The sequence below is a fragment of the Ewingella allii genome (assembly GCF_044430645.1).
GTDB lineage: Bacteria > Pseudomonadota > Gammaproteobacteria > Enterobacterales > Enterobacteriaceae > Ewingella > Ewingella allii.
On sequence record NZ_JAWUDN010000002.1, the window covers coordinates 173015 to 229369 of the forward strand.

At 55.3% G+C, this 56355-nt stretch carries 55 protein-coding genes and 1 tRNA gene (2 of these 56 only partly in view); 34 read left to right on the forward strand and 22 right to left on the reverse strand.

Translation table 11 applies throughout. The annotated features are described in order from the left end of the window. From SBO83_RS07510 to SBO83_RS07530, 5 genes are all read left to right on the forward strand, one after another. On the forward strand, nucleotides 1-2147 hold the 3' portion of the coding sequence (locus SBO83_RS07510; RefSeq protein WP_396131037.1) for a type I secretion system permease/ATPase. The gene continues 19 nt to the left of window position 1, outside the view; 2147 of the gene's 2166 nt are visible here — the last part of the coding sequence; its start codon lies beyond the left edge, outside the window; it ends in the stop codon at nucleotides 2145-2147. Between the two features lie 22 nt (nucleotides 2148-2169). Then, entirely contained in the window at nucleotides 2170-3396 is a 1227-nt protein-coding gene (locus SBO83_RS07515) for an HlyD family type I secretion periplasmic adaptor subunit (RefSeq protein ID WP_396131038.1), read from the forward strand. Nucleotide 3397: 1 nt separating this feature from the next. Next, nucleotides 3398-4708 (forward strand): TolC family protein, encoded by a 1311-nt coding sequence (locus SBO83_RS07520; protein WP_396131039.1) that lies wholly within the window; start codon nucleotides 3398-3400, stop codon nucleotides 4706-4708. A gap of 98 nt (nucleotides 4709-4806) precedes the next feature. Next, a complete protein-coding gene (locus tag SBO83_RS07525) occupies nucleotides 4807-6177 on the forward strand; it encodes an Ig-like domain-containing protein (protein WP_396131040.1) in 1371 nt (456 codons plus the stop codon). 311 nt (nucleotides 6178-6488) lie between these two features. Next, nucleotides 6489-7682, forward strand: a complete 1194-nt coding sequence (locus tag SBO83_RS07530; RefSeq protein ID WP_396131041.1) for a cytochrome P450 — start codon at nucleotides 6489-6491, stop codon at nucleotides 7680-7682. Between the two features lie 86 nt (nucleotides 7683-7768). On the opposite strand, the gene SBO83_RS07535 is transcribed toward SBO83_RS07530, so the two are convergent. Further along, nucleotides 7769-9946, reverse strand: coding sequence for a TonB-dependent siderophore receptor (locus tag SBO83_RS07535; RefSeq protein WP_396131042.1), 2178 nt, complete (start codon nucleotides 9944-9946; stop codon nucleotides 7769-7771). Nucleotides 9947-10115: 169 nt separating this feature from the next. Here SBO83_RS07535 and SBO83_RS07540 point away from each other — a divergent pair, with 169 nt between their 5' ends. Further along, nucleotides 10116-11252 (forward strand): ABC transporter substrate-binding protein, encoded by a 1137-nt coding sequence (locus tag SBO83_RS07540; RefSeq protein WP_396131043.1) that lies wholly within the window; start codon nucleotides 10116-10118, stop codon nucleotides 11250-11252. Nucleotides 11253-11292: 40 nt separating this feature from the next. On the opposite strand, the gene SBO83_RS07545 is transcribed toward SBO83_RS07540, so the two are convergent. Next, the gene (locus SBO83_RS07545; RefSeq protein WP_396131044.1) at nucleotides 11293-12183 is read right to left on the reverse strand and encodes a LysR substrate-binding domain-containing protein; all 891 of its coding nucleotides are present in this window, start codon (nucleotides 12181-12183) and stop codon (nucleotides 11293-11295) included. 113 nt (nucleotides 12184-12296) lie between these two features. On the opposite strand from SBO83_RS07545, the gene SBO83_RS07550 reads away from it, so the two are divergent. Further along, entirely contained in the window at nucleotides 12297-12701 is a 405-nt protein-coding gene (locus tag SBO83_RS07550) for a hypothetical protein (RefSeq protein WP_154145546.1), read from the forward strand. A 34-nt stretch (nucleotides 12702-12735) separates the two neighbouring features. Here the strand turns inward: SBO83_RS07550 and SBO83_RS07555 are convergent, their stop codons facing one another. After that, nucleotides 12736-12936 carry a tautomerase family protein gene (locus tag SBO83_RS07555; RefSeq protein ID WP_034792213.1) on the reverse strand — a complete coding sequence of 67 codons (201 nt, stop codon included), beginning with the start codon at nucleotides 12934-12936 and terminating at the stop codon, nucleotides 12736-12738. Nucleotides 12937-12949: 13 nt separating this feature from the next. Then, nucleotides 12950-13681 (reverse strand): SDR family NAD(P)-dependent oxidoreductase, encoded by a 732-nt coding sequence (locus tag SBO83_RS07560; RefSeq protein ID WP_396131045.1) that lies wholly within the window; start codon nucleotides 13679-13681, stop codon nucleotides 12950-12952. 145 nt (nucleotides 13682-13826) lie between these two features. Between SBO83_RS07560 and SBO83_RS07565 the strand changes: the two genes are divergently transcribed. From SBO83_RS07565 to SBO83_RS07595, 7 genes are all read left to right on the forward strand, one after another. Next, a complete protein-coding gene (locus tag SBO83_RS07565) occupies nucleotides 13827-14738 on the forward strand; it encodes a LysR substrate-binding domain-containing protein (RefSeq protein ID WP_396131046.1) in 912 nt (303 codons plus the stop codon). Nucleotides 14739-15074: 336 nt separating this feature from the next. Next, entirely contained in the window at nucleotides 15075-16424 is a 1350-nt protein-coding gene (locus tag SBO83_RS07570; protein ID WP_396131047.1) for a glycosyl transferase family 2, read from the forward strand. A gap of 52 nt (nucleotides 16425-16476) precedes the next feature. Further along, a complete protein-coding gene (locus SBO83_RS07575) occupies nucleotides 16477-17754 on the forward strand; it encodes a glycosyltransferase (protein ID WP_396131048.1) in 1278 nt (425 codons plus the stop codon). Further along, nucleotides 17754-19193 carry a radical SAM protein gene (locus SBO83_RS07580; RefSeq protein ID WP_396131049.1) on the forward strand — a complete coding sequence of 480 codons (1440 nt, stop codon included), beginning with the start codon at nucleotides 17754-17756 and terminating at the stop codon, nucleotides 19191-19193. The genes SBO83_RS07575 and SBO83_RS07580 overlap by 1 nt, the downstream gene beginning before the upstream one ends. An 11-nt stretch (nucleotides 19194-19204) precedes the next feature. Then, the gene (locus SBO83_RS07585) at nucleotides 19205-20032 is read left to right on the forward strand and encodes a hypothetical protein (RefSeq protein ID WP_396131050.1); all 828 of its coding nucleotides are present in this window, start codon (nucleotides 19205-19207) and stop codon (nucleotides 20030-20032) included. Next, a complete protein-coding gene (locus tag SBO83_RS07590) occupies nucleotides 20029-21192 on the forward strand; it encodes an MFS transporter (RefSeq protein WP_396131051.1) in 1164 nt (387 codons plus the stop codon). Before SBO83_RS07585 ends, SBO83_RS07590 begins: the two co-directional genes overlap by 4 nt. A 31-nt stretch (nucleotides 21193-21223) precedes the next feature. Further along, nucleotides 21224-22021, forward strand: a complete 798-nt coding sequence (locus SBO83_RS07595; RefSeq protein WP_396131052.1) for a hypothetical protein — start codon at nucleotides 21224-21226, stop codon at nucleotides 22019-22021. A 63-nt stretch (nucleotides 22022-22084) separates the two neighbouring features. On the opposite strand, the gene SBO83_RS07600 is transcribed toward SBO83_RS07595, so the two are convergent. Next, complete coding sequence (locus tag SBO83_RS07600) at nucleotides 22085-23023, reverse strand: prolyl oligopeptidase family serine peptidase (RefSeq protein WP_396131053.1); 939 nt, start codon at nucleotides 23021-23023, stop codon at nucleotides 22085-22087. A 264-nt stretch (nucleotides 23024-23287) separates the two neighbouring features. On the opposite strand from SBO83_RS07600, the gene SBO83_RS07605 reads away from it, so the two are divergent. Further along, nucleotides 23288-24094 (forward strand): polysaccharide lyase family 7 protein, encoded by an 807-nt coding sequence (locus tag SBO83_RS07605; protein ID WP_396131054.1) that lies wholly within the window; start codon nucleotides 23288-23290, stop codon nucleotides 24092-24094. 48 nt (nucleotides 24095-24142) lie between these two features. Here the strand turns inward: SBO83_RS07605 and eco are convergent, their stop codons facing one another. The 3 genes from eco to SBO83_RS07620 all read right to left on the reverse strand — a co-directional run bounded on the left by eco (nucleotide 24143) and on the right by SBO83_RS07620 (nucleotide 27050). After that, entirely contained in the window at nucleotides 24143-24655 is a 513-nt protein-coding gene (gene eco / locus SBO83_RS07610; RefSeq protein WP_396131055.1) for a serine protease inhibitor ecotin, read from the reverse strand. Nucleotides 24656-25173: 518 nt separating this feature from the next. Beyond that, nucleotides 25174-26358 (reverse strand): ATP-binding protein, encoded by a 1185-nt coding sequence (locus tag SBO83_RS07615; RefSeq protein ID WP_396131056.1) that lies wholly within the window; start codon nucleotides 26356-26358, stop codon nucleotides 25174-25176. Next, nucleotides 26355-27050, reverse strand: coding sequence for a response regulator (locus tag SBO83_RS07620; RefSeq protein ID WP_396131057.1), 696 nt, complete (start codon nucleotides 27048-27050; stop codon nucleotides 26355-26357). Before SBO83_RS07620 ends, SBO83_RS07615 begins: the two co-directional genes overlap by 4 nt. Nucleotides 27051-27177: 127 nt before the next feature. Between SBO83_RS07620 and SBO83_RS07625 the strand changes: the two genes are divergently transcribed. Both SBO83_RS07625 and SBO83_RS07630 read left to right on the forward strand, forming a co-directional pair. Further along, the gene (locus SBO83_RS07625) at nucleotides 27178-27966 is read left to right on the forward strand and encodes a MipA/OmpV family protein (protein WP_396131058.1); all 789 of its coding nucleotides are present in this window, start codon (nucleotides 27178-27180) and stop codon (nucleotides 27964-27966) included. A gap of 114 nt (nucleotides 27967-28080) precedes the next feature. Beyond that, on the forward strand, nucleotides 28081-28524 hold the full coding sequence (locus SBO83_RS07630; protein WP_396131059.1) for a helix-turn-helix domain-containing protein: 444 nt from the start codon (nucleotides 28081-28083) through the stop codon (nucleotides 28522-28524). A gap of 194 nt (nucleotides 28525-28718) precedes the next feature. Here the strand turns inward: SBO83_RS07630 and SBO83_RS07635 are convergent. After that, nucleotides 28719-28795: transfer RNA gene (locus SBO83_RS07635), tRNA-Arg, on the reverse strand. 159 nt (nucleotides 28796-28954) lie between these two features. After that, nucleotides 28955-29866 carry an L-lactate dehydrogenase gene (locus tag SBO83_RS07640; RefSeq protein ID WP_396131061.1) on the reverse strand — a complete coding sequence of 304 codons (912 nt, stop codon included), beginning with the start codon at nucleotides 29864-29866 and terminating at the stop codon, nucleotides 28955-28957. A gap of 182 nt (nucleotides 29867-30048) precedes the next feature. Between SBO83_RS07640 and folD the strand changes: the two genes are divergently transcribed. Beyond that, nucleotides 30049-30915 (forward strand): bifunctional methylenetetrahydrofolate dehydrogenase/methenyltetrahydrofolate cyclohydrolase FolD, encoded by an 867-nt coding sequence (folD, locus tag SBO83_RS07645; protein WP_396131062.1) that lies wholly within the window; start codon nucleotides 30049-30051, stop codon nucleotides 30913-30915. Nucleotides 30916-30943: 28 nt separating this feature from the next. Then, nucleotides 30944-31165 (forward strand): ribosome-associated protein YbcJ, encoded by a 222-nt coding sequence (ybcJ, locus tag SBO83_RS07650; RefSeq protein WP_034792243.1) that lies wholly within the window; start codon nucleotides 30944-30946, stop codon nucleotides 31163-31165. A gap of 97 nt (nucleotides 31166-31262) precedes the next feature. On the opposite strand, the gene cysS is transcribed toward ybcJ, so the two are convergent. Beyond that, on the reverse strand, nucleotides 31263-32654 hold the full coding sequence (cysS, locus tag SBO83_RS07655; protein WP_396131063.1) for a cysteine--tRNA ligase: 1392 nt from the start codon (nucleotides 32652-32654) through the stop codon (nucleotides 31263-31265). Nucleotides 32655-32940: 286 nt separating this feature from the next. Here cysS and ppiB point away from each other — a divergent pair, with 286 nt between their 5' ends. Beyond that, nucleotides 32941-33435 (forward strand): peptidylprolyl isomerase B, encoded by a 495-nt coding sequence (ppiB, locus tag SBO83_RS07660; RefSeq protein ID WP_034792247.1) that lies wholly within the window; start codon nucleotides 32941-32943, stop codon nucleotides 33433-33435. Nucleotides 33436-33446: 11 nt separating this feature from the next. Then, nucleotides 33447-34169: a UDP-2,3-diacylglucosamine diphosphatase gene (lpxH, locus tag SBO83_RS07665; protein ID WP_396131064.1), complete on the forward strand. Its 723-nt coding sequence runs from the start codon at nucleotides 33447-33449 to the stop codon at nucleotides 34167-34169. Nucleotides 34170-34188: 19 nt separating this feature from the next. On the opposite strand, the gene SBO83_RS07670 is transcribed toward lpxH, so the two are convergent. Next, nucleotides 34189-34800, reverse strand: a complete 612-nt coding sequence (locus SBO83_RS07670) for a tRNA-(ms[2]io[6]A)-hydroxylase (RefSeq protein ID WP_396131065.1) — start codon at nucleotides 34798-34800, stop codon at nucleotides 34189-34191. Between the two features lie 182 nt (nucleotides 34801-34982). On the opposite strand from SBO83_RS07670, the gene purE reads away from it, so the two are divergent. Together purE and purK are read left to right on the forward strand one after the other, a co-directional pair. Next, nucleotides 34983-35492 (forward strand): 5-(carboxyamino)imidazole ribonucleotide mutase, encoded by a 510-nt coding sequence (gene purE / locus SBO83_RS07675; protein WP_396131066.1) that lies wholly within the window; start codon nucleotides 34983-34985, stop codon nucleotides 35490-35492. Then, a complete protein-coding gene (purK, locus tag SBO83_RS07680) occupies nucleotides 35489-36553 on the forward strand; it encodes a 5-(carboxyamino)imidazole ribonucleotide synthase (RefSeq protein ID WP_396131068.1) in 1065 nt (354 codons plus the stop codon). The genes purE and purK overlap by 4 nt, the downstream gene beginning before the upstream one ends. Before the next feature lie 65 nt (nucleotides 36554-36618). Here purK and ybbP read toward each other — a convergent pair whose 3' ends face one another. Further along, nucleotides 36619-39051, reverse strand: coding sequence for a putative ABC transporter permease subunit YbbP (ybbP, locus tag SBO83_RS07685; protein WP_396131069.1), 2433 nt, complete (start codon nucleotides 39049-39051; stop codon nucleotides 36619-36621). Then, nucleotides 39048-39734 carry a putative ABC transporter ATP-binding protein YbbA gene (gene ybbA, locus SBO83_RS07690; protein WP_154145576.1) on the reverse strand — a complete coding sequence of 229 codons (687 nt, stop codon included), beginning with the start codon at nucleotides 39732-39734 and terminating at the stop codon, nucleotides 39048-39050. The genes ybbP and ybbA overlap by 4 nt, the downstream gene beginning before the upstream one ends. Here ybbA and tesA point away from each other — a divergent pair. The 5 genes from tesA (at nucleotide 39705) to SBO83_RS07715 (ending at nucleotide 43820) form a co-directional block, all read left to right on the forward strand. After that, nucleotides 39705-40346, forward strand: coding sequence for a multifunctional acyl-CoA thioesterase I/protease I/lysophospholipase L1 (tesA, locus tag SBO83_RS07695; RefSeq protein WP_396131226.1), 642 nt, complete (start codon nucleotides 39705-39707; stop codon nucleotides 40344-40346). The genes ybbA and tesA overlap by 30 nt on opposite strands. A 58-nt stretch (nucleotides 40347-40404) precedes the next feature. Beyond that, on the forward strand, nucleotides 40405-41181 hold the full coding sequence (locus SBO83_RS07700) for an SDR family oxidoreductase (protein ID WP_396131070.1): 777 nt from the start codon (nucleotides 40405-40407) through the stop codon (nucleotides 41179-41181). Nucleotides 41182-41307: 126 nt separating this feature from the next. Then, nucleotides 41308-42165, forward strand: coding sequence for a tetratricopeptide repeat protein (locus tag SBO83_RS07705; protein ID WP_396131071.1), 858 nt, complete (start codon nucleotides 41308-41310; stop codon nucleotides 42163-42165). A 285-nt stretch (nucleotides 42166-42450) separates the two neighbouring features. Next, a complete protein-coding gene (locus tag SBO83_RS07710; protein ID WP_396131072.1) occupies nucleotides 42451-43359 on the forward strand; it encodes an SPFH domain-containing protein in 909 nt (302 codons plus the stop codon). Next, nucleotides 43359-43820 (forward strand): NfeD family protein, encoded by a 462-nt coding sequence (locus SBO83_RS07715; RefSeq protein ID WP_396131073.1) that lies wholly within the window; start codon nucleotides 43359-43361, stop codon nucleotides 43818-43820. Before SBO83_RS07710 ends, SBO83_RS07715 begins: the two co-directional genes overlap by 1 nt. Before the next feature lie 93 nt (nucleotides 43821-43913). Here the strand turns inward: SBO83_RS07715 and cueR are convergent, their stop codons facing one another. Further along, nucleotides 43914-44321, reverse strand: coding sequence for a Cu(I)-responsive transcriptional regulator (gene cueR, locus SBO83_RS07720; RefSeq protein ID WP_396131074.1), 408 nt, complete (start codon nucleotides 44319-44321; stop codon nucleotides 43914-43916). An 89-nt stretch (nucleotides 44322-44410) separates the two neighbouring features. Here cueR and SBO83_RS07725 point away from each other — a divergent pair, with 89 nt between their 5' ends. The 5 genes from SBO83_RS07725 (at nucleotide 44411) to ybaL (ending at nucleotide 49714) form a co-directional block, all read left to right on the forward strand. Continuing rightward, nucleotides 44411-44608 (forward strand): cation transporter, encoded by a 198-nt coding sequence (locus SBO83_RS07725; RefSeq protein ID WP_396131075.1) that lies wholly within the window; start codon nucleotides 44411-44413, stop codon nucleotides 44606-44608. A gap of 160 nt (nucleotides 44609-44768) precedes the next feature. Next, the gene (locus tag SBO83_RS07730) at nucleotides 44769-45578 is read left to right on the forward strand and encodes a TraB/GumN family protein (protein ID WP_396131076.1); all 810 of its coding nucleotides are present in this window, start codon (nucleotides 44769-44771) and stop codon (nucleotides 45576-45578) included. A gap of 474 nt (nucleotides 45579-46052) precedes the next feature. Beyond that, on the forward strand, nucleotides 46053-46532 hold the full coding sequence (gene ybaK / locus SBO83_RS07735; RefSeq protein ID WP_396131077.1) for a Cys-tRNA(Pro)/Cys-tRNA(Cys) deacylase YbaK: 480 nt from the start codon (nucleotides 46053-46055) through the stop codon (nucleotides 46530-46532). A gap of 42 nt (nucleotides 46533-46574) precedes the next feature. Next, a complete protein-coding gene (locus SBO83_RS07740) occupies nucleotides 46575-47792 on the forward strand; it encodes an MFS transporter (RefSeq protein WP_396131078.1) in 1218 nt (405 codons plus the stop codon). Between the two features lie 230 nt (nucleotides 47793-48022). Next, entirely contained in the window at nucleotides 48023-49714 is a 1692-nt protein-coding gene (ybaL, locus tag SBO83_RS07745; protein ID WP_034792289.1) for a YbaL family putative K(+) efflux transporter, read from the forward strand. A gap of 51 nt (nucleotides 49715-49765) precedes the next feature. Here ybaL and SBO83_RS07750 read toward each other — a convergent pair whose 3' ends face one another. The 6 genes from SBO83_RS07750 to SBO83_RS07775 form a co-directional block, all read right to left on the reverse strand. Beyond that, complete coding sequence (locus tag SBO83_RS07750) at nucleotides 49766-50263, reverse strand: AAA family ATPase (RefSeq protein ID WP_396131079.1); 498 nt, start codon at nucleotides 50261-50263, stop codon at nucleotides 49766-49768. Nucleotides 50264-50376: 113 nt separating this feature from the next. Next, nucleotides 50377-51123, reverse strand: coding sequence for an SDR family oxidoreductase (locus SBO83_RS07755; RefSeq protein ID WP_396131080.1), 747 nt, complete (start codon nucleotides 51121-51123; stop codon nucleotides 50377-50379). Beyond that, nucleotides 51107-52231, reverse strand: a complete 1125-nt coding sequence (locus tag SBO83_RS07760; RefSeq protein ID WP_396131082.1) for an FAD-dependent oxidoreductase — start codon at nucleotides 52229-52231, stop codon at nucleotides 51107-51109. Before SBO83_RS07760 ends, SBO83_RS07755 begins: the two co-directional genes overlap by 17 nt. Continuing rightward, nucleotides 52228-52908, reverse strand: a complete 681-nt coding sequence (locus tag SBO83_RS07765) for a cupin domain-containing protein (RefSeq protein ID WP_396131083.1) — start codon at nucleotides 52906-52908, stop codon at nucleotides 52228-52230. Before SBO83_RS07765 ends, SBO83_RS07760 begins: the two co-directional genes overlap by 4 nt. Nucleotides 52909-52959: 51 nt before the next feature. After that, nucleotides 52960-53304, reverse strand: a complete 345-nt coding sequence (locus tag SBO83_RS07770) for a carboxymuconolactone decarboxylase family protein (RefSeq protein WP_396131084.1) — start codon at nucleotides 53302-53304, stop codon at nucleotides 52960-52962. A 186-nt stretch (nucleotides 53305-53490) separates the two neighbouring features. Beyond that, nucleotides 53491-54417, reverse strand: a complete 927-nt coding sequence (locus SBO83_RS07775) for a LysR substrate-binding domain-containing protein (protein WP_396131085.1) — start codon at nucleotides 54415-54417, stop codon at nucleotides 53491-53493. A gap of 200 nt (nucleotides 54418-54617) precedes the next feature. Here SBO83_RS07775 and SBO83_RS07780 point away from each other — a divergent pair, with 200 nt between their 5' ends. Further along, nucleotides 54618-55394 carry an SDR family oxidoreductase gene (locus SBO83_RS07780; RefSeq protein ID WP_396131086.1) on the forward strand — a complete coding sequence of 259 codons (777 nt, stop codon included), beginning with the start codon at nucleotides 54618-54620 and terminating at the stop codon, nucleotides 55392-55394. Between the two features lie 61 nt (nucleotides 55395-55455). Here the strand turns inward: SBO83_RS07780 and SBO83_RS07785 are convergent, their stop codons facing one another. After that, nucleotides 55456-56355, reverse strand: partial view of an inosine/guanosine kinase gene (locus SBO83_RS07785; protein ID WP_396131087.1) — the 3' portion only. Its footprint extends 420 nt past the window's final position; only the last 900 of its 1320 coding nucleotides appear in the window; its start codon lies off the right edge, out of view — the gene reads right to left on this strand; its stop codon occupies nucleotides 55456-55458.

The window sequence follows — 56355 nt, forward strand, 5'->3', positions numbered from 1 at the left end:
CTGAAATTACCCATTTACCACAAGCCAGTGAAAACGCCCTGCTCAAAGCACTGCTGTGGGTTTGCAATTACTACGGCAACCCCATAGGTGAAGCCGCGTTCTGCGCGGGCCTGCCCTTAAAGGACGAGATGACCGTCACGCAGGGCATTGAGGCGCTGGCTCGCCAAGGATTTAAAGCGGGGATCACCGCACGCTCGGTAAATCAGCTCACTTCATTATTACTGCCCGCTATTTTGCTTAATTCTAACGGCAAGGCCAGACTCATTTTAAGTAAAGAACAAGATGAAGATGGCGACGAATGGTTTAATATCGCCTGCCCAAATAATAACTTTTCTGTCACACGGGTTAATGCTAATTCACTTTCCGATACCCCTTCAGTTTATATTTTACTGGTTAGTAAACTCCCCGCTGGCGATAACCGGCTCAATGATACTTCTCCGCCCGCTGCCGACCACTGGCTATGGAGCACGCTGTGGAATTACCGCAGTTTTTACCTAAATGCCGCTTTTGCCGCATTACTGGTTAACGTGCTGACGCTCGCGGGGACCTTCTTCACCATGAATGTTTACGACCGCGTGGTGCCCAATCAGGCCTACACCACGCTGTGGTCACTGGCGATTGGCGTGATGATCGCCACCTGTATGGAGTTTCTGGCGCGCAATATTCGCGCTTTTCTGGTGGATGATGCCGGGAAAAAGGCCGATCTGGTGATCGCCTCTCGCCTCTTCAGACAGGTTATGGCAATGCGCATGGAGCACAAGCCCTCTTCTGCTGGCACCTTTGCCAACCAGATGCGCGAATACGAGGCGGTCCGCGAATTCGCCAGTTCCGCGACCTTAGTCACCCTGAGCGATCTCCCCTTTATCTTCCTATTTCTGGTCATTATTTATTTTATCGGCGGGCCGCTGGTGCTGGTCCCTATGGCGCTGATTCCGCTGATTATCCTGATCAGCCTGCTGATCCAGTGGCCGCTGGCCAAAATCATGCGCGAAAACCTCCGCGAAAGTTCTCTCCGTCAGGGCGTATTGATTGAATCTATCGACGGGCTGGAGTCGCTGAAAGCCGCCGGTGGCGAGGGGCTGATGCAATACCGCTGGGAGCACTACAACGCTCTGCTTAGCGCCTCCTCATTGAAATCAAAGCGTTTTTCTACACTGGCGACCAGCGCCATTACATCATTGCAGCAAATTCAAACCGTGGCGCTGGTGTGCTACGGGGTGTATCTGATTGACGACGGCGCGCTCTCTATGGGGGCGCTGATTGGCTGCGTGATCCTCTCCGGGCGGGTGATTGCGCCACTCGGGCAGATTGTTGGTTTGGCCGTGCGTTTTCAGCAGGCGCGCGCCGCAATGACCTCCATCAATGCCATTTTCGCCAAGCCGGTGGAGCACGACGCCAGCCGCAGCTATTTTTCCGCCCCGGCCCTCACCGGTGCGCTGGCGCTCAACCGGGTCTCCTTCGCCTGGCCCTCGCGCGACGGTACGGCACAGTCTCCGGTGCTGGTCGATATTTCATTGGCAATCAAACCCGGCGATCGCGTGGCAATCCTTGGCAAAATCGGCAGCGGTAAATCCACGCTGCTGCGCCTGATGGCGGGTCTTTATCAGCCAACCGCAGGACAAATCCTGCTAGACGACTTAGACGCACGGCAGATCGCGCCAGCGGACTGGCGGCAAACCGTGGGCTTCGTGAGTCAGGATGCAAGGCTGTTCCACGGCACCCTGCGGGATAACATTTCTATCGGCAAACCCCACTGTAGCGCCGAGGAGCTACTGCACGTCGCTCGCCTCACCGGTCTGGACAATCTGGCAAAACGGCACGCGCTGGGTTACGACATGCCCATCGGCGAGCGCGGCGCGGGCTTATCCGGCGGGCAACAGCAGTTGGTGGTACTCGCCCGTTGCCTGCTTAGCCAGCCCGCACTGCTGCTCATGGATGAGCCCACCAGCGCCATGGATACCCAAACCGAAAAAGCCTTCATTGACCGTCTGGGGCAAGCCACGCGTCAACAAACATTGGTGGTTGTCACTCACCGCTATTCGCTACTCGATCAGGTCGACAGGATCATCGTCATGGATGAGGGAAGGATCGTGCTTGATGGGCCTAAACCGGACGTCCTTGCCTCGCTAACCCGCAACGGCCAATAGCCGGACTCAGGAGCTCAATGGAATGAAAATCGGGAAAAAAATCCCTCCGCTGACCCCACAGGAGCTGGCCTTCGTCGAAGATTTACGCGCCGCAATGCTGGTGCAGTCTCCCCGCTCGTCCACGCTGGTGCTGGCTATCATGCTGCTGACCTTACTGGCTGGCGGTATCTGGGCCAGCCTGTGTAACGTCGAGGAGATAGTCAAAGGCGAAGGCAAGATTATCCCGGCCAGCCGCGAACAGGTTATCCAAAGTCTGGAAGGCGGCATCCTCGAAGAGCTGTTGGTACGTGAAGGCGATCGGGTGGAAAAAGGCCAGACGCTATTAAGAATCGACGCGACGCGCGCGGGGGCTTCATGGCGCGAAGGTCAATCCAAAGGCGTTGCGCTGGAGGGCACCGTGGCCCGTTTACGCGCCGAAGCGTTCGACCAGCCGCTGATTTTCCCGGCGTCGGTTGAGGCCGTTCCCTCTATCGTGCGCGATGAAACTAACGCGTATCAGGCGCGCAAAAAAGCCCTCAATGAAGGGCTCGCCGCTCTGGCACGCAGCGCCGCGCTGGCTGAAAAAGAGATTGGCATGTCGCAGCCGCTGGTCAACCAAGGGCTGATGTCTGAAGTCGAGTTACTGCGTATGAAGCGGCAGGCGAACGACATCCGTTTGCAAATCAATGAACGCTATAACCAATACCGCGCCGAAGCCAACGCCGATCTAGTTCGGCTGGAGTCAGAACTGGCGCAGACCCGCGAAACGGTAATCGCTCGGCGAGATCTGATGCAGCGCACCACTCTCACCGCGCCAGTGAAAGGCATCGTGAAAAACATCCGCATGAACACCCCCGGCGGCGTCATCCCGCAGGGTGCAGACATTATGGAAATCGTCCCGCTGGAAGATGAGCTGCGGGTTGAAGCCAAAGTGCGCCCGGCCGACATCGCCTTTTTAACCCCCGGTCAGTCGGTGATGGTTAAGCTCACGGCCTACGATTATGCGATTTATGGCGGGTTGGAGGGCACGCTGGAGTACATCAGCCCGGACTCCCTTGAAGACGAAAAAAACCGGCAGCCGGGGGTGGATTCATCCTTTTATCGCATTGTCGTACGCTCGAAAAATACCGCGCTGAAGGCGGGCAATAAACGCTGGCCCATTATCCCCGGCATGGTGGCCTCGGTGGAGATTAAAACCGGAGAAAAAACAATCATGAGCTACCTGCTCAAGCCGGTGATGAAGGCCCGCGAAGCCTTCAGGGAAAGATAATATGCGATTGATATTCAAACGATTCATCCCAAGCATCCTGCTGCTGATTTTTATGTCTGGCTCAGCCTCTGCGGCCGCGCTGGAGGATGAGCAAGACATTCGCCAACGGCTGCGTCAATCGCTTTCCATCGCCATGGCGCGGGACAGCGGCGTGCGCCAAAAGCAGGCCGAGTGGGATGCTGCCGCCGAGGACGTGGCGACTCGCGAGGGAGAGCGCTGGCCGCAGGTGAGCGTTTCGTCCTCTTGGCTGCCGCTGATGGACAGAGGCAATGGCGAGGGTAATCGGCAAACGACCAACCTCAACGCCTCCCTCAGCCTTCCGCTTTTCGACTGGGGACGCTTAACTCATGCCATTGAAAACCGCCGCTATCGCGCGGTGGTGGCTGGGGAAAATTACCGCGCCGCGCTGGATGAACTGGCCCTCAAGGTGAGTGAAAACCATCTCAATCTGGCTCGCAAACAGGCGGTCCTTGAGCTGGCCCAGGCCTACACGGCAAGAATGAGTGAGCTAGTGGCCATGCTCGAACGCATCACCCAAGCAGATGCCGGCCGTCGGAGCGAACTGACACAGGCCTCCGCCCGACTGCTTCAGGCAGAACAAGCCCGCGATGACACTCAGTATGAAATCAACACCCTGACGGTCGAACTGGAGAAATGGCTGGGGACGCCCTCCCTGTCGGTCATCAACACTGCGTCGCGCTGGAAACTCAGGGTGCCCAATTTAAAAAGCGCGCTGGCTAGCAGCGATAACAATCCGCTCATCCGCGAGCTGGAGGCGGAGCATCAGGCTCAGTTGGCAAGCGTCGAAGAGGAGAAAGCCAAAAGTTTGCCCAACCTGAGTCTGGTTGCCAGCAAAACGCTGGCTAATCCCGGTTATGACGATAACCAGATTGGGGTTCGTGTCAGTTGGAATGCGTTTACCGGCTTTTCCGATACTTCTCGGATTAAAGCCGCCGGGATGCGCGCCTCTGCGCTCAAAGATCAGCTAGCACAGCGTAAAAAAGAGACTCACTACACTTTAAAATCTCAGCATGAAACCATCCTGCGTCTAGCCCATCGCGAGCAGGCGTGGCGGCAGTTGGCGGTGGAAAGCGAGCAAATTCGCATGATGTTTTACAAGCAGTGGTATCACCTGGGGAAACGCACTCTGCTGGATGTGCTGATTGCCGAAACTGAGCATTACAACAACCAAGTCAATGCCGTAACCAGTCACTTTGATCGCTATGTGCAAATTATCACGCTTCGAAGAAACGCGGGCCAGCTCCTAGGCTGGCTTGAAAACGGGCAGCCTGATCACCCCGCGCTGCCATAACCTGAGATGACATAAAGGAGGTCCACCACCAGATTTTCCACTCAGGCAGGTGTGCTACCTCGCCTTTTCCTTCAATTAATTACAACGGAAGTAATTTTATGCCTAATCACTATGACACTACGACTCAAACTCCAACGCTGGACGTACCGGAAATCTTTTTGGTCAAAAGCGACCAGACCAATCAGCCCTTCTCCCCGGGGTCTGAATGCACCGACAGCACGCCAGAGCTGTTAGGCCGTGGAACGCCAGGTTCGACCATTACCGTCATGGTCGATGGAGAACCTGTTGGCACTGCGGTGGTAGATAGCTACGGCGAGTGGAGTTTTATGATCCCAACTACCCTGCAAAACGGTTCACACCAGTTCACGGCGACGGCTGAACTGAGCATACCCGGTGCGGAGAGCATCAAGAGTGCTCCATCATCGTCTTATCAGGTTCAAGTCAATGCTGAAGCCGCGACAGAACCCCAGCCCCAGCCGGAACCACAGCCTGAATCAGCATACCAGCAGCCGGTAAGCACGCCGGAAATCACTCAGATGGCCAATGACCATACTTACGAGTCGTTCTTCTCTGGCTCACAAAGCAGTGATAACACCCCGCAGATTAATGGTAGAGCCAGCCCGGGCGCGAGCATCACGGTTATGGTCGATGGTAAACCGCTGGGCACCACCGTGGCGGACTTCAACGGCAACTGGCAGTTCAATGTCACCACCCCGCTGGAAAACGGTACTCATCATTTCACGGCGACGGCAGAACTCCCGGATGCCAATGGCAATCCAGTGCAAAGCGACGCCAGCCAAAGTTTCGAGCTGGAGATCGCCGCAAAACAGGGCCAACCTTCCGAGCCGCAGGGCATTGAACGTGAACCTAGCCTGATCCCTTCGGGCGGGTTGGAAACTCCGCAGATCCTGTCTGCTCAGGGTGATAATGGGGATCTGAAAAGTGGCGATCAGGCCAATAACTCAACGCCGACTCTCCAAGGCCTAGGCAACCCTGGCGATCGCATCGCCATTTATGACAACGGTAAGTTCATCGGAGAAGTCGAGGTTAAAAGTAACGGCGGATGGCAGTTTAGCCCCATGGACAAACTGAGTGGCGGAGAGCACCACTTTACTGCCAGCGTGATTGACGATCAGGGCAATAGCACCAATAAAACATCGCCAACCTTCACGCTGAACACGCCGGAAGTCGATACTCAGCAGCCGACCGATCAGAATTACGACAACATCAATCTCGATTTCAAACAGCAGATTTACTCGGCGTTGGAAAAAGCCAGCAAAGGATCGCCGATCCTTTCTGACTTGCTTGAGCAAAAGAAAAATGAGTTGTTCAACGATCAAAAATCCGGCGGCAGAGAGGATGTACTGGACACCCCGCCAAAAGATGCGCCTTTTGATCCTGACAGCGCTCATCGGGATTTTGACCTGCCTCATCTCCCAACCGTCCCAGACGAACTGCCTGTGATTTAATCACTTAAGAGCCTTCTTTTAGAGAAGGCTCTTTATTAATAATGAAATAATTAGACGCAAAAACCTTCTGTTCTGTTAATTGACACCTCTTCGTTTGGCGGTTTATTTTCAGCCACCACATAGCCTATTTATGCAGAAAATAACTGCCATCAGGTTTTATAAAGCTTCGCAGAATTACGCTACTTCACTGCATCTATCCCGCTAAAACATGAGGGAGGATGACCAATAACAATAATTTTTTTGGCGCTGTTTGGTGATTTTTCTCCACTCACTAGCTGAACGCTTTTTTACTCACCCGGGAGTACCCTGCCATGCAATTAAAAGACCTTTCATCACCCGAATTTATCGCAAACCCCTACCCGTTTTACCAAAAGCTGCGCGCCAGCGGGCCGCTGCTGCAGGTTGGGCCAAATACCTTCCTCGCCACCCAATTCGCCACGGTCGACGCCCTGTTCAGCGACAAGCGAATTGGTAAAAGCTATATGGATACCGTGCGTATTCGCTATGGAGACAAAGCCGACAGCATCCCGTTGTTTAGCGCCTTTAGCCGCATGTTCCTGATGCTGAATCCGCCGGATCACAGCCGCATTCGCGGGCTAATGATGAAGGCGTTCAACGTGCGAAAAATCGACTCACTGCGCGAAATGGCGCTCGCAATCGCCCATGAGCTGATTGACCAGATTGAAGATCAAGGCACTTTGGATCTGACCAAGGACTTCGCCTTCCCCCTGCCGGTGCGCATCATCTGTAAAATGCTCGACGTGCCGGTGAGTGACGCCACCAAGCTCGGCCTTGCCACCGGCCAACTGGTGAAAGCCTTCGATCCCTCAATCAGTGAAGAGGAGATCATGCAGGCCAACGAAGCCTTTAGCGTGCTGGATGAGTACTTCTCGGCGGTGATCCACCAGCGCCGCGAGCAGCCGGGTGATGATCTGATCTCCCTGTTGGTACATATCAATGACGGCGGCGAAACCCTGACCCACGATGAGATTGTCTCCAACGTGGTGCTGCTGTTCCTGGCCGGGCATGAAACCACCACCAATATGATCAGCAACTCGCTGATTGCCCTGTTCCGCCACCCCGAGCAGTTGGCGCAGATTAAGCACAACCCAGAGCTGCTGCCGAATGCCGTGCTGGAGTGTCTGCGCTACGACAGTTCGGTACAAATGACCATGCGCACCGCGCTGGAAGAGGTGGAGATCGACGGAGTTAAGGTGCCGAAAGGGGCGATGATTCTGCTACTGATCGGCGCCGCCAACCGCGATGCCGGGCAATTCGATCAGCCGGAGCAGCTCGACATTACTCGTCGCCTTGGGCGCTCACTGGCTTTTGGCGCGGGCATTCATCACTGCATGGGGCATCGCTTGGCACTGATTGAGCTGGAATCGGCACTCAGCGTCTTGCTGACTCGCCTGCCTAATCTGCAATTGCAGGATCTGGATAATCTGGCGTGGATCCCGCGCGCCAACCTGCGTGGCGTCAGTAAGTTGATCGCCAGCTTCTAATCTTCGACACATAAAAAAATCCCCCGCAGGCGCTAGCCCTCGGGGGATTTTTATTGAGCAAGTCACAGCTAAGTGGCTTAATTTTATTAGAATTTGATGGAGGCCTGCATGAAGTAAGTGCGAGGTTCGCCAACATATTTGCCGCTGTTGTTGTCGGTGGAGCGAGTGAAATAGCGCTGATCAAACAGGTTTTTAATCCCTGCGCCGACGGTCAGGTGCGACCAGCGTGGTCCGAAGTCATACTCGCCGCGAGCATTCCACGTCATATAACCCATGATGTCGCCATATTGCCCATCGGCAGATTCGTCAGTGATATAGCCGTTGCCGGAGTCAGCAGAGCCCGGTGAACGCTGCTTGGACTGCGCGAAGCCGTCCACATTCCACACCCAGCTCCCCACTTCATAACGGGTCCCCACGGTGAACACCTGGCGGGAGTAGAACGGCAAGTCTTTACCGGCAAACTCACCGTTGACCGACGTCGCTTTGGTGTAAGTGTATGAACTGTAGACGCTTGCGCCATCCAGTGCGTGGCTCAGCTCGCTCAGATCATAGCTCAGCGCCAGTTCCACACCTTTGTGTTTGGTCGCGCCGAGAGAGGTCCAGCCAATGGTGTTGTTGATGTACTGAAGCTGGTTGTCGAAGTCGATGTAGAACGCCGTCAGCTCAGCTTTAACCACGGTGTCATCATAGTGAGTACCGATTTCATAGGTCTTAGCTTTTTCTGGCTCGAGGCCCGGTGCTGGCTGGCCGCCGCTGCCGCCGCGCGTCAGCTGGAAGTACTGCAAGCTGCCGAAGGAGGTGTTGGCGTTAGCAAACAGCTTCCACGAATCGGTCAGGTGGTACATCACGTTGACGGAAGGCAGCGGCTCGCTGTACTGCTTTTCACGCGAGATATTCAGGAAACCGTCATCAACGTGGGTTTTGATGCTTTCATAACGCAGACCCGGGGTAACGGTCCAGTTGCCGAAGTTCATCGCATCGTCAATGTAAGCCGCATGGGCTTCGCTGCCGCCGGAGGAGTGCTGGTAGTAATTGGCGCGTGAATCCGGCGCGGAGTAAGTGGTGCTCGGGTCATACCAGCCGGAGCGATAGCCCTTCTCGTCAGAGGTTTCGTTCAAGTAGCGATAGCCGACGGTCACTTCGTGCGCCATATCCCAGAAGCGGAACAGCTGTGAATACGTTGGCTCGATAGCGTAAGTGGTGTAGTTACGCGGCGCGGCGCTGAAACGGCTCAGGCCAGCGTTGGTACCCGCGCCGGTCGTGCCGATATCACTACTACGGAAGCTTTTGGTGAAGTAAGTCAGCAATTCAAACTGGCTGTCGTCTTCCTGATGACGATATTTGAAGGACATATCCTGACGACGCCCTTCGAACTGGTCAAAACGGCGCACCGACTGGAACGGGTTGTCTTTATACTGCTGCGCGGTCAGGCCGCCCGGCATACCGGCGCTGGCGTTGTAGTAATGGAAATTAGCCAACAACTCATCTTTTTCAGTGAAGTTGTATTTGGTTTTGAACATGAAATCATCGATGTCAGTGTTATCGTTGTTTTCGCGATAACCCTGACCATGCAGGCCGGAATAGAGCAACTCCGCGCCTAAGCCGTTATCCGCCGTGCCGCCCACCGAGGCGCTGGTTAGGGTTTTCAAGCCGCCGTGCGCCGCGCCTTCAGTTTGGGTGCTGACATCGCCGCCGAAAGTTTTAGGAATGTCTTTGGAAACGAAGTTAATCACCCCGCCGACGTTCTGCGGCCCGTAGCGCACCGCCGCGCCGCCGCGAATCACGTCAATCGACTGGATGTTGCCCATAGACAGGGGTGCCATGGAGAGCTGTGGCTGACCATAAGGCGCCACCGCCAAAGGTACGCCGTCCATCATGATGGTGGAACGCGGGGAGAGGCGAGAGGTTAAGCCACGCACGCCGATGTTCAGAGATATGTCACTACCGCCGGTGCCGTTGTTTTCCTGTACCTGAACGCCCGGCGTGCCGCGCAGCGCTTCGCCAATGGTTTCAGCCCCTTTTTCACGGATCTGCTTTTGGTCGATAATAGTCCGCGCGCCAGGGTGATCGAGCACCGCCGTTTCATTGTCGCCGCTGTCTAACCAGTTACCTACCACGGTCACAGAATCCGTTCTGTCTTCCGGCGTGGCGGTGGTCGATGGCGTGGCTGTGGCTGGCGTTTTGGTGTCGGCTGCTGATGCGTAATAAGGAAGTGCGATGGCCACGGCCGTGGCAAGGACTGAAAGGCGGTAACGCGCTGACATATCTTGTTTTTTCCTGTTATAAAAAGTGTTAACTTTAGGTAAAGAACGTATGTTTAATGCTAATTGTAATGAGAATTGTTTGCATTATAATCAGGACTGTAAGTATTAGTAAATACTGTGTTTTTTGAAGATTTATCCCCATTCAAGCCGTCTTTCAGGAAGACCTCTTATGCTCGCGAAAACATTGCCGGCCCTACTGTTATTAGGACTGAGTAGTCTGGTGTCTTTTGTTGCTCAGGCTGACCCCATCACGCTGACCGATGTCACCGGTCGGCAAGTGGTATTGCCTAAACCTGCGGAGCGGGTCATTTTGGCCGACTCACGCGCCATTCAGGCTCTTCAGCTGGTTCATCCTACTAAGCCATTCGAGTCAATCATTGCCTGGGATAACGCGCTAAAAGCCAAAGCCCCTGACCTGTTTGCTCTTTACAAGAACGACTACCCAGAGCTGGCAAAATTACCGATGCTGGAGAACGCCTACTACAGCGATTTCAGCGTGGAGAAAACCGTAGGTTTGAAGCCTGACCTGATTATTTTTGATGCGGGCGTAAAGAAGAAACTGGAAGAGAGCCGGGTTCTTGAGCAATTAACCAAGATTGGCGTGCCGGTGGTGTTTATCGATTTCCGCCTGCATCCGCTGACCAATACCGTGCCGAGCATTCGCCTGTTAGGTCAGGCGCTGGGCAATGAGCAGCAAACCGAAGGCTTCTTACACTTCTACCAGTCGCGCATCGACATGATTAACCAGCGCGTAGCGACCCTGACCGACCAGCAGAAGCCAAAAGTGTTTATCGAACGTCACGCGGGCATGACCGGCGAAGAGTGCTGTTTTACCTACGGAAAAGGCAGCTTTGGTGAGTTTATTCAAACCGCGGGCGGGGTGAATCTGGGCAGCGCGCTGTTTGCGGGCAAAAGCGGCACCATTAATCTGGAGCAGCTGATCACCAGCAAGCCGGACGCTTACCTGATGACCGGCGCGGACTGGAGCAGCAGCTTTAAAGAGAGTATCGGCGTGCCTTTGGGCTACAACGCTGACGCCGCGCTTTCGGCGCAACGTCTGGACAAGCTGATGGCGCGCAACGGCGTCAACGTGCTGGATTCCATCAAGCAGCATCGGGTGCTGGCGGTTTATCATCAGTATTACGACAGCCCGCTGAACATTTTTGCTATTGAAGCCATCGCCAAATTCCTGCACCCAGAGCTGTTCAAAGATCTCGACCCGCAGGCCGATTTGGATATGGTGCATAAAGAGTTCTTGCACCAGCCGTCTAAGGGCCTGTTCTGGCTGGCAGCTAAGCCTCAGTAACTGATTTTCGTGAGCAGAGAGGATTCGGCGAATCCTCTCTTCATTTCAACCCCTCGCACTTCTGCATCACAAACTGCACAAACTTATCCAGCTTGGGGACGTCGTTTTTCTTCGGCGCGTAGAGCAAGTGAACGGGGCGCGGCTTAGGTAGAAAGTCCTCTAACAGCGTGACCAATTTGCCACTGGCTATTTCATCCTGCACCAGAAAATGCGGCTGCATCAGAATGCCATTACTGGCCAGCGCCGCGTCGCGCAGGGCATAGCCGTCGTTGGATTTCATCACCCAATTATTCGGCCAGGCGATGTCACCCTCCCCTTCGCGCAGGTTCCAGGCAAAGCGCGAATTCCACGTCGAATGGATCAGCAGGCGATGCTGACTAAGCGCCTCGGGCGCGGTGGGCGTGCCGTGCTGGCGCAGGTATTCCGGCGTGGCGCAAATAATCATCCGATAGAGAAATAGCGGCTTGGCGACCAGCGCGTAATCTTTCAAATCGCCGATGCGAAAGGCGCAGTCATAGCTTTCGGCAATCAGGTCCGCCACGCTGTTATTGAGCACCAGTTCAACTCGAACTTTGGGGTAAAGTTGCATGAATTCCGCCACAATCGGCCCGACAATCTCTTTTCCGACGGTCATCGGCGCGCTGATGCGTAATAAGCCCTGCGGCTCATTGTTCAGCCCTTCCATCGCCTCATAGGCTTGGTTGACGTTGGCGATAATCCCCTGCGCTGACTCATAAAACAGCTGCCCGGCGGAGGTCACCATCATGCTGCGGGTGGTCCGTTGTAATAAATCCGTTTTAAGGGTCTTCTCAAGGTTATTAATATATTTCGCCACCATCACCACGGACATATCTTCTTTTTTCGCCGCGCCGGTAAAACTCCCCTCTTCAACAACAGAGATAAATACCTCCATGGCCTTTAGCTTATTCATACTAAACCTCAAGTTAATACTGTTTAAACCTTCATTGGGTTCACCCAGTTAGCTATTTCCTATACCTTGCAGGCCCTAAGACTAATACAGAATGCCAGCCAAGTGGAAATAAGATGTCAGTTAATCATGGAGAGAGAAACAGCCTATCAATAATAAAAAAGTCTAAATTACTCATCACGTTACTCTTCAGCCTGTTCTCGCCAGCCATTTCGGCAATGCAGCAATATCAGCTCACTTGCCCCGGCAGAGGGGAAATGACGGTCAGCAATACTGATTATGTTATTACTACACTGCTATGGGATGACGGATTTATCGTCGCGCCGCGTCCGGCAACTTATACCGATAAAAGCGGCAACGTTTTGACGGTTTATCAATTTAGAAATAATGAGATGTTGTTAGTCAATAAAATAAAAAATCGTTATTTCTTTATTTATCGCGATGAGAATAAAAGTCAAAAAGAGGTGGAGTGTATAAAAGGCCCCAATCAGCGCATCGCGGTTAAATGGGCTAATGGTTAAAGGCGAGGCTTATATCAAGCCTCGCCAGAAACGACTAGCTGCGTTTACGCCTCTGGGTGATGGTTTCTCCCGCCACGCCCCAGTTGTCGGTATCCACTTCGTCAATAATCACAAACGTGGTTTGCGGATCTTTGTTCAGCACTTTCACCAGCAAATCTGTCGCCCCGGAGATCAGCGCGGCTTTCTGCTCGGCGGTCACCCCTTCGCGGGTAACTTGTATATTAATGAATGGCATAGCCTATCTCCTGTTACCAAACACCGGCGGTTGCGCCGCCATCGATTGGCAATACGACGCCGGAAGTAAAACGCGCATCAACCAAATAAAATACCGCGTCGACGATGTCTTGCGTGCTTCCCGTGCGCCCGGCCGGTGACAGCGCGCGCAGGAATACGCCGTCGCCGCCGCTGTGCAGTGGCGTTTCAATCACGCCGGGTGCAATCGCGTTGACCTGCACGTTTTTATCCGCCAGTTCCAGCGCCAGCGACTGCGTCGCCGCGTTCAGCCCCCCTTTCACCATTACCGGCAGCAGTGACGGCACTTTACGCAGTGGCTGCACCCCAAGGCTGGCAGTGATGTTGATGATGTGGCCGCTGCGCTGGTTGCTCATCAACTCCGCCGCGCGCTGGGCCGGGAAGAAGAAGCCTTTCAGGTTGGTCGCCAGCAGCGAGTCCAAATCATTGGCGGTGTACATCTGCACCGGCTTGGCGATGAAAATACCGGCGTTGTTGACCAAAATATCCACTCGCCCGAACTGCTCCAGGGCGGTGTCAAACAGGCGCTTGGTGGTGTCCGGCAAGGCGATATCCCCAGCCACGCCGACGAAGTTTTTCGGGTTACCGAGTTTTTGTGCCGCCTCTGCCAAACGCTCGCTGGTGCGGGCATTGCCCACCACATTGTCGCCACGCTTTAAGAACGCCTCAGCCAGTGCAAAACCAATACCGCTCGATGCGCCGGTGATCACCACAGTTTGTTGACTCATAACACACTCCTTTAAACGCTATGTTGGCACTCGGATAAATGCCGTTGTTGACTCACTGCGGTCACTTTACTTATGCGCTGAGGTGCGATAAATAAGGCAAAATGACATTCATTTTTTACATCATGTAATCAATAAGGCGTAACCCATGCAACGTGACTTCGACGACATCATGCTTGGCAGTCTGGAACTGTTCTGTCTGGCGGCGGAAACCAGCGGGTTCAGCAAGGCGGCGACGCAGGCGGGCGTGACCCCGGCGGCGGTGAGCCGGGCAGTATCGCGTTTGGAAGAGCGCCTTGGCGTACGGCTGTTTGTCCGCACCACCCGGCAAATCCGGCTGACCGAGGCGGGCGAGCAGTATCGGGCGCAGTGTTTAGCAGCCCTGACTCTGTTGAAAGACGCCGAAATGTCGCTCAGCGGGCAGCAGTCACAGCCTGGGGGAAAAGTGCGCCTCAGCATGCCGACGGCCTATGCCCATTGGCGAGTCTTGCCTTTGCTGGCGCGTTTTCAGGCACTCTATCCCCAGTTGGCCGTCGACACGCACATCAGCAATCGCAATATCGATTTTTTCGACGAGGGTTTTGATCTGGCGATTCGCGGCAGAGCACCCGCCGAGTCCAATATGATTGCCCGTAAAATCGAGGATGCCGAGCTGATTGTGGTGGCTTCGCCGCACTATCTGGCGAGCGCGCCCGCGCTGAATACCCCGGACGATTTAACTCATCATCACTGTATTGGTTATGAACTTTCCAGCAGCGGCCGCTCCCTGCCGTGGTTGTTCCGCCAGCAAGGGGAAATCAGTGAAAGGGTGATGAATCATCACATTAACTGCTCTGAAGATTATATCGGCGGCCTGACGCTGGCTCGCCACGGCGCGGGGCTGTTCCAAATTTATCGCTTCGTGGCGCAAGAAGATCTCAACAGCGGGCAACTGGTGGAAGTGCTCAAAGAGTTCGGCGGCACCCATCGCCCTTTTTACCTGCTCTACCCTCATGCCCGCTTTCTGCCTCTGCGCACCCGCACTATGGTTGATTTTCTGCTCGCCGCGCTGCGCCACTGATCCCCTTCCCTCGCCAAACTTCTCTCCCCTGGTGGAGAGAATACCCACATAGTTTATGAATTTTTACCTGTCAAAAAATAACCCATCTATTCCCTGCGCTTTTTGAAGATTTGAGAAGCGCCTCACAAAACATAAATCCCTCTAAAGTTTGTGGAACTGGCGAAAATTTCTTCTCACTCATTGAAGGAAGTCGAACAGCACAAGGAGGCCACCTGCGCCGCTCGACTGGGATCGTTACCGGAGAAAAGAGCCACAAAGAAAATCGCCATTAAATACATGAATTAAATGGAAATAGCTTGAGGTGTTACAATGCGACATAGCCAAGATAAGTGTGCAATGTTTGTTTCGTTCGATGCTGTCGCGGTATCAGGGATCACGGTCGAGGCAATGAAAATTGCCAAGAAGCTGCAAGATCGGGGGTTCCGGTCGTATCTGGATTTGGGATACGACATCAAGATTGATAAGGGAAACTTTAATAAGCCCTATGACGTGGAGCCTTCGATCTATCGCGACGTCTTCACGCTGGTGCGCATCGACGACATCACGTCGATCCCCAATTACAATCTGGATTTTATTGAATATGCCCACAGTGCGTTGATCAGCCAAAAAAGCCCGATCGGTGACGATGAAAAGACCGCGCTGTTGCAGACCATCGACCAGACGGCGCGGCTGCTTGCCCAGCGCATCGTGGCGCTTTGGCAGCAACTGGGTATCAGTAATCTGGTGGTGGAAAACGGTACCCTGCCGGAAAATATCATTTATACCAAGGCGTTATATCTGGCGATTGAACAGTACGGCCAGCAGCAAGATTTGGGTAATTTCGTTATCTGGCGCGACCACGACCTGATGTGGAACAGCGAAAAGACGGTGATGAAATATGGCCCTGCGCCCTACTCTCACGCCATTAAACCGGTAAAATCCAAACACATCACTTATGTCACGCTCAATGATCACCTGAAGCAGAAACTTGAAGCCTGGTGTAATTACGACGTAGACGTCAAAGTGAAGAAAAATACCTATGACTTTTCGCCGGAGAAGGCGCGCTGCAATATTAGAGACCGGTTAAGCGTTCGCGCCGATGATATTTTAATTGCCCGCACCACCCGTATTATTCCGCAAAAACGTTTAGACCGCGATGTCATGCTGGTAAGCCATCTCAATACATTATTCCATAATAGCAACAGCGATCGGCGAGTCTATTTAGCGATTGCCGGCAATGAAAATGAAAATCACGGTTATTTCCAAGAGTTGGATAAACTGTCTGAAGAACTGAATGTAAAACCCTATATTAAATTTATCGGCGCTCTGCCCCACGAGTGTATGCAATCAGAAAGCGACACCATCGCCATAGAAGACTTATATCACTCCTGTGATCTTGTCTCTTTCCTCACTTCTTATGACTACGACAGCTACGGCAACCCTATCGGCGAGGCGGTGAGCCACCGGCGCTGCTACATCACCACCAGCTATGAGTATTACCACGAAGTGTACGGCCAGCACGGCTTCGAAGCCCCGGTCATGGCCATATCCGAGCAGCAGGACGGTCTACCCAACCCTGAGTTTATTCATGATTTATATCAGTTCCTTAACAATAAGGAATATATGGCGCACGTGGCGGATAAAAACTTCGCCTTGGGGCAGCAGGTGCTCTCCAATAATGTTATCGACATTTTAAATGTGAATTAATTTAAAAACCTAACCCATTTCATTCTGGATATTACTCTATTCTGGAGAACGTATGCGCGACTCAATTTTCGTGTCAGTAGTGCTACCCGTATATAATGAAAGCGACCGTATTGATGAAGTATTAATTTCACTCTTCAATCAGAAAACCAAAGATAACCTGATCACTCACGACAGCTATGAGTTAATCATTGTGGATAATAATTCCACCGATGATTCCGTGGCAAAAATAAAGGCGTTTAGCACCAAGAATCCGTCAATGGATATTCACGTCATTGATGAGAAAGTTCAGGGGGTTTCTTCCGCCAGAAAGCGCGGTATGGATTACGCCTCGCTGCGTTCTAAAGCCCGCGACAGCCGCCTCGGGCAGAAGCGAAAACACTATATTGTCTCCGCCGACGCCGACTGCACCGTGGACACCTATTGGCTGTATGAGCTGATTAACACCATGGTCAGCCAGCAGGGCGATTTAGGCACCTGTAACTACTATTACAACGCCGAAGATTTCGAAAAACGCCCTAACCTGTTCAACGAAATTAAGAAAACCCTACGCCTGCGCGAGTACTCTTTCTCGCTGTTTGGCGGCTTCCCCGACGGTAAAGGCTTTGGGGTCGAGCGCGGCCTGTACGACGCCATTGGCGGCATTGAAATCTTCTACCAGCTCAACAAAGGCCGCTTTGTCGAGCACCTGTCCGACGACTGGGACTTCGGCATCAAAATCATCGCCTACGGCGGCAAGCCGGTCTACGCCAGAAATTCCTATGTCGAAATCAACAGCCGCCGGGTCGATACCATTCTGGATGAAGTGATCACCGGCGTTGCTTACGGCAGCGACGGCATCATCATTATGAAAGACGTGCGCCCGGACGTTGAGCAGCAAAAGCCAACGCTGGTAGACACCACCCCGGCCGAATCCAAACAGGCGTGGGACTATTCGGTGAAGGACTATACGCCGAAAAACATCATTCTGCCCGCCCTGCTCAACCCTTATATCTTGTTAGAAAACAGCGAAGTGCGCGATTTCTTCTCCGGCCCGCTGGCTGACAACCTCTACCGCCGCATTCACGAGTTAAAACATGAAATGCGTATTATCGATTTCAAACCGATCCACGCCTATAAGACTCCGGCCTATCGCCTCTATTTCGAATTCCGCGACGAGATCTTTGCCGCCATGCGCCGCGCGGTCGGCGACGACATTGGCTATCCGCCTGCCCTGCCCGCCTGTTTCGATCAGGTGAAAGCCGAAGACTTCACGCGCTTTGTTTACTACTTCTGCGAAGACCGCGAGTCCGGTGAAGCCCACAACTATTTTGCCAATGGAGGCGTATTCTGATGAACAACGAAGCCCTGAACTCCCTGCTGGATATTGACGAAAACTACCCCGTTCCCTTAGTGAATGAATTTCTGGCCCAGCCGGAAAACCGCGCGTTTCTCGACTATGTCTACAAAGATCCCTTTGGCTGCCACGTCTTCCCCGGCGACATCACCGACTACCCGCTGCCGTCGTTCTTTGCCGATATGGACAGCGACATCCAGAAAGCGGGCAAAATCCACCTCTGGGCCTATATCCCCACCTGCCGCTATCGCTGCCATTTCTGCCAGTACCCGACGGTGATCCTCAACCCGAAAGCCGCCTCCTCGCAGGAGGTATTCCGCGATCTGGTGGACTTCAACATCAAAGAAGCCCTGATGTGGCTGGAGCGCGTGCCGAGCCTCGCCACGGTGGAAGTCGGCGAATTCAATATCTTCGGCGGTACCCCGTCGCTGCTGCCCGAGCCAGAACTGCGCCGCATGATGGCCTTCTACAAAAGCCACTTTAATTTTTCCACCGCCACCATGCGCTTCGAGGGCGAGCCGGGAACCCTGAACAAAGCGTATCTGGCGATATTAAAAGATCTCGGTTTCAGCAAAATCAGCTTCGGCACCCAGTCCTTCAACGACGAAATCATCACCGCCTGTGGGCGCATGCACTCGGCGGACGAGTGCGTGGAAACCATTTATCAGGCACGGGAAATCGACATCGACTGGGTCAGCGTCGACCTGATTTACGGCATGCTCGGCCAGACGGTGGATGACGTGAAATATGACATGGAGAAAACCCTCGAGCTGGGGCTGTCCCACGTGGTCTGCACCAAGCTGCACATGGATGAGTTCATCAAAAACCGCACCGGCGTCTCTGGCGAGCGCGAAAGCCTGTGGCAGAAAAAGGGGCTGATCAACATTAACAACATGAGCTTCCCCGGCCTCGGCAAGCAGTACCAGATGCGCGAACTGGTGGAGAAATATCTTGCCGATGGCTATACCGAGCACCCTACCATGTACTTCCACCGCAATGATCAGCAGCCGGAAAAATGGAAAGCGCTGATCACCGACCTCGATAAACAGTACCCGGAAGTGGCGATTGGGCTGGGCGGCAGCTCTAAGTCGACCCGATCCGAGGCGATCAACATCACTGGCTATAAAAAGTACAAAGAAGCGCTGAACGAAGACCGGCTGCCTATCGAAGAGAGCCGCGGCTTCTCCCCCGCCCAGCGCGAAGTTAACGCCTTCAAGATGGCGCTTTCCACCCTGATCCCGGTGGATGACAAGGTGTTCAAGCAGCGTTTCGACGGCAACAGCTTCTTCGAAAACCCGCTGATTAATCGCACCTTGGACAAACTGGTGCAGAAGAAGCTGGTGACGGTTTCTGGCGAAGTCGTGACCCTGACGCCCATCGGTATCACGCTGGTCGAGGCGATCATCAACACCCAATTCACCACCGACGCGGAATAAGGAGCTTCACCATGGCAACACCTTCATCCGCCACCCAGCCGGTTTTCAGCCTCTACTACATTGGCATTGATACCGAGGCGGGCGTCTCCAACGAGCAGTTTGAAGTCTTTGTCCGTGAGCAGGGGGTGAAAATCCCCTGCTATCCCGGCTGGCGCTGGACCCTGCTGCGCGGCCTGCGCGGCGAGCGCGTCGGGCAATATCTGATGCTGTATGAGATGGAGAGTCAGGCGCACCGCGATCGCTATGTCACCGCTACTGGACAGAAAACCGAGGCGGCAAAAGCCTTTTGGCAGCAGCATCCCGAGGCGCTGGAGATTCTGGCGCAGTGGCGCAAGCTCGGCACCTTCAGCCAGTTGCCGACGCTGTTCACCGACTACCAACTGCTGGCAGAAAACGCCAAAAGTGATGTCCCCTACGGCCCCCGCTATCGGGACCAGCCCGGCGAGGAGCCGATTGCGCGCATCATCGGCATTCACAATCTGGCCCTGCGCGAAGGGGTGATGCCGGAGCAGTTCGAGCAGTTTATTGCCGACAATCATCACCGCATTGAAGATTATCCCGACTGGAAGTTCCATTTGCTGAAAGGCGAACGCGGCAACCGGCTGGACCAGTACGTGGTGATGATGGAGATAGCCAGCATGGCCGCGCTGGACGTCTTCTACCCTGAGCCGGACATCGCCACCGATGAGGCGGCGAAGTTCGCCAAGGCGCATCGCGACACCAAGCAGATGTATGAAGAGTGGAAGCAGCTGGCCTCTTTTTCCGGCTCGCCGCAAATCTACACCGACTATCTCTGCGTCGCGGAAAGCCTGCCCGCCGAGGAGAGCCGGTCGCTATGACAATCAATCTGCTGAGTCGAGGTGCCACGGAGAATGTCCGTCAGCAAATCGCCACCCGGATGATCTTCTTTCTGGCGGGATTAGGCATGTCAGCATGGGCTCCGTTAATTCCCTTCGTGAAGTCGCGCATTGGCATTGACGCAGGCTCGCTGGGGCTGCTGCTGTTTTGTATTGGCGCCGGCTCGATGCTGATTATGCCGTTTACCGGGCATCTGATTGGCAAATTGGGCTGTCGTAAAATCATTCTGGCCGCCGGTTTGCTGTTAGTGCTGGATTTGCCGCTGCTGACCTTACTCGACGCCCCGCTGCTGATGGGGGCGGCCTTACTGGTGTTCGGCGCGATCAACGGCATCATGGACGTGGCGATGAACTCGCAGGCGATCATTGTCGAACGGGAAAGCGGGCAGGCTAAAATGTCCGGTTTTCACGGCTTCTACAGCATTGGCAGCATCTCCGGCGCGGGCAGCGTCAGCCTGTTGCTGTGGGCGGGTGTCTCCCCAACGACCGCCATTGGGCTGATTGCGGCACTGATCGCTCTGCTGCTGGTTATCGCTTCGGCGGATCTATTAGCCAAAAGTGAGATCGACGGCGAGCAGAAAGGCGGCACGCTGTTTGCCCTCTCCCACGGCAAGATCCTGTTTATCGCGCTGCTGTGCTTCTTTGTTTTCCTTACCGAAGGGGCGATGCTCGACTGGTCATCCCTGTTTCTCAATGCCGAGCGCGGCGTGGCGAAATCTCAGGCCGGGCTGGGTTACACCCTGTACGCCATCGCCGTGACCCTCGCGCGGCTGTATGGCGACCGGCTGATCAACGCCATGGGGCGCTATCGCATGCTGCTGCTCGGCAGCCTCTGCGCGGTGCTAGGCCTGCTGCTGGTGACCACGGTTAATCTGGCGTGGGTAGCTTTCGCCGGGCTGATTTTGGTCGGCCTCGGCATCGCCAACGTGGTGCCCATTCTGTTCAACGCGGCGGGTAACCAAGAGCATGTGCCACCCAATCTGGCCTTCCCTGCGGTCACGCTCGTCGGCTATGTCGGCTTACTGGCAGGCCCCGCGCTGATTGGCTTTATCGCTAAATACTCCAACCTTACGCTGGCCTTCGGCTGCACGATTTTCTGCCTGTTGCTGGTCAGTCTCAGCGCCCGCGCCTTAACGCGCTAATTCAGCCATTTCATCTCAAGAGGACGTTTTTATGAATGAAGCATCTAACCCGGTTTTCTCCCTGCACTATGTCGGCATCAACCTGAAAAGAGGCGTCGCCTCGGACCAGTTCGAAGAGTTCGTGCGCCAAAAAGGGGTGAACATTCCGGCCTATCCGGGCTGGCAGTGGACGCTGTTGCGCGGGCTGCGCGGCGAGCGCGAGAACCAATATTTGATGGTTTATCAGGCCAAGGATGCCGCCACCTATGCCCGCTATATCGACAGTAACGGCGAGCAAACGGCGGAGGCTCGCGCCTTCTGGCAACAGCATCCGGAAGCCGCCAAGCTGATTGCCGAGTGGAAAACCTTCGGCACCTTCGCCGAGCTGCCGACCATTTACACCTACTACAGTCTGGTGGCGGAAAACCAAAACAGCTCGCTGCCCGCTGGCCCGAACTACCGTAACGTGCCGGGGCAGGAGAAAATCGAGCGCATCGTCGGTATTCACAACCTGGCCTTAAAGCCGGGCGTGTCGCCACAGCAGTTTGAGCAGTTCATCACCGACAACATTCATCGCGTGGAGGACTATCCGGGCTGGAAATTCCATATGCTGAAGGGCCAGAGCGGCAATCGTCTGGATCAATACGCGGTGATGCTGATCATCGAGAGCCTCGAGTCGCTCAACTCGTTCCACCCAGATTTGGACGTTTCCACCGAGAAAGCCCTGAAGTTCGTGGCCGAGCATCAGGACACCGAGCAGATGTACACCGAGTGGAAGGAGCTGGCGTCGTTCTCCGGCGCGCCGCAGATTTACACCGATTACATCACTGTCGGCGGCAATCAGGGTTAAGCTTTCAACATACTCGTCGCATAAAAAGGGCAGCCACTGGCTGCCCTAATTGCATCTTAAACCTTACGCTTCCAGCCATGCCTTGTAGCGCGAAGGCCACTCCACCGTTGGTGTGCCGGGTTTGCCCATACCAAAACCGTGGCCGCCGGAGGAGTAGCGGTGCATGTCCACCGGCACGTGCTCGCGCTCGCAGGCGGCAGCCATAATCAGCGTGTTATGCGGGTCAGAAATGGGATCATCCTCAGCCTGCACCAAAAACATCGGCGGCGTGTGCGGGGTAACAAAATTCTGTACCGACCACTCGGCGTTCTCCTGATCCGTGGCCCGCGGCCCGACCAAAATCTTATGGGTTGAAGTGTGGGTGTAAGGCTTCTCAAGAGTGATAATCGGGTAAATCAGCGCCGCGCGGTCGGCATAGGCCGGGGTTTTATCCAGCGCGTCCAGCTCAGGGTAAGAGCGGAAGTCCGGGCGCGTCGCCGCCAGACCGAGCAGATGCCCACCCGCAGAGAAGCCGAGCACGCTGACGTGCTTTTCGCGGCTGCGCACGATACGCAGCGCGCGCTGAGCGTCCTGCAAGGCCACCACGCTGCCGTCATTCCAGCCTTCGCTGGGCAGGCGATAAGTCAGCACGTAGGCGGTGTAGCCGAGTTTAGTCAGCCAGTCCGCCGCGGGCCACGCCTCCTGCCCCATCTCCATACGCTTATAGCCCCCGCCGGACGCCACCAGCACCGCCTGCCCGTTTGGGCGAGCCGGTTGGAACACGCGCAGCGACGGATGAGTGACATTACTCAGCGCGCCTTTTGCCGAGAGAACCTCACCACCAGACGGCCCACCGCCACCCGGCGGCGTCCCTTTCCACAAAGCAATTTCGGTGTACTGCCCCGGCGGCGGCGCGGCCAGAGCGCCCTCTTCCGACGCCGGGTGTTTACGCGCCAGCGCTGACCCCGTGCGTATCGCCACCATCGCAGCGGCGGAACCTACAATAAACTGACGACGATCCATGGATTTCCTAATGAGTGAGGGCAGATATTGACTCTATAACAGCATAGAAAATGGCAGAGATCTTGAAGACTTTATTTCACAGGATCGGGTTATTGTAAGCAGAGCTTTCGATGCACTAAACGTCAGGAAAAAGAGAATTAGACAAAAGTTGTTACCAACAAATAGCATTAATTGCCACCTGAATGGCGTTCGTTTAATAAGCAAGTGCTTTACTGATTCAGGTACCAGAACCCACCAGAAAAGCATGATTGATGAGGGCGAGTTATGACGGTAAAAATGCAGTGGATGATTCAGCGTAAAAGCACCATATTCAGCGCCCTGTTGCTGGCACTGAGCAGCGCCAACGCCTTGGCCGAGGACGGGCAAAATACCCCCGGTAAAAATTTCCCGATCCTGAAAGACGCCTATATTTTGCAGGCTTTCGACAGCAATAAAAAACCCAATGAAGAGCCTATCACCAGCAGCCTACAAAACAGCTATTTCTACAGCAACTGCGCCGACGCCGAACGCTGCGACTCGTTAATCCCGCAGGATGCCACAGTATTTAGAGCGCCGTCGGGCTTTGGCTCAACGCCGAACAGCGAGTTCCCTCGAGTCGAACTCAGAGCCAAGAGAAACTTCCTCAACGGCGATGAGTTCACTAATACCCAGACCGGCTCGGTCTATATCGTCAAAAACCCCGACACTAAATCTATCATTTTTGCCCAGATCCACGGCGACAAACCGGGCGGCTCGGAGCTGCTGAAACTGCGCTGGCAGAACGGCGACATCGTCGCGGGCGTCAAACCGCATTACGGCGATGCAGAGCAACGCACCACCCTGCTCTCCGGCGTGCGCTTAAAAGACAAAATCGACTATAAAATCGAAGCCAAAGGCACCCAAAGCGAGATTAAAGTCACCGTCGAAGCCACGGCAGACGGCAAGACCAGCAAGAAAACCTTCAGCTATCCAAAAGAGAGCTGGCAAGGCATCGAGCTGTACTTCAAGGCGGGGAATTATAACCAAGATTCCAGCAGCGACGGCTCCGAAGCCGTGGTCGCCTACGGGGCGCTGGATGTAAGTTATCGTTGATAGCAAATCGAGGGGCAATGCTGCCCCTCATACTATTTCGAGTGGATCCTACTTCACTTCAGCCGTCTTCACATTGTTATCCGTAGTCCAGACGCGGTACTTCACTTCCACATCTTTTGGGGTATAGACCACGATTGGCAGTTTGCTGTTGTAGCGATCGAGGGTCTGGTCACCTAGGTTCGCGGCGATGAATTTCTTGGTTTTTGTCTGGTTCGGGCACGCCATCATGGTGGAAGCCGGGGAAGAGAGCTGCTCCAGCACCAGATAGTCATAGCCCCAGCCTTGCAGCGTTTTGCTGGTCAGCTTGCCGCCCATCATATGACGATTGCAGTCCACCTCAAGGGTTTTACCGATCAACAGCTCAACCTTAAAATTATCCTCATTGTCCAGTTTCGGCAGGTAGATCACCTGACGAACCATCCCCTTTTCTGCCTGCGGGTAAGGCGCGACTTTCTCCAGCGGCAGCTTGCTGATATCAGCAGAATCCCCCGTCGCCGCCGCCATTGAGTTAGCAGTAAAAGCCATCATCATTCCAGACATTGCCAAGGCCATGAGTTTCATATTCAATCCCTATGTTTGATTTTTCCGAGAACCTTTCTCAGATGAAAGAATTACTATAATGGTTTTTTTTAGCATAAATGATTAATCACATCAAAATACATAGAGGTAATTTTACGTAAATCATACATCATCAGGATCATGTAAAACCTTCTACCACTTTTTCCCTGTTTCTTTCGCCGGCAAACAAGGTTTTGCTCTAAAACCTCGTGGCCGCAGGCTATCCCGACTATTCTCCCGCCCTCGCCGTCTGAGCAGCAGTAAGCCAAGCCGAAGCCTTGTCGAGTAATAATTCAGCATGAAAAAAGTGGGAAAAAGGATAAGAAATGGCAGTAAATGACGCAGCCGATGCAGGGTAAAAAGATGGCCTAATGCCCGTCTGGCGTAATCGATGAATATCAGCGTCATAACGCGGTTCCTGAATAACAATGACGCTATTCAACTCAAACCGTGTCCAGACTTACGCGATGTTTCATCAAGGATGTATCAAGACGGGCAATTATTGTTGCCCGTCTTGGCCATCAGGGTGATAAGGGTAATAAAGAAGGCAAAAAGATCGAGATAAGCAATCCCCCGGCTTCCAGCTGTCTGGCGTGAATGGTGCCGCCATGCGCCTGACATATCGCGCGGGCAATGGAAAGTCCGAGGCCGCAGCCGCCAGAGTGGCGCGCCCGAGATGAATCTGCCCGGGTAAAACGTTCGAAAATCGTCGGCAAAAACTCAGCTGGCACACCCGGACCATAATCGCGAAAGGTTATTTCGTGGCCCTGATCTTTCTTGGCAATGTTAATCACCAGACGCCCGCCCTCGGCGGCGTAGCGCAAAGCATTTTCCATCAGAATGGTAAACACCTGCCCTAGACGGAAAGGATCGCCGGTATAACGGCATTGGGCCGGCGCGTTAACCGTGATGGCCATACCTGCTGCTGTGGCCTGTGGCTTCAGCCAAATAATCCGTTCATGCAGAATATCAGTCAGATTGGTGACGCTTTTACTGAGCTTCAGCTGGCCAGCATCTGCCAGCGACAGCAGGAGAAGCTCATCGGACAGCCGGCTGAGATACTGCAACTGCTTCATGACCATCTCAAGCTGCTGAGGCTCGGCGGCAAAAACCCCGTCGATCATGCCCTGTAGCCTCCCCATCGCGGCAGTCAGAGGTGAACGCAGCTCATGGGCCATGGCCACGTGGGAGGCCCGAAGTTCACGGTCATAACGTTCAAGCTGCTGGGTCATGACGTTGAAATCCTCTGTCAGCCGGATGAGCTCCATCGGCACCTTTTCCGCCACCACGGCTCGCGTGCCGAACTCTCCTCGCGCCACCGCCCCGGCGGCTTTGGCCAGTTGGCTGACCTGCGCCGAGAGAGGCCGCGCGGCGCGTAGGCCCAGCACAATAATAAAAGGAATAACAATCAGAACCAGAATGCCGACCATCGCCCAATCCGAAGTGGCGATGGTGGGTTCGGAATAGCGTAGGCCCCAGCCTTGATCGACAATTTGATGGAATCGGGCCGGATTCAATTCCGGCTGGTCGCGCAATAACGCAAACTCGGCTCGCACCTCCGGCGACATATGCGAGATTATCCAGAAATTGAGAATGCCGTAGCTTAGCCACATGCACAGGGCTATCAGCACGACCGAGCTGATAGCTAATGCTAAAACGCGGACGCAAATCCAGCGCCAGAGGGACTGCGGTTGTGTACTCCTCATGGTTGCCTGAACCTATAACCGACCGAGCGGACATTGATCAGCACCTCAAAAACCCCTGCCGATTCGAGTTTTTTACGTAAGTTATATACGTGTGTATCCACCACTCTCTCTAGGGCCTCGCTGTCGGGCAGGCAACGCTCCAGTAGCTCTTGGCGGGTAAAAGCGCGGGTTGGCGCGCGCATTAGCGCCACTAGCAATGCAAATTCAGTGGGTGTTAGCTCAAGCCCAATTGAACTTCCCGCAACATCCGTCACCTTGGCTGTCATAGACTCAATATCAATCTCCAGCCTCTGCCAGCGTAAAATCTGCTCTTGGCGATGTTGTGGCGCAGCCCGCCTTAGCACAGCCTGAACCCGCGCCACCACCTCGCCGGGGTTATAGGGCTTCACCACATAGTCGTCCGCTCCGTAACGCAGTGCACCGATTCGGTCCGGCGCCTCCCCCATGGCCGAAATCATGATCACCGGGGTATCGCTTTTACGGCGCAGCGTTGACAGCACTTCAGTACCATTCATACCCGGCAACATGACATCCAGCAGGATAATGTCAGGCTTCCAGCAGCGGGCCTTATCCAGACCGCGTAAACCATCGCCGGAAATTGCTACGTCATAATTTTCGCGATTAAGGTAAGCCTCAAGCACGCTGGCGGCGTCAGCATCATCCTCGATAATCAGCACTCTTTTTTTCTGCATTTGAACGACCTTGACAGTTTCTTCATAAAACCCAAGCAGATAATTGACACTAAGGCAGCACACTTCCTGCATCAAACGCGCCATTAATCTGTTATTGAGCCCCAAACATGTGGGAATGAGAAACCTAATGATATCCAGAAAAATGATTATGCCTATGGCCTATATTGCCTTTGCGAGCAGCATCACAACCGCGCAAGCCAGTGAGGCCAGCCCACCGGAATCCACCGTCACTTTGGGTATTGGGGCGCAAAACGCACCGGCTTACAGTGGCTCGGAGAAACGCCGCACTGATGTATTGCCTGTGATTCAGGCACGCCAAGGCGCCGTGTTTTTCGATTCACTCAAAGGTATCGGCTACGATCTGCAAAGCGAAAACGGGCTGTATCTGGAACATACGCTGGGCTATCAGTTGGGCCGTGCTGATAAAAATTCCAGCTGGCGTGATGGGTCGGACAGGTTAAAAGGCATGGGCAATATTAAAGCCGCGCTTAATACTGCGATGGCGGTGGGCTGGCAAGCCACCTCATGGCTTTCGCTAGAGGGCAAGGCGACACTGCCCTTGACTGATGGACAAGGCGTGCAATATCAAACCTCCGTGACAGTACTGCCTTGGCAGGATGAGAGCGATACCCTGGCGTTTGAATCCGCCGCGCTGTTTGGCGATCGCCGTTACATGAAGACGTTTTATGGCGTGAGCGAGCAGCAGAGTGCGCGCAGCGGCTATGCACCTTATCAGCCCGGCGGCGGGCTGTACGGCGTAGAAAATAACCTGACGTGGAGCCATCGCTTTACGCCCCACTGGTCGACGATGATGAATGTCGGCTACACCTGGCTGAATGACCATGCTTCAGACAGCCCGATAGTGTTTCGGCGTAATCAAGTGAGTACCTCGGCGGCGGTGCTTTACACCTTCTGAGGCGAATGAATTGTCTTCAATGACAATAAATCCCGGCGGCCGAAACAACTCAGCCGCCTAATCCTCTTTCGCGATGTTCGGAGCTGGTTAATTCTCCCAACAGTAGTGATTAACATGACAAATAAAGAAGAGTTTCAATTATCCATCGTCACCAATGTCTTAACCTGGCTCGACGAAAATATTACTCAGGGGCTGACCATTCATTCTATCGCGGAATACTCGGGGTATTCGCACTGGCATCTACAGCGCATATTTAAAAAATATACTGGCGTGACGCTCGGCAGTTATATCAGCAAAAGACAATTGTATTTCGCCGCACTCGACCTGCTTGGCCAAGAGAAAGATATCGTGCTGGTTGCCATGAAATATGGCTATGAATCACAACAGACCTTTACCCGCGCGTTTAAAGCCAGATTGCAGGTCAATCCGGGCAGAGTGAAAAGATTCACCCCAGAACAAGCTGAAGACTTTACCCAACAGACATTGAAAAAGATGTTTGCGCTGAATCTCCCTGTTAGGGAATTCAATAATATACAGGAGATCGGCTTGGCAGCCTGAAGGACGCCTTTATTCGCGGATTGTATTGTCGCGTTGGAAAACGTAGAAATCGTTGGTTGCAGTGCTCATTTTCATTGAGTCTCCTTTCCGAGCACGCCAATAAATTGAATTCACAAGCTAGTGATCACGGCACGAATAAGACACTTGGGTTAAAACAGGTTGGAATGGAGCTGACGTAACACTTTGATTTGAAATGGTACGCCCTACAGGGCTCGAACCTGTGACCTACGGCTTAGAAGGCCGTTGCTCTATCCAACTGAGCTAAGGGCGCATTGCAGTCCCGGATGGGAGCGTTGCGGACTCGGATTATACGGGCAGACCGCGGTGAGTCAATGGCTTTCGAACTCACTGCTTAATGACTGAACAATTTGCCATAACTTATCGATCATTCAGCGCTCTGCCCTTTTTTTAGCTGCAAAATCAATCAGTACTATTTTTCTGAATTGATGGCGGCGGAAATCACGCGGGATGAGGCGTGGTAGGCGATATTTTCATAGGCCGTGAGTTCTGGCATCAACGTTTGCACTATGCCGCGTTTGCCGATAACCGCCGGCTGGCCGATGTACACCTTGAGGTTCTCATCCCACGCCGACACGGGATAGACGCTGTTGGCATCCGACAGTATGACGTCCACCAGCCGTGCCGTGGCGGTGGCGATGCCAAAGCTGGTCCAGCCTTTGCCTTGGAGAATATCCCAACCGCCGCCGCGCACTCTATCGTCCATTTGCGCCCAATCTACGTCGCGATCCCCTGCCAGTTCGGCTACCGGGCGGCCGCCGAGGCGTACGGTGCTCCAGGCGACAAACTGCGATTCGCCGTGTTCGCCCAGCACGTAGCCCGTCACGCTTTTTGGGTCGAAGCCGAAGAACTCCCCCACCACGCGCTTCATGCGAGCGGTGTCCAGCGAGGTGCCGGTGCCAAATACCTGACTGTGCGGCAAGCCGCTGGTCTGTTGGATGATTTGCGTAATGACGTCGCACGGATTGGTGATGTTGAGGATGACACCACCAAAGCCGCTGGCAATCACCTGCGGAATGACTTGTCGAACTGCCGCACGCGTTTCGGCCAGCTCTTCCAGCCGGTCTTCGCGCAGCAAGGTTTTTGGCCCTACGGCGACCACCAGCACGTCGGCGTCGTGCAGCTCGCCATAGTCATTCGCCACGACTTTTACCCGCGAAGAGACCAGCGAGGCCATGTCACGCAGCTCTAATGCCTGACTCGCGGCCTTGGGCTGGTTTTCATCGAGCAGGACGATGACGTCACACAATCCTTGTGTAACCAGTGAAAAAGCGACATCGGCGCCGACATGGCCCGCACCAACAATACCTACTTTACGTACCATCTTGTTTTATCCTTATTATTTTGATGTTGTGCCCTCTTAAAATAGCTATTTTTTAGCCACAAGTCGTAGCAAAACTGTGGCTATTTTATCGATGAAGATCATTCAACGCCTGACAGCGCCCCTCGCTTCTGCCAAAATAGCGCCATCCCCCTGCATTTACTCATTGATGGATTTACTCCCTAATGTCAGCAAAGATTATTGACGGTAAAACGATTGCGCAGCAGGTCAGAAGCGAAGTTGCGGAAAAAGTAAAACAACGCCTGGCGGCCGGAAAACGTGTACCTGGCTTAGCCGTTGTTCTGGTGGGTGAGAACCCCGCCTCGCAAATTTATGTGGCCAACAAGCGTCGCTCTTGCGAAGAAGTGGGCTTCCTGTCGCGCTCTTATGATTTGTCGATGACCACCACCGAAGGTGAGTTGCTTAAATTGATTGATGAGCTGAATAATGACAGCGATATTGATGGCATTCTGGTGCAATTGCCGCTGCCGGCGGGCATCGATAATGTCAAAGTGCTGGAAAGTATTCGTCCAGACAAAGACGTGGATGGCTTCCACCCTTATAACGTTGGCCGCCTGTGCCAGCGCGCGCCGACCCTGCGCCCATGCACACCGCGCGGTATTGTGACTCTGCTCGAGCGTTATGGCATCGAGACCTACGGCCTGAATGCCGTGGTGATTGGCGCGTCCAACATCGTCGGCCGTCCAATGAGCATGGAGTTACTGTTGGCGGGCTGCACCACCACCGTCACCCATCGCTTCACCAAGAACCTGCGTCATCACGTTGAACACGCCGATCTGGTGGTGGTTGCCGTCGGTAAACCGGGCTTTATTCCGGGTGAATGGATAAAACCGGGCGCAATCGTGGTGGATGTCGGTATTAACCGGCTGGAAAATGGTAAAGTTGTCGGCGATGTGGAATTTGATGCCGCCGCCGAGCGCGCTTCATTTATTACACCGGTGCCGGGCGGCGTAGGCCCGATGACGGTCGCGACGCTGATTCAAAATACCTTGCAGGCTTGTGAGGAATACCACGACATCAGCGCCAACTAAAAATCTGTAATTGATAAGTCAGGAATACATGGAAACTTTTTATCTCGAAAAACACCCGCACGTTGAACTGTGCGACCTGCTCAAGTTTATGGGCTGGTGTGAAAGCGGTGCCGCGGCCAAAGCCGTGATCGCCGAAGGTCAGGTGAAGGTCAACGGGCAGGTAGAAACCCGCAAACGTTGCAAAATTCTCGCCGACCAACAGGTCGAGTTCGCCAGCAGCAAGCTGGTAGTCAAAGCCTCTGCTGAATAAGCTCGGCTAAGGCAATAAAAAAGCGCGGTGGAGAAATCCAACCGCGCTTTTTTTGATTTTTGAGCATTGCCCGGGGGCAAAATGACAAGTAAATAGCCTATTTGCGGCGCCAGGTGGTTCCGGCTGGGCCATCTTCCAACACAATACCCATCTCATTAAGACGATCGCGAGCCTTGTCCGCCATCCCCCAATCTTTGCTGGAGCGGGCGTCGTTACGCTGTTTGATCAGTGCTTCAATCTCAGCCACTTCGTCACCGTTGTCTGCCTGAGCGCCAGATTGCAGGAACTGCTCTGGGTCTTTCTCAAGCAGGCCCAGCACGCCAGCCAGCTGACGCAGTTCAGCCGCTAAGCCATTGGCTGCATTGATATCTTCCGCTTTCAGACGGTTTATGTCGCGCGCCATGTCGAACAGCACGGAGTAGGCTTCCGGGGTGTTGAAGTCGTCATCCATCGCATCACGGAAGCGCGCCACAAAGGCTTCGCCACCGGCAGGTTTTGCCGCCGCGTCGGTGCCGCGCAGCGCGGTGTAGAGACGCTCCAGCGAGGTACGCGCCAGTTTGAGGTTATCTTCGCTGTAGTTCAGCTGGCTGCGGTAGTGTGCAGACATCAGGAAGTAGCGCACGCTTTCGGCGTCGTAGTATTTCAGCACATCGCGCACGGTGAAGAAGTTATCCAGCGATTTCGACATCTTTTCGCGGTCAATCATCACCATGCCGGAGTGCATCCACGTGTTCACATACGGGCCGTCGTGAGCACAGGTAGACTGGGCGATTTCGTTTTCATGGTGTGGGAACATCAGGTCAGAACCGCCGCCGTGAATGTCAAAATGCTCGCCTAGCTGCTTGCAGTTCATGGCTGAACACTCAATGTGCCAGCCCGGACGGCCTTCGCCCCATGGAGAAGTCCAGCTCGGTTCGCCCGGCTTGGACATCTTCCACAGCACGAAATCCATTGGGTTGCGTTTGACGTTGGCTTCAACTTCCACCCGCGCACCGGCCTGCAGCTGCTCGAGATCCTGACGGGAAAGCGCGCCGTAATCAGCATCGCTTTCCACCCAGAACATCACATCGCCGTTAGAGGCCACGTAGGCGTGATTGCGATCGATAAGCTTCTGCACAATGTCGATGATTTCAGCGATGTGGCCCGTGGCGCGCGGCTCTGCGTCTGGAGGCAGGATACCCAGCGCGGCGAAATCGGCGTGCATCTCGGCGATCATGCGGTCAGTCAGCGCGGTGAAGCTCTCGCCGTTTTCCGCTGCACGTTTGATGATTTTATCGTCAATATCGGTGATATTACGCACATACTTCAGCGAATACCCGGCATAACGCAAGTAACGCGCCACCACGTCAAATGATACGAAAGTACGACCATGACCAATATGACAGAGGTCGTAAACAGTTATCCCACACACGTACATACCGACTTTACCGGCATGAATTGGCTTGAATTCCTCTTTTTGGCGACTCATGGTATTAAAAATCTTAAGCATCAGGCTATTCCGTGTGTTGGGCATAGAAAACGTCAATTGTGGTCATAATATAACGAAAATGATTTCACCGAAACGGCATAAGCCGCCGCAGAGCGGCTTTCTCTTGGTTACATTGTTATAAAGTAACATTTAATGTTAGGGCTAAGCCGATTCTCAGGCAACCCTTGTTCGTAAAGCGAGCAACTAAAACCCACGGCTGACGCCTGCTTTTGAGTTGTGGTATAAGAAAAGGCTATATTGGGGGCTCACACTGAGAGCACACATCAACATAAGCAGGATGATTATTATGGTTACCTTTCACACCAACCACGGCGACATTGTTATCAACACCTTCGCGGATAAAGCGCCAGTTACCGTTGAAAACTTCCTGAACTATTGCCGTAAAGGCTTCTATAACAACACCATTTTCCACCGTGTCATCGACGGTTTCATGATCCAGGGCGGCGGTTTTGAGCCAGGCATGAACCAGAAAAACACCGATGCGCCGATCAAAAACGAAGCGAATAACGGTCTGAAAAACACCAAAGGCACGCTGGCTATGGCCCGTACCAATGACCCGCATTCAGCTACCGCGCAGTTCTTCATCAACGTGACAGACAACGACTTCCTGAACTTCCGTGGCGAAAACGCACAGGGTTGGGGTTACTGCGTATTCGCAGAAGTCACCGACGGTCTGGACGTGGTTGAGAAAATCAAAAAAGTAAAAACTGGCCGCAGCGGCATGCACCAGGACGTTCCGCAAGAAGACGTGATCATCACTAGCGTTACCGTTAGCGAATAACCGTCGTCTTAATGGCAACGTTTTTTATTGCAGATATCCATCTATGCGCACAAGAACCGGCAATTACTGCCGGTTTTCTGCGTTTTTTGCGTGAGGATGCGCCGCAGGCCGACGCACTTTACATCCTCGGCGACCTGTTCGAAGCCTGGATTGGCGATGACGATCCCGAGCCGCTGCACGCCAAAATCGCCTCATCACTCAACGACTTACATCAGCAAGGTGTGCCCTGTTTCTTCATCCACGGTAATCGCGATTTTCTGCTCGGACGCCGCTTTGCCCGCGCCAGCCTGATGCAGCTATTGCCGGAGAAGAAAGTGCTGGAGCTGTACGGCCGCCGGGTGCTTATTTTGCACGGCGACACCCTGTGCACCGACGACGTGGGTTACCAGAAATTCCGCAAAAAAGTGCATAACCCGCTGATTCAGAAGTTGTTCCTCGCCCTGCCCCTCAAGTGGCGTTTAGTCATTGCCGCCAAAATGCGCGCCAACAGCAAAGCATCCAATAGCGGAAAATCGTTAGAAGTGATGGACGTCAACCCGCAAGCGGTGATCTCCGAAATGGAAAGCCACGGCGTTGAGTGGATGATCCACGGCCACACGCACCGCCCCGCCGTCCACGATGTGCCGCTAGACGGCAAAACCGGGCATCGCGCCGTACTGGGCGCATGGCACGAAGAGGGATCGATGATCAAAGTCAGCGCCGAGGGCGTCGAGCTGATCACCTTCCCATTCTGAATAAACTGATGAGTAGAAGTTAGACCGGCACGCCACTGTGGAAGCGGAACTGCTCATCCGGCGACAGAATTAACTCCGCTTCAATGCGCCCGAAAGACTGTACCCGCTCGCTAATATCTTCCCCCGCGTACTGCTGCGCCAGCTCCAGATAATCCGTGAAATGGCGCGCCTCGGAGCGCAGCAGCGAGGTGTAGAAGCGCGACAGGGTTTCATCAAGATGCGGCGCGATTTTGGCAAAACGCTCGCAGGAACGCGCTTCGATATAAGCCCCGATAATCAATCTATCCACCAGAATATTCAGCTCATCGTGATGGCGCGAATGCTTGATCATGCCGCTGGCATAGCGCGACGGCGACAGCACGGTATAGGGAATATTGCGCTGTTGCATGATCTCCACCACCTGCTCGAAGTGGTGCAGTTCCTCACGCGCCAGGCGGGCGGCGCAGAACAGCAGCTCGGTGCGCTCGACGTATTTGGTCATCAGGCTCATGGCGGTGGCCGCCGCCTTCTTTTCACAGTTGGCGTGGTCAATCAGCATGATCTCTTGATTCTCCAGCGCCACGTCCACCCACCGCGCCGGGGTTTCACAATGCAAAAAATCATAAATCGGAGCCAACAAAGCCTGGGTCATAAATCAGTTTCCAGTTCATTTATTTAGAATCGTATTGATATGGATTATACAAATCTCGCGCTGACTTCTCACCATAAAACCGACGGAATCCCGCGACGCAACCGTTTTCCTCGCCAGTTGAGCATGATATGATTTGCGGCCTCTGCGCGTTACTTACTGATTATCACAGGAGCATTACCGACATGTCATCCAACGTTACCCCAGCCAAAATCGCGATTGTTATGGGGTCTAAAAGTGACTGGGCGACCATGCAGTTCGCCGCCGAGATCCTCACGACGCTGAATATCCCTTTCCATGTCGAAGTTGTTTCTGCTCACCGCACGCCAGACAAACTGTTTAGCTTTGCTGAACAGGCGTCTGCCAACGGGTTTGATGTGATTATCGCCGGAGCCGGTGGCGCAGCCCACCTGCCGGGTATGCTGGCGGCCAAAACGCTGGTGCCAGTGCTTGGCGTGCCGGTACAAAGCGCCGCGCTGAGTGGCGTTGATAGCCTCTATTCTATTGTGCAGATGCCGCGCGGTATCCCTGTGGGTACGCTGGCTATCGGCAAAGCCGGAGCCGCCAACGCCGCGCTGCTGGCCGCGCAAATTCTGGCGCTGCACGACGCGCAGATTGGTCAAGATATCGCCGCATGGCGTCAGGCGCAGACTGACGAAGTGCTGAACAATCCCGATCCTCGGGAGGAAGCATGAAGCCGGTTTGCGTACTCGGAAATGGCCAACTCGGCCGCATGCTGCGTCAGGCCGGTGAACCTTTAGGCATTGCCGTTTACCCAGTCGGGCTGGACGCTGAACCGGAAGCCGTGCCTTTTCAGCAGAGCGTGATCACCGCTGAAATCGAGCGCTGGCCTGAAACCGCCTTAACTCGCGAGTTGGCAACCCACAGCGCCTTTGTGAACCGCGACATTTTCCCGCGTTTGGCCGACCGCCTGACGCAAAAACAGTTACTCGACCAACTCGGTTTAGCCACCGCCCCTTGGCAGTTGCTGATTGACGCCGCCGAATGGCCGCAGGTCTTTTCCCAGCTTGGCGAATTAGCCATCGTCAAACGCCGCGTCGGCGGTTATGACGGTCGCGGCCAGTGGCGCTTACGTGCTGGGGAAGAGCAGACCCTGCCCGCCGACTGCTACGGTGAGTGCATTGTCGAGCAAGGCATTAACTTCTCGGGTGAAGTGTCACTGGTAGGCGCACGCGGCCACGATGGCAAAACCGTCTTCTACCCCCTAACTCACAACCTGCATCAGGACGGCATTCTGCGCACCAGTGTCGCTCTGCCTACCCCTGACGCCGCGCTGCAACAGCAAGCTGAAAGCATGCTGGCCGCCATCCTCAACGAGCTGAACTATGTCGGCGTGATGGCGATGGAGTGCTTCGTGGTGAGCGAAGGCTTGCTGATCAACGAGCTGGCTCCGCGCGTGCACAACAGTGGCCACTGGACGCAAAACGGCGCGTCCTATAGCCAGTTCGAAATGCATTTACGCGCCATTCTCGGCCTGCCGCTGCCTAAGCCGGTGGTCAGCACGCCGTCGGTGATGGTCAATCTGATTGGTACAGATGTCTCCAACGAGTGGCTGAGCCTGCCGCTGGTGAACCTGCATTGGTATGAGAAGGAAGTGCGCGCCGGGCGCAAAGTCGGGCATCTCAACCTCAATGACGCCAGCGCGGAGTTGTTGAAAGATAACCTGAAATCGCTTATTCCGCTGTTACCAGTGGAATACGCCAGCGGCATTGACTGGGCCTTGGCGAAGCTCTGATTGGCACGGCTCCCCCAACCCTGAGGGAGCCGTTTAACTATTTACTGTAATTCAATTACCGTAAGTCAGTTGCCGTAAGCTCTGAACAGCGCCCTTCCCCGCAGTAATCTCACGCCCATCCAACCGCCACACAGTGACAGCAAAATCGCGCTGATGAGCGGCACCGACCACCACAGCACCATGTTCGGCTCCCAAGGGAAATCAAACACTTTGCGCGTCAGCAGCCACAGCGCGGCTTCGGCACCCACGGCGGCGGCAATCCCCGCGACCAGTCCTAGTACCGCGAATTCACACCACAGGGTGCCGCGCAGCAGCTTCTTACTGGCTCCCAGCGTGCGGTACACGATCAGCTCCTGACGGCGCTGGCGCATGCCAACCTGAATCTGCGCCAGCAGCAGCAATCCGCCGCACAGCATTACCAGAATCACCATCACTTCCAACGCGCGGCTCACCTGCTGAAGTACCTGCCCCACCTGTTTCAGAATCGAGCCGATATCCAGCAGGCTGAGGGTCGGGAACTGGCGGTTAAGCTGGGTGATCGCCTTGGCGTCCCCTTCGTAGCGGAAGCTGGTCAGCCAGCTTTGTGGCTGAGCATCCAGCGCGCCAGGCGGGAAGATAAAGTAGAAGTTCGGCCGCAGGCTGTCCCAGTCCACTTTGCGCAGGCTGGTGATTTTGGCGCTGAAGTCCTGCGTGTCGCCGCTGAAGGTCAGCGTATCGCCAAGCTTCACGCCCAGACGCCCCGCCAGCCCTTCATCTATCGACACTTCGCCAGTCTTCGGCGGCCCGTCGCCGGCCACCAGCGGGTTGTGATCCGGCAAGCCTTGCATCCACGTCAGGTTAAGCTCGCGGTTGACCGCCTCACCGGCAGCATCGTCCGGTTTGATGATATCCGTCGACACCTGCTGGTTAATTTTGGTCAGCCGCACGCGCACGATCGGGTAGAACTCCTCCGGCTTGGTCTGATGCTGGTTGAGGAATTCCGTCACCTGCGGGATCTGATCCTTGGTGATGTTCAGCAGGAAGTAGTTAGGGCTATCCGGCGGCAGTTGCTGCTCCCAGCGGTCGAGCAGGTCGCCGCGCAGCACCAGCAATAGCGCCAGCAGCATAAAGGACATGGAGAACGCCGCCAGCTGGCTGAGCGTCACCCACGGCTGGCGCACCAGACGGTTGATAGCCAGCCGCAGCGGCAGCTTGCCGACGGTGACGCGGCGCAGCAGCAGCAGGCTGCCCCAACCAATCGCGCCGAGCAGCAGCGACAGAACCACCACGCCCGCCAGCAGTGACCACAGCAAGGTGCTGCCGCCAACCAGCGCCGCCAGCAGGCCGACCACAATCAGCAGCATCACCGGAATAAACCAGCGCAGCGGCCAGACATTGGCGACAACGTCATTGCGCAGTACGCGCAGCGGCTGGGTCGCCAGCAGCTGTTTGTAAGGGCGCGCCCCCACCAGCAGGGAGATCACCAACAAAGAGCCCATCGACCAGATCCACGGCCAAACGCCCGACGGCGGCAAGGCGGTTGGCAGCACTGGCGTTAGCATCTTCATCAGCAAGGCTTCGAACAGTAAACCAATCACGCTGCCAGACACCGCCGCCAACAGCAGCACCGCCACCCACTGGCCGATAATCAGTTTTTGCAGCGAACGGCGGCCCGCGCCGAGGGTTTTCAACACCGCCACCAAGTCATAGCGGCTGCGGCAGTAATGGCCCATGGCGACGGCCACGGCGGCAATCGACAGCATCAGCGTCAGCAGCGCCGACAGCAATAAGAACTGCTGAGAACGCTGCAAGGATTTGCCCAGCGCGCCCTCAGACTCTTCCATGCCGTACCAGCGCTGGTCGGGCTTCAGCAGGCCCTTGATGGCATCGCCGTAGGTCTGAATGTCCTGCGGCGAACCGGCAAACATATAGCGATAGGTCAATCGGCTGCCCGGCTGCACCGCGCCGGTTTTAGGCACATCCGCCAGATTCATTATCAGGCGTGGCGCAGTCTGAAACGGGTTGAAGCCGGAATCCGGCTCCTGAACAATTTCTCCGGCAATTTTAAAAGTCGAATCGCCGACTTCTAAATTGTCGCCCACTTTCACATTAAGCAGCGCCATCAGGCGCGGCGCGGCCAGCACGGTGCCCGGCTCAGGCTTCACGCCCGGCGGCTGGGTTTGCAAATCGCCATAAAGCGGATAGGCAAGGTCGGTCGCTTTGACATCCGCCAGCTGCGGCGTGTCTCCGGCGAAAGTCATGGTCATGAAGCTGAGCTGGCGGCTGACTTTCAGCCCCTGCTTCTCGGCGTCCTGCAACCAGGCTTCAGTAATTGGCCGGGCGGAACGCAGCACGCGGTCGGCGGCGATAAAATCACGACTTTGCTGACTCAGCCCCTTTTCCATACGGTCGCTGATGCTGCCCAATGCCAGCACGCAGGCCACCGCCAGCGTCAGAGCCAGCCAGACGATTAATAGCGAAGGCGAGCGCCACTCTCGCCAAAACCAGCGCCAAATCATGCTTCCTCCCACAATTTTCCGTCACGCAGGCGCAGACGACGCTGGCAGCGGGCCGCCAGTTGCTCGTCGTGAGTCACCAGAATCAGCGTGGTTGCCGCGTCGCGGTTGAGTGAGAAGAGTAAGTCGACGATGCGCTCGCCGGTGGCGCGGTCGAGGTTGCCGGTCGGTTCGTCGGCAAACAGCAGTTTAGGTTTGCCAATAAATGCGCGAGCCAGCGCCACGCGCTGCTGCTCGCCGCCGGAAAGCTGGGCCGGAAGATGGTGCTGGCGTTCGCCCAGGCCCAACTGCTGCAAAAGCTGCACCGCCTGCGCGCGGCTATTGGCGTCAGATTCACCGCGCAGCAGGGCCGGAAGCTGGACGTTTTCCAGCGCGTTGAGCGTCGGCACCAACATAAAAGATTGAAACACAAAGCCGACGTTTTTGGCGCGCAGCGCGGCGCGGCCCTCTTCATTCATGTCGGTCAGAGACTGGCCGAGCAGCTTCACATCGCCCCCGGTACCATCATCCAGCCCGGCTAAAATACCCAGCAAGGTAGACTTACCTGACCCCGACTCTCCGATCAGCGCAATGGTCTGCGCCGGTTTGACAACCAGCTCCACACCGGACAGGATGGTTAACTGACTTTCACCCTGACCGACGTGTTTACTAAGATGATGAACTTCAAGAACGTTTCCCGCTGGCATCTTCCTTTCCTTTTACTTGTATCAATGCTGGTCGCTGCAACGCTGAGTGCTCGCGCCACCGCAGCTGATAAGTTACTGATTGTTGGAGACAGTTTAAGCGCGGTTTATCGCCTTCCGGTTGCCCAATCCTGGCCAACCCTGCTAAATAACAAGTGGCAGAGAGAAGAAGGTAAACCCACCATTATTAATGCCAGTATTAGTGGCGATACTGCGGCACAAGGGCTGGCTCGCCTTCCCGCGCTGTTGAAACAGCATCAGCCGCGCTGGGTGCTGATTGAGCTGGGGGCTAACGACGGTCTGCGTGGTTTTGCGCCACCGGCAATCTCCCAGACGCTGAACCAAATTATCGGCTTGGTGAAACAGGCCAACGCCGAGCCGCTGCTGATGCAAATCCGCCTGCCGCCGAACTACGGACGCCGTTATACTGACGCCTTCTATGGCATTTACCCGGCGTTGGCGAAGCAGAACGACATCCCGCTGGTGCCTTTCTTTATGGAACAGGTCGCCGTGAAACCAGAGTGGATGCAGGATGACGGTTTGCACCCGGCTCAGGTGGCTCAGCCATTTATCGCTGACTGGATGGCGGACAAACTCGCGCCGCTGGTCAAATAGGCCGAAACCCTAAGTAAACCACAGTCCTGAAAAATAGGGGCTTCTGACAGGTAAAGTTATGCAAAAAGCAGTATTGATCACCGGCTGCTCAAGCGGCATTGGGTTGGCTGCCGCGCACGATTTGCGTCAGCGCGGCTATCGCGTGCTGGCGGCTTGTCGCAAAGCGCAGGATCTTGAGAATCTCCAGCAACAGGGTTTCGAAACCGTTCAGCTGGATTTGGACGATAAGCAGAGCGTCGAGCGCGCCGCCTCGGAAGTCATCGCCCTGACCGGCAATCGCCTGTATGGCCTGTTCAATAACGCCGGTTACGGGGTTTACGGGCAGCTAAGCGGCATCAGCCGGGAGCAGTTCGAGCAGCAGTTTTCCACCAATTTGTTCGGCACCCATCAGCTCACTCAACTGCTGCTGCCCGCCATGCTGGCCCATGGCGAGGGACGCATTATTCAGACCAGCTCGGTGATGGGCTTGATCAGCACGCCGGGGCGCGGGGTCTACGCCGCCAGTAAATACGCGCTGGAGGCGTGGTCCGACGCGCTGCGCATGGAGCTGCACGGCACGGGGATACAGGTCAGCCTGATTGAACCCGGCCCGCTGACCAGCAACTTCACGCAGAACGTTAATCAGTCGCAGGCCGATAAACCGGTCAATAATCCGGGCATCGCCAAGCGTTTTACCCTGACGCCAGAGGCAGTTTTGCCGAAATTGCGCCATGCTTTAGAGAGCCCGAAGGCGCGTTTGCGCTATCCGGTGACGCTGCTGGCGCACGGCATCACCGTGCTGCGCCGCCTGTTACCCGGCCGCGTGCTGGATAAAATCCTGCGCGGTAATAGCTAGCGGCAGGGGTTGAAGCTGGCACAAGTGCCCCCATTTAGCTTTTAACATCTTATTATTTATCACAATCTCGGCGCGGCATTGTTTCAACTAGGGACAGGGCTTCACCAAGATAAGAGAGACTGATTTATGCTGGCACAACCTTCGATCATTACTATTAACGAAACCAACCTGCACCAGACGTTGGAACAGTCCATGTCGGTTCCGGTGATGTTTTACTTCTGGTCCGAACGCAGCCAGCACTGTCTGGTGCTGGGGCCGATCCTCGACAAACTGGCCGCCGAGTACGCCGGTCAGCTGATTCTGGCAAAGGTCGACTGTGACGCCGAACAGATGATTGCTCAGCAGTTCGGTCTGCGCTCCATCCCCGCGGTTTATCTGTTCAAAGATGGTCAGCCGGTAGACGGTTTCCAAGGCCCGCAGCCGGAAGAAGTGATCCGCGAACTGCTGCAAAAAGTGTTGCCGAAAGAAGAAGAGTTGAAAGTGGCGCAGGCCCAAGAGTTGCTGCAAGCCGGTGACCTGACCGGCGCCCTGCCGCTGCTAAAAGAGGCCTGGCAGCTCAGCCAGCAGCGCAGTGATATCGGCCTGATGCTGGCTGAAGTGCAAATTCAGCTCAATCGCAGTGAAGATGCCGAAGCCGTGCTGGCGACTATTCCGCTGCAAGATAAAGACTCGCGCTATCAAGGGCTTATCGCGCAAATCGAGCTGCTAAAACAAGCTGCTGACACCCCTGAAATCCAGCAATTGCAGCAGCAACTTCAGCAAGAGCCGGACAACGTTGAGCTGGCGGTTAAGCTCAGCCTGCAACTACATGCGGTGGGCCGAAATGAAGAGGCGCTGGAACTGCTGATGGCACCGCTGAAGAAAGATCTCGGCGCGGCCAATGGTTCTGCGCGTAAAACGCTGATGGACATTCTGGCTGCACTCGGCACCGGCGATGCGCTGGCCGCCAAGTACCGCCGCCAGCTCTATTCCCTGCTTTACTGATCCCCGCAGAACGCATCACAGCTTCCCCCAGCGCGGCACTCGCCGCGCTGCTTTCCCCTCTATTTAGTTGTTCGCCTAAGCTGAATCAATACGACTTCTGAATGTTTTGTGCGACAATCCCCAGTGAGCAAAATATATGCGCTCTGCTCACATGAATTTGTTTTTTCTGGAAAATCTCCAGAAAACAATAGGACACGCAGCCATACCCCAAATAGTTCCAGTTGCAGGAAAGCAACTCACGCCTCCGTAGCTTGAAATATCAAAGGTATTACAGGAGTTCAAACTATGTTGACCGTTATCCCGATTATTGTCGTTCTCGCGCTACTGGTGGTTTTCGCCGGTGTTAAAATTGTTCCCCAAGGCTATCAGTGGACCGTCGAACGTTTTGGCCGTTATACCAAAACCCTGATGCCCGGCCTGAATCTGGTCGTGCCCTTCGTCGACCGCGTCGGCCGCAAAATCAATATGATGGAACAAGTGCTGGATATTCCTTCTCAGGAAGTGATCTCCCGCGATAACGCCAATGTGGCTATCGACGCCGTTTGCTTTATTCAGGTGATTGACCCGGCGCGCGCCGCCTATGAAGTCAGCAACCTTGAGCAGGCGATTGTTAACCTGACCATGACCAACTTCCGTACCGTGCTGGGCTCGATGGAACTGGACGAGATGCTGTCACAACGCGACAATATCAACGCGCGTTTGCTGCATATCGTCGACGAAGCCACCAACCCGTGGGGCGTAAAAATCACCCGTATCGAAATTCGCGACGTGCGCCCGCCGGCTGAGCTTATCTCGGCGATGAACGCCCAGATGAAAGCCGAACGTACCAAACGCGCCGATATCCTTGAAGCTGAGGGTGTGCGTCAGTCAGCCATTCTGCGCGCCGAAGGTGAAAAGCAGTCACAGATCCTGAAAGCCGAAGGTGAGCGCCAGTCGGCTTTCCTGCAAGCTGAAGCCCGCGAACGTGCGGCGGAAGCAGAAGCACAGGCCACCAAGATGGTGTCTGAAGCTATCGCAGCCGGCAGCGTGCAGGCCATCAACTACTTCGTGGCGCAGAAATACACCGACGCGCTAACCAAAATCGGCTCATCCAATAACAGTAAAGTGATCATGATGCCGCTGGACGCCAGCAGCCTGATGGGCTCCATCGGCGGTATCGCGGAACTGCTGAAAGAAACCAAAGGCGGAAAATAATGCTGCAACAGCTTATAGCAAGCCCGCACCTGTTTTGGCTGTCACTCGGCGGCCTGTTGCTGGCAGCAGAACTGCTCGGTGCGAGCGGTTATTTGCTGTGGAGTGGCATTGCGGCGGCGCTGGTAGGGTTACTGACGTGGCTGCTGCCGCTGTCGTGGGAATGGCAGGGTGTGAGCTTTGCCGTGCTGACGATGGTCGCCGCGTGGCTGTGGTGGAAGTGGCTCAGCACCCGCCAGAGGCCGGACCGGCAGAATGGCTCGCTGAATCAGCGCGGCCAGCAGCTGGTCGGCATGCATGCCACCGTCCTTGAACCCATGAGTAACGGCTACAGCCGCGTGCGCATCGGCGATAGCACTTGGCGCATCACCAGCACCGCGCAGCTTAGCGTGGGTGACGACGTGGTCATCACCCAGGTCGAAGGCATTACGCTGAAGGTTGAGCCGAGCAACAGCCGCCTCTAAGCTCTCTCAAAGCCATTGGTGCTGCAGCAAGGCAGCAAAAGAGGGAATCCCGATGAGCTGACATCAGTCAGTGATTCGGGTGACCGAAAGCGGCTAACGTAGCTGCGGTGCCAAAGGCGAAGAGAGATTGTCGATGATTGGGCAGGCGGCGCCCTCATCTCCCGGACAGGACTCAGCAAGCGCCAGCAGCCGCTGGCGCATCTCGGTTAACTCTTCAATATGTCGGCCAATCTCTGCGGCTTTCTCAAGCGTTCGCGCTTTCACATCGGCACTGTGGCGGTCGGGATTGTGGAACAGCGCCACCAGCTCCTGACACTCATCCAGAGTGAAACCCACCTGCCGCGCCTGACGCAGTAGCGTAAGCTCCTCAATATGCTTTTTAGCGTAGGTACGATAGCCGTTATCACTGCGCATCGGCGCCGTCACCAGCCCCTTCTCTTCGTAGAAGCGAATCGCTTTGCTGGTCAAACCGGTTTTCTTTGCCACATCGCTGATATTCATTTTACCCCCTTGACCTTCACCTTGCTGGAAGGTTTATCCTACCCCTGAATCGATTAAAGGCCAACCAACAGTATCCAGAGGAACACAATATGACTACGACCGTTTTAAACCTTAAAGGTTTGACCTGCGGACACTGCGTGGCGTCTACGCGCAAAGCACTGGAAGCCGTGTCAGGCACCACCAAAGTGGACGTTGAGTTGAACAAAGCCGTGGTTGAAGGCTCAGCGCCAACCCAAGAGCTGATCGACGCTGTCGAAGAAGCGGGCTATCAGGCGACAGTCGCTTAACGTCCTGCGCCATCGCCGCTGGTAACTCTGCCCGCGGCGATAAACGTGACTTTTCATGCTTTTAATTCGCCTTCCCCCCGAAAATCAAGACTTTCCCCCTGTTCGCTACTTCAGCGACGCGCTAGCATGCCCCTTCACTCTTGCAAGGAGACAACGCCATATGGGCCATATCTTTTACCAGCTTGCCCGCTGGCTCGGTCTGCTTTCTCCCGCGGAATATCACTATCCGGCGATGGATATCCAGCTTCCCGGCGACCGTCATTTGCACCTGGTGGGCAGCATCCACATGGGCACCATGAATATGCAGCCCCTGCCGGATATCTTGCTGAAACGGCTGTCGCAGGCCGACGCGTTGATTGTCGAAGCCGACATCAGCGAGGCGGAATCGCCTTTCGGCATCGCGGAAGATCTCTCGCCACTTAGCGAGAGGCTGACCGAGCAGCAATATTTGCAGGTGGAGAGACTCTGCGAGGAGTTGGGGACATCTATCTATAGCCTGAATCACCTGCCCTGCTGGCAGGTCGCGCTGATGCTACAAGCCGGTCAGGCCCAGCGCCTTGGGCTGCGCGGCGAATACGGCATTGACTATCAGCTATTGAAAGCCGCGCGGCGCGAGCAGAAGAAAATCATCGAGCTGGAAGGCCCGCAAGAGCAGCTCACCCTGCTTCAGCAACTGCCGGACGACGGCCGTTCGCTGCTGGAAGACACCCTGACTCACTGGCATACCAACGCGCGGCTGCTGCAAACCATGATCAGCTGGTGGCTGGAATCCCAGCCCAGCCAAAGCATGGAGCCGCTGCCCAACACCTTCAGCAATGACCTGTACGACGTACTGATGAACCAACGCAACCTACGCTGGAAGCAGCAACTCAACGCCCTGCCACCGGGCAAATACGTGGTCGCCGTCGGCGCGCTGCATCTGTATGGCGAAGGCAACCTGCCGGATATGCTGACAGCGGATCGGCGCTGAGTTAGGTTTGTGCCTGAACAAGAACAAAACTCGAGATCCTCAAAATCATTCGAGTCAGATCAAGGCGGCAACTGAGGGAGTCCCTGGGAGCTTACACAAGTAAGTGTCTAGGGCGAGCGAAGGAAGCTAACGCAGAGCTGGCTTAAAGGATGAAGAGGAACAAAAAAGTGGCCAATATCGCTATTGGCCAGTCAAAGAGGAATTTCATTTTATTAGTTATAGCTTCAGCATTTGTCTCTTGCGGGACAGAACACTGGCAGTAGTAGGTTAGCAATCTGTATTGGGTCTTGGCAACAGACATTCGCTAGACTAATATTTAACATTCGTTCAAGAAATACTCTTTATGCTTTACAATCAAAAGATTGAGCAGAGTTATTATTTTTCCGCTAATTAAGTCATCGTGAACGTCTGAGGCATTTTTACCCTTATAGACCCGGTGACTTTTTTTATTGGGATCTTTTCTCGGGGATGGTTATGACGCCAGCAGTCAAATTATTGGAAAAAAATAAGGTGGTTTTTACCCTCCACCCTTATGAACACAGCAGCGATGAGACCCACTTCGGTGACGAAGCCGTGCAGAAACTCGGGCTGGATGCTAATCAGGTCTATAAAACCCTGCTGGTTTCACTCAACGGTGACGCAAAAAATTTGGCCGTGGCCGTCACGCCAGTCGCCTCAATGTTAGACCTTAAGAAAGTCGCCAAAGCCCTCGGCGCGAAGAAGGCCGATATGGCTGACCCGCAAATTGCCCAGCGCGTGACGGGCTATCTGGTTGGTGGAATTAGCCCCCTGGGGCAGAAAAAGCTGCTGCCCACGGTTATCGATAGCCCGGCGCAAAACTTTGCCACCATTTTTGTCTCTGGAGGTAAACGCGGGCTTGATATTGAACTGGCTGCGGGCGATCTTTGTACCCTGCTGCGCGGAAAATTTGCCGACATCGCTAAAGTTGACTGACTGTTTCCGCTACTTACTACAAGAATAAAGGCTTAGATAGAGATGACCGACCGTACCGACCTCCCTACCCAGCCCGTAGCCAGCGCCGCCAAGCGCACCGCCTTCGGGATACTCGGCGCAATCAGCGTTTCCCACCTGCTCAATGACATGATCCAGTCGCTGATTTTGGCGATTTATCCCCTGCTGCAAAACGAGTTTTCCCTCAGCTTCACGCAGATAGGCATGATAACCCTGACTTATCAGATAACCGCCTCGCTGCTACAACCTATTATTGGTTATTACACGGACAAGCATCCGCAGCCTTATTCGCTGCCGATTGGCATGGGCTTTACCCTCTCCGGCCTGCTGCTGTTGGCGGTGGCGCAGACCTTCCCGCTGGTGCTGTTAGCCGCCGCGCTGGTGGGCACCGGCTCCTCAGTCTTCCACCCGGAGTCCTCTCGCGTGGCACGCATGGCGTCCGGTGGCCGTCACGGTCTGGCGCAGTCGGTGTTCCAGGTGGGTGGCAACTTGGGAAGCTCGCTGGGGCCTTTGCTGGCCGCACTGATTATCGCCCCTTATGGCAAAGGCAATGTGGCCTGGTTCTCACTGGCGGCCCTGCTGGGTATCGTGGTACTGCTGCAAATCAGTAAGTGGTATCGCCAACAGCAGCAGATCATCAAGAAGCGCGGCCCCGTCGCGGGCAATATCACCGTGCTGCCGCGCCGCACGGTGGCGATGTCGATGGGTATTCTGCTGGTGCTGGTGTTCTCCAAGTACTTCTACCTGACCAGCCTGAGTAGCTACTACACTTTTTATTTGATTCACAAGTTTGGCGTGTCGATTCAAAACGCGCAGATCCACCTGTTTGTGTTCCTGTTTGCCGTGGCGGCGGGCACCATTATTGGCGGGCCGATTGGCGATAAGATTGGGCGTAAATATGTGATTTGGGCTTCGATCCTCGGCGTCGCACCTTTCACCCTGCTGCTGCCCCACGCCAACCTGATGTGGACCAGCATTCTCAGCGTGATCATCGGCGTGGTATTGGCTTCGGCGTTCTCGGCAATTTTGGTGTTTGCGCAGGAGTTGATTCCGGGCAAAGTCGGCATGGTCTCTGGCCTGTTCTTTGGTTTGGCCTTCGGCATGGGCGGCCTTGGGGCGGCGGTGCTGGGCTACGTTGCCGACCGCACCAGCATCGAACTGGTGTATCAGATTTGCGCCTTCCTGCCGCTATTGGGGATTCTCACCGCATTCTTACCGAATATTGAACAAAAGCAGTCCTAAACTTCTGCCTTTATGCTGCCGATACTCCGTTATCGGCAGCACACTCACCTTGCCCACTGAAACATCGCTGTCCAAAACCCTGTGAAATGTCACTTTCATCTCGATTTACATCAAAATCGTTATTTTTTGACATTCAAGGCACATTTTTTTACACATCGGTCGCCGATATGCCATAAAATCATTAACACTCTCTTACACTTTGCACTGACGCATAACTAGAAGGAGTATGGATGCACAACTCTACGCCCTTGATAACCACCATCGTCGGCGGTTTGGTACTGGCCTTCCTGTTCGGGATGCTCGCCAATCGCCTTAAAATTTCCCCTCTTGTCGGCTATCTTGCCGCTGGCGTGCTTGCTGGCCCTTTTACTCCGGGCTTTGTCGCCGATACTTCTCTTGCTCCTGAGCTGGCGGAAATTGGCGTCATCCTTCTGATGTTCGGCGTAGGTTTACACTTCTCTCTCAAAGACTTATTGGCAGTAAAATCCATCGCTATCCCCGGCGCAGTGCTGCAAATCGCGGTCGCGACGCTGCTGGGTATCGGCCTGTCACGCCTGCTGGACTGGGACTTGGCTGCCGGTCTGGTCTTCGGCCTCTGTCTTTCCACCGCCAGTACCGTGGTGCTGCTGCGGGCGCTGGAAGAGAGGCAGCTGATTGACAGCCAGCGCGGGCAAATTGCCATAGGCTGGCTGATAGTCGAAGACTTAGTGATGGTGCTGACGCTGGTATTACTGCCCGCCTTTAGCAGCATGATGGAGAGTGAGCATTCAAGCTTTGGCGCGCTAGGTATGGAACTGGCGATTACCATCGGCAAAGTGATCGCTTTTATGGTGCTAATGATGGTGGTTGGCCGCCGCCTGGTGCCGTGGATCCTTGCCCGCACCGCCAGTACCGGCTCGCGTGAGCTGTTTACGCTGGCGGTTCTGGCGCTGGCGCTGGGCATTGCTTATGGCGCGGTGGAGCTGTTCGACGTCTCCTTTGCGCTGGGTGCGTTCTTCGCGGGCATGGTGCTCAACGAGTCTGAACTGAGCCAACGCGCGGCGCACGACACGCTGCCGCTGCGCGACGCCTTCGCGGTGCTGTTCTTTGTCTCCGTCGGCATGCTGTTCGACCCGCTGATCATCATTCGCGAGCCTCTGGCGGTGCTGGCGACGCTGGGTATTATCGTTTTCGGTAAATCCATCGCGGCCTTCCTGCTGGTAAAAACCTTCGGCCACTCGCGGCGCACCGCGCTGACGATTTCCGTCAGTCTGGCGCAGATTGGCGAGTTCGCCTTTATCCTCGCCGGTCTGGGCATCACGCTGGGCATGCTGTCTGAGCATGGCCGCAATCTGGTGCTGGCGGGCGCCATCCTGTCGATTATGCTCAACCCGCTGCTGTTCACGTTGCTGGAGAAATATCTGGCGAAGACCGAAACCATCGACGATCAGAGCGTGGAAGAAGCCGTCGAAGACGAGAAGCAGATCCCCTTCGACCTGTGCAATCACGCCCTGCTGGTGGGCTATGGCCGCGTGGGTAGCCTGCTGGGCGAGAAGCTTCAGGCTGCGGGCATTCCACTGGTGGTGATTGAGAACTCCCGGCCACGGGTCGAAGCCCTGCGCGAGCAAGGTATTAGCACGGTATTGGGTAACGCCGCCAATCAGGAAGTGATGGATTTGGCCCGTCTGGACTGCGCCCGCTGGCTGCTGGTGACCATTCCCAATGGCTACGAAGCCGGTGAGATTGTCGCCTCGGCGCGAACCAAACGCCCGAATATCGAGATCATCGCCCGTGCGCACTATGACGACGAAGTGCGTTACATCATGGAGCGCGGCGCAAACGAAGTGGTGATGGGTGAACGCGAGATCGCCAACAGCATGCTGAACATGCTGCACGTCGACGTGATGAACGAAGACGAAAAGCGGCCTTACTGCCCGATTTAACGCCTTCTCGACGAGCAAAAAGCCTCCCATTGGGAGGCTTTTTTATTTCACTCAGCGATAAACCACCACCTGAAACCCTTCGTCTTCAGTCGGCGGGACAAAGTGGCTGGTGATGAAATCAAACTGCTGGTCGGTGGCGGCGAAGTCGTGCTCTCCGGCCTGATTACGGGCGCGGAGACGGGCTTTACACACCTCGTCGGGCACGTCGAGATAGTGCAGCTGGTGGTGAGCGCCGGACGCCTCGACGATCCCCTTCATCCATTGGCGGTTTGCCAGCGTATTGGCCGGGAAGTCGAGCACCACCGACATACCAGCTTGCAGCAAGGCAATAAGGTGCGGAGCCATGGCATCCCGTAGCTTGGCCGAGCAGTGCACGTAGTCGGCCACGCTATGCATCTCCTCGGCGTAAAGCCGCGCCAGCCACTGGTCTTCACTAATAATCACGGTTAACGGGCGAGCAGCAAGCCGAGCAGACAACGTGGATTTGCCCGAGGCAATTTTGCCGCAGAGCAGATGAAGAGTGGGAGTTTCCGTGGCGGTCTGGGACATGCTTTCCTCGCTTTGCTGCGGGTAAATGAATCAAAAGAGTAGCACGCGGCGAGGTGAAGGGGCTGAAAATTAAGGCCAGCGCGAGGGCTGGCCTTAATGAGTCAAATCAGAGGTTAAATCTGCGAGAAGCCGCCGTCGACCACCACTTCAGCCCCCAGCATGTAGCGAGATTCATCGCTGGCAAGGAACAGCACCGCGTTGGCGATGTCTTCGGCGTCCCCCAAATTCCCGAGGGGAATTCGCGCCGCAATGCGCTGTTTGCCAGCGTCAACTTCAGCCTCTGTACCGCCGCTGCGCCCGTGGATAGGCGTATTCATCGCCCCCGGACTGACGGCGTTGACGCGGATTTTGCGCTCTAATAGCTCTGCCGACCAACTCCGCGCCAGCGATCGCACCGCCGCTTTGGAGGCCGAAAGCAGAGACAGGCCCGGCGTGCCGACCTGATTCAACCACGAGGTGTTGAGAATTACCGACGCGCCCGGCTGCAACAGCGGCGAAATCGCCTGCATGGAAAAGAACACGCCCTTGACGTTGATATCCATCAGCTCGTCGTAACGCGCCTCGCTGGTACTCGCCAGCGGCGAGCCGAAGGCCACACCGGCGTTGGCAAAAAACGCGTCCAGCCCGCCAAACTCAGCGGCTACTTGGTTGTGGATATGACGCAGATCCTCTGGCGCCAGCACGTCAGCCTGAATCGCCAGAACATCTCCTACCAGCTGCTGTTTAATCTGTTGCAACTTCCCGGCATCGCGCCCGGTGATCGCCACCCGCGCCCCTTCGCGCAGCATTAATTTGGCCGTAGCTAAGCCAATGCCGCTGGTGCCACCGGTGATCAATACGCGTTTATTTTTCAATCTCATACTGTGCTCCCTGAGTGGGTTGGTTTGATTGAGTTGTGAAAGTCGTAAAGCCCCGTTTCGCGGCGTCTATTGCCCCGGAGATATAACCCGGAAAGGCCGCCGACCACTCGCTGGCGATGCCCTGTAACCTCCCCTGCCAGACGCCCTCGCGGATAAAAGCCTGAGGAATCGAATGGCTCTGATTCGCCGTCAGGTCCCCCGCCGTGGCGGTCAGCGGATCGTCGGCCCAGTCTTTGAAAAACTCAGCAACCGGATGCGCCGCCTGCTCGCCAAACAGCCTGACCAGCTGCGCGCGACAGAGGTCTTTTAGATTGCTTTCGCTGGTGGTCCAGCGCGTTTTCGCCGGTATTCCCAGAAAGCCGAACAGTGCCGCAGCCTGCTCTGACGCCGAGGCATCGTGAATCTCAGCCATAGGGCCGACGGCGCTGCGTGCTTCCCCTGACAGCCCTTGCTGCCGCCAAAAAGGTCGGGAGTAAACTGCCACGTATTTGGCGTGCGGCGCCATCCAAGTGCCGGTATGGGCCCACTCTCGGGCGACGGAAGCTGGCAGCGCGGGGTTGAAGATAATTCCCGCCGCCAAGGCCGGTGGCAGTGCCAGAAACACCTGTTCGGTGCGAACCGACAGGCTTTCTCCGAGTGGCGTTTTGGCCATCAGTTGTATTCCTTCGGCATTCGCCGCTATTTGCGTGACAAGGTGGCTGAACAGCAGCTTGGCCGGATTGAGCCTGTTCTGAAGTTTTTCTACCAGTTGCCGCATTCCTCCCGCAATGCGCATGGAAGGCGGGGATGTAACGTAGCCGGGATGCCGCGAAATCGGCTGATGCAACGCACGATCCAGCAGCATGTCGCCCTGCTCTTCTTGCGCGATAAGCTCAATATCAAGCTGTTGTAAAAGCTGTGCCAACTGGGTCTGAAAGGCTGGCCAGACCCACGTAGCGCCGAGATCAAAACGCTGAGTTTCATCTGCGGCGTGCAGCGACTGAATGCGCCCACCGGCCTGATCGCGCCCTTCAATCAGCAGATAATCCACGCCCGCCTGCTCCAAAAGCGCGGCGGCATACAGTCCGCTCAGGCCGCCGCCAACAATGGCAACTTGCACCTGTCTCATTGCTTCACCGCCAATGTTTTCTGCCTGGGCAAATGGCCGGTTTTGATGTACAACAGCGCCCCTGCCTTGCCGGACACTAATTCAGGAAAGGTGCCAGCAGGAAGCCGCAGCCAACTGCCCGTGGAATAGGCGCTAGCGCCCTCTGTTATCTCTCCGCCCAGCACCAACAGCTCGGCCCCGGCCACCGGCTCACTGGCAAAAATCGGCTCTCCGGCGGCGAGGCTTTCCAGCCTCACCAGCTCATGCGCACTCTGGTACAGCGGACAAATCTCACGGCCCTGCCGTTGCTGCCAGCGGCTTGCTTCCAAGGTATTGATGCGCACTCGCTGAGTTTCCTCGGCGGCCATCTGCCGCAGTTTGACGAAAATCGTCGCGCCCAATTTGCTGGAAGGCTGATGGGAAGAGCCCGGCGGATTACGCAGATACCAGCCCGCCGGATAGTGCTGCTCCCCTTCGGAAAACACGCCTTTCAGCACCAAAATCTCCTCGCCGTCAGGGTGCGAATGTGTGGGGAAATCTGAGCCCGCGTCATAGCGAACAATGCTGGTGGCCCGCGCCTGTTCTGCGCCAATGCGGTCTAGCATGACGCGGTGAACGCCGGACTGCGGCGAGCTTACCCACTCATATTCATCCGCCGTGACCAGCGCGCGCAGGGAGAGGTCGTGATTGACTAACATGATGCGTTTCCGATAAGAGAGCAGACCGGCGCAGCTAAGCGCCGGAAAAAATTATGCTTTTGGCAATGAGTCGAAGGCGTCCAGCACGTGGGCGGTGTAGGTCAGCGCCGCGCCGGTATTGAGGGAAATCGCCACGGCCAGCGCTTCGGCAATCTCTTCGCGCGTCGCGCCGTGTTTGGCGGCGGCTTTAACATGAACAGAGATACAGCCGTCGCAGCGGGTGGTCACCGCCACCGCTAACGCAATCAGCTCATGGATTTTCGGGTCCAAATGACCGGTGGCAGAAGCGCCCGCATCCATCTTGACCAGCCCGCGCATAAATTCCGGCGCCAGCTTGGCGAAATCATTCACTTTACCCAGCAGCTCATCGCGATGTTCATTCCAGTTCAGCAACATAGACAATCTCTTCTTCAATCAGGCGACGTGACCCATCACGTCCCTTTCGTCGCAGGCATTATTGAAATGTTAAGAGTGTTAAACAAATGAGATAAACTTGCCTTATGGCAAAGAAAAACTATCTTGCTGAAAAAGCTGAAAGCAGAGGATAGCCAGCCGTGGCTTGGCTATCCTCTGAAGAGAGAGTTAGGCGGGGGTGTTTGAGCTGAGTGAGTGCTGATATTCCAGCATCCAGTCGTGGAAAATCTGCACTTCGGGGCGACTCAGCGCATGCTCCGACCGCACCATGTAATAGGACCACGTCAGTGGCCATTTAAATGATGGGTAGAGCTGAATCAGCTGGCCGCTATCAATGGATTGCTGCACCAGCGCGCGGCGCACGATAGCCACGCCACGCCCGCCGAGCGCCGCCAGAATCACCGCCGAGGTAGAGTTGATATGCAGGCTGTTCTGGCTCACATGGCCATAGCCGATGATGTCCAGCACGCCACTCCACGACGGCATATTGGCACCGGGATGCGGGGTGTCATCGTAGATAAGCTTCTGTTTATTCAGCCAATCGCAGTCGGCTTCTTGCCCGGCTTTTAAAATCAGCGGGCTGCAAACCACCACCGCCTCTTCATCCATGATCCAGGTCGCGTGCAGCCCCGGCCAGTTGCCCGGTCCGCAGCGAATGCCGATATCCGCCTCGCCGTGAGCCAAATCGATATGCTTATCCGAGACGTCGAGGCGTAGGTCGATATCCTCACGGTGTTCTGCAAACAGGTTCAGGCGCGACATCAGCCAGTTCATCACCAGCACCTGCGACGCGGTAACCACAATCACCGAGCGCGCGCGGCGACCGCGCAACTTCTTCAGGCCGCTTTCGAGCTTATCCAACCCGTCGGTGATCTCTTTCAGCGCGTCTTGCGCCTCAGCTACTACCATCAGCCGCTTTTTGCCAGAACGCGTACGAGTCAGCAGCGGATGCCCTACCCACTCCTCGAGCGAACGCACCAGCTGCCCAACCGCCGCGGGCGTCACGCCCAGCTCTTCCGCCGCCCCGGTAAAGCTGCCGTGTCGGGCCGCCGCTTCAAAGGCGTGTAGCCATTTAAGTCTATTTAAGGAGCGCATCGCAAAATCACCTGCTGATTAGTTATGCCTTCATCCTAGCCCAGAAAACGGCTAACGACATAGATTTTCTTTGTCATCAGGCAATATCTTCTGATTCGTCAGCCTGCTCGCCCCGTGGCAATCTGGGTTCATCGCCGGGCAGCTGAATCTGACAGATGCCTTGTTAATAATTGATTGATAAATAAGAATTCGAGGTCAATATGTCAGCATCATTTGCAGGTAAAAAACTCTTAGTCGTCGGCGGCACCAGCGGCATGGGTCTGGAAACGGCGCGCATTGTGTTAGAAAACAGCGGCAGCGTGGTGCTGGTGGGCAATCGTCAGGCCAAAGCAGAAGAAGCGCGCCAAGCCCTGTCATCCCTTGGCTCAGTGTCGATTATCGTCGCCGACCTGATGAAAGAAGCCGGTATGAAGCACGTGATGGCGGAAATTAACCGCGACCATCGTGATATCAGCCTGTTAGTCAATGCCGCAGGGGTGTTCTTCCCGAAAGCCTTCGTCGAAAACGAAGAAGCCGACTATGACATGTATATGAACATCAACCGTGCGACCTTCTTCATCACTCGCGACGTGGCAAGAAACATGGTGGCGGCGGGTATCAAAGGCTCAATTGTGAATATCGGCTCCATGTGGGCGCAGCAGGCCATCGGCGCGACGCCATCCTCGGCCTATTCCATGGCAAAAGCGGGCCTGCACGCCCTGACCAAAAATCTGGCACTGGAGCTGGGTCAGAGCGGCATCCGCGTGAATGCCGTCTCGCCAGCCGTGGTTCACACGCCGATCTATGAAGGCTTTATTCCGAAAGAGGACGTGGGCGGCGTAATGAACAGCTTCGACAGCTTCCACCCAATCGGCCGCGTCGGCACGCCGCGTGACATCGCCGACACCGTGGCTTTCTTGCTGTCTGATAAAACGACGTGGGTTACCGGCGCCATCTGGGACATCGACGGCGGCGTGATGGCGGGACGTAACGCTTAAGGTTTAAAAGCAAAAACGCGGCGAGCGCCGCGTTTTTTGTCTGCTTATTGACGCCCTAGCATCAACGCTCCCAGTACGACTCCTCGAGGCTATCTTCGCGCTCCGGCAGGCCACGCGTCAGGCGCGGGGAGTGCTGGTTGAGGACCTGATAGCTTACGCGGTTGGCGTATTTACAGACCTGAGACAGTGAAGAGTAGGTCAGATAGTCGCGGACGTGCTTGCTGGAGTTGGGCACGCTGGTGCGGTGGAAACCGTTGGCGGCGATGTCGTGCAGCAGGGCTGACAGCGCGCCATCTCCGGCACCGTTGGTGTTCATGATCTTCTCCGGCCCCCCCATGTATGGCGCGATGTGGGAGTAGATTTTCAGCGGGTTCTGGCAGCTGTCGCGGCGCATGGCGCGGCTGAATTCATACTGGTTGAACTCGGCAATGGCACCCGGCAACAGCGGGTGATTCGTCGCGCGCTTGTACTCTTCTTCGGTGTAGCTGGCCATAAACAGGCCGTTCGGGCCCGCCGTGCAGAGCACCAGATCCACCCACTCCAGCGCCTTATCGGCCGCCATCAGCGGGTCTTTCAAGCCCGTTAGCGCAAAACCTTCATCTTCGTTCATCGCCAAAATAGAGACATTTTCAGCGATGAAGTCGCGCCACGCCTGCGGGTTTTCAGCAATCACAAACTGAGTGCCCAAGGTCAGCACCACTGGCACCTGATACTTCTTGGCATAAGCGATAGCCTGCATCGTGGCTTCTGGCATAGGTTCGCCTTCGCTACTGCGCAACAGGTAGGAAGTCAGCACCAGCGCCGAAGCCCCGGCAATCACGTCTTCCGGCACGCTTTCCTGACGCAAATTGTTCATATGCCCAGGGCTAATCGCAAAGGTACGCTCGCCGCTGTCGCTGATCAGGGTAAAGCAGCGACCAATGGCGCCATCAACGCCTTGCAGATAGTTCAGATCCACGCG

Coding starts and splice junctions, on each gene's coding strand:
- SBO83_RS07515 (WP_396131038.1), top strand. CDS start 2,170: ATGAAAATCGGGAAAAAAATCCCTCCGCTGACCCCACAGGAGCTGGCC.
- SBO83_RS07520 (WP_396131039.1), top strand. CDS start 3,398: ATGCGATTGATATTCAAACGATTCATCCCAAGCATCCTGCTGCTGATT.
- SBO83_RS07525 (WP_396131040.1), top strand. CDS start 4,807: ATGCCTAATCACTATGACACTACGACTCAAACTCCAACGCTGGACGTA.
- SBO83_RS07530 (WP_396131041.1), top strand. CDS start 6,489: ATGCAATTAAAAGACCTTTCATCACCCGAATTTATCGCAAACCCCTAC.
- SBO83_RS07535 (WP_396131042.1), bottom strand. CDS start 9,946: ATGTCAGCGCGTTACCGCCTTTCAGTCCTTGCCACGGCCGTGGCCATC.
- SBO83_RS07540 (WP_396131043.1), top strand. CDS start 10,116: ATGCTCGCGAAAACATTGCCGGCCCTACTGTTATTAGGACTGAGTAGT.
- SBO83_RS07545 (WP_396131044.1), bottom strand. CDS start 12,183: ATGAATAAGCTAAAGGCCATGGAGGTATTTATCTCTGTTGTTGAAGAG.
- SBO83_RS07550 (WP_154145546.1), top strand. CDS start 12,297: ATGTCAGTTAATCATGGAGAGAGAAACAGCCTATCAATAATAAAAAAG.
- SBO83_RS07555 (WP_034792213.1), bottom strand. CDS start 12,936: ATGCCATTCATTAATATACAAGTTACCCGCGAAGGGGTGACCGCCGAG.
- SBO83_RS07560 (WP_396131045.1), bottom strand. CDS start 13,681: ATGAGTCAACAAACTGTGGTGATCACCGGCGCATCGAGCGGTATTGGT.
- SBO83_RS07565 (WP_396131046.1), top strand. CDS start 13,827: ATGCAACGTGACTTCGACGACATCATGCTTGGCAGTCTGGAACTGTTC.
- SBO83_RS07570 (WP_396131047.1), top strand. CDS start 15,075: ATGTTTGTTTCGTTCGATGCTGTCGCGGTATCAGGGATCACGGTCGAG.
- SBO83_RS07575 (WP_396131048.1), top strand. CDS start 16,477: ATGCGCGACTCAATTTTCGTGTCAGTAGTGCTACCCGTATATAATGAA.
- SBO83_RS07580 (WP_396131049.1), top strand. CDS start 17,754: ATGAACAACGAAGCCCTGAACTCCCTGCTGGATATTGACGAAAACTAC.
- SBO83_RS07585 (WP_396131050.1), top strand. CDS start 19,205: ATGGCAACACCTTCATCCGCCACCCAGCCGGTTTTCAGCCTCTACTAC.
- SBO83_RS07590 (WP_396131051.1), top strand. CDS start 20,029: ATGACAATCAATCTGCTGAGTCGAGGTGCCACGGAGAATGTCCGTCAG.
- SBO83_RS07595 (WP_396131052.1), top strand. CDS start 21,224: ATGAATGAAGCATCTAACCCGGTTTTCTCCCTGCACTATGTCGGCATC.
- SBO83_RS07600 (WP_396131053.1), bottom strand. CDS start 23,023: ATGGATCGTCGTCAGTTTATTGTAGGTTCCGCCGCTGCGATGGTGGCG.
- SBO83_RS07605 (WP_396131054.1), top strand. CDS start 23,288: ATGACGGTAAAAATGCAGTGGATGATTCAGCGTAAAAGCACCATATTC.
- eco (WP_396131055.1), bottom strand. CDS start 24,655: ATGAAACTCATGGCCTTGGCAATGTCTGGAATGATGATGGCTTTTACT.
- SBO83_RS07615 (WP_396131056.1), bottom strand. CDS start 26,358: ATGAGGAGTACACAACCGCAGTCCCTCTGGCGCTGGATTTGCGTCCGC.
- SBO83_RS07620 (WP_396131057.1), bottom strand. CDS start 27,050: ATGCAGAAAAAAAGAGTGCTGATTATCGAGGATGATGCTGACGCCGCC.
- SBO83_RS07625 (WP_396131058.1), top strand. CDS start 27,178: ATGATATCCAGAAAAATGATTATGCCTATGGCCTATATTGCCTTTGCG.
- SBO83_RS07630 (WP_396131059.1), top strand. CDS start 28,081: ATGACAAATAAAGAAGAGTTTCAATTATCCATCGTCACCAATGTCTTA.
- SBO83_RS07640 (WP_396131061.1), bottom strand. CDS start 29,866: ATGGTACGTAAAGTAGGTATTGTTGGTGCGGGCCATGTCGGCGCCGAT.
- folD (WP_396131062.1), top strand. CDS start 30,049: ATGTCAGCAAAGATTATTGACGGTAAAACGATTGCGCAGCAGGTCAGA.
- ybcJ (WP_034792243.1), top strand. CDS start 30,944: ATGGAAACTTTTTATCTCGAAAAACACCCGCACGTTGAACTGTGCGAC.
- cysS (WP_396131063.1), bottom strand. CDS start 32,654: ATGCTTAAGATTTTTAATACCATGAGTCGCCAAAAAGAGGAATTCAAG.
- ppiB (WP_034792247.1), top strand. CDS start 32,941: ATGGTTACCTTTCACACCAACCACGGCGACATTGTTATCAACACCTTC.
- lpxH (WP_396131064.1), top strand. CDS start 33,447: ATGGCAACGTTTTTTATTGCAGATATCCATCTATGCGCACAAGAACCG.
- SBO83_RS07670 (WP_396131065.1), bottom strand. CDS start 34,800: ATGACCCAGGCTTTGTTGGCTCCGATTTATGATTTTTTGCATTGTGAA.
- purE (WP_396131066.1), top strand. CDS start 34,983: ATGTCATCCAACGTTACCCCAGCCAAAATCGCGATTGTTATGGGGTCT.
- purK (WP_396131068.1), top strand. CDS start 35,489: ATGAAGCCGGTTTGCGTACTCGGAAATGGCCAACTCGGCCGCATGCTG.
- ybbP (WP_396131069.1), bottom strand. CDS start 39,051: ATGATTTGGCGCTGGTTTTGGCGAGAGTGGCGCTCGCCTTCGCTATTA.
- tesA (WP_396131226.1), top strand. CDS start 39,705: ATGAACTTCAAGAACGTTTCCCGCTGGCATCTTCCTTTCCTTTTACTT.
- ybbA (WP_154145576.1), bottom strand. CDS start 39,734: ATGCCAGCGGGAAACGTTCTTGAAGTTCATCATCTTAGTAAACACGTC.
- SBO83_RS07700 (WP_396131070.1), top strand. CDS start 40,405: ATGCAAAAAGCAGTATTGATCACCGGCTGCTCAAGCGGCATTGGGTTG.
- SBO83_RS07705 (WP_396131071.1), top strand. CDS start 41,308: ATGCTGGCACAACCTTCGATCATTACTATTAACGAAACCAACCTGCAC.
- SBO83_RS07710 (WP_396131072.1), top strand. CDS start 42,451: ATGTTGACCGTTATCCCGATTATTGTCGTTCTCGCGCTACTGGTGGTT.
- SBO83_RS07715 (WP_396131073.1), top strand. CDS start 43,359: ATGCTGCAACAGCTTATAGCAAGCCCGCACCTGTTTTGGCTGTCACTC.
- cueR (WP_396131074.1), bottom strand. CDS start 44,321: ATGAATATCAGCGATGTGGCAAAGAAAACCGGTTTGACCAGCAAAGCG.
- SBO83_RS07725 (WP_396131075.1), top strand. CDS start 44,411: ATGACTACGACCGTTTTAAACCTTAAAGGTTTGACCTGCGGACACTGC.
- SBO83_RS07730 (WP_396131076.1), top strand. CDS start 44,769: ATGGGCCATATCTTTTACCAGCTTGCCCGCTGGCTCGGTCTGCTTTCT.
- ybaK (WP_396131077.1), top strand. CDS start 46,053: ATGACGCCAGCAGTCAAATTATTGGAAAAAAATAAGGTGGTTTTTACC.
- SBO83_RS07740 (WP_396131078.1), top strand. CDS start 46,575: ATGACCGACCGTACCGACCTCCCTACCCAGCCCGTAGCCAGCGCCGCC.
- ybaL (WP_034792289.1), top strand. CDS start 48,023: ATGCACAACTCTACGCCCTTGATAACCACCATCGTCGGCGGTTTGGTA.
- SBO83_RS07750 (WP_396131079.1), bottom strand. CDS start 50,263: ATGTCCCAGACCGCCACGGAAACTCCCACTCTTCATCTGCTCTGCGGC.
- SBO83_RS07755 (WP_396131080.1), bottom strand. CDS start 51,123: ATGAGATTGAAAAATAAACGCGTATTGATCACCGGTGGCACCAGCGGC.
- SBO83_RS07760 (WP_396131082.1), bottom strand. CDS start 52,231: ATGAGACAGGTGCAAGTTGCCATTGTTGGCGGCGGCCTGAGCGGACTG.
- SBO83_RS07765 (WP_396131083.1), bottom strand. CDS start 52,908: ATGTTAGTCAATCACGACCTCTCCCTGCGCGCGCTGGTCACGGCGGAT.
- SBO83_RS07770 (WP_396131084.1), bottom strand. CDS start 53,304: ATGTTGCTGAACTGGAATGAACATCGCGATGAGCTGCTGGGTAAAGTG.
- SBO83_RS07775 (WP_396131085.1), bottom strand. CDS start 54,417: ATGCGCTCCTTAAATAGACTTAAATGGCTACACGCCTTTGAAGCGGCG.
- SBO83_RS07780 (WP_396131086.1), top strand. CDS start 54,618: ATGTCAGCATCATTTGCAGGTAAAAAACTCTTAGTCGTCGGCGGCACC.